Genomic DNA, 56,189 nt, shown 5'->3' with positions numbered 1-56,189 from the left:
CGTCGCGCGGCCGGCCGACGACGGCCGCGAACGCTCCGCGCGGGACCGGCTCGCCCGCCTGACCGACCGGGAGCGGGAGGTGGCGGTCGCCGTCGGCCGCGGTCTGTCCAACGCCGAGATCGCCCGCGACCTCTACATGGGCGTGGCGACCGTGAAGACCCACGTCGGGCACCTGTTCGCCAAGCTCGGGTGACGAACCGCGTGCAGATCGCGCGGTGCGTGCACGACGCCGGGCTGGTCTGATCGCGGAGCCGGGCGGCGACGGCCGTGCGCCTACGGGCGGTGCGCCGAGCCCGGGGGGAGCGCCCGGATCAACGGGCGCTTGCCCAGCGGCGTCCGCGGGATGTGCTCCACCTGCTCCACACGAAGCGCGCCGGACTCGGCTCCCGCTCCTCCCAGGGCCGCCCGCAGCCGCACCGCGACGACGCCCGTGTCCAGACCCGGCCGACCGGTCACCAGGACGTGCAACCCGTCCGTCTCCTGGGAGACCTGCCAGCTCGCCACCTCCGGGGACTCGAGGATGCCGTGGAAGACGTTCGGGTGGACCCGGACGGCCCGGCCGCCGTCCCGCCCGGGCAGCAGGAGGACGTCCTCGGTGCGGCCCTCGACCGCTCCGACGACGCGGGAGGGCCGCCCGCACGCACAGGACTCGGGATCGAGAACGACCCTGTCGGTGAGCTCGTAACGGATGAGCGGGAGCGTCCGCGAGAAGAGGACCGTCACCAGCAGCCTGGATCCCGGAGTGCCCGCGGGGACCGGCGCACCGGCATCGTCGACAACCTCGCAGACGACCAGGTCCTCGTACAGGTGGCGCCGGTGCAGCTCGCACGAGGAGGCGATCCCGGCCGTCTCCGTGGCGGCATAGACGTCGAACGGCCGAGTCCCCCAGGCCGCCTCGATCTCTCGTTCCATGGCGGGGGAGAGGACCTCGGAGGCGGACATGACCGCCTCGGGCCGGATGTGCAGCCGGCTCTCGGCCTGCTCGGCCGCCAGCTCCCGGAGCACGGAGGCGTAGCCGACCAGCAGGCGCGGAGCGAATCCGTTGAGCGCCTCCACCGTCTCCCGCAGCGGGGCGGCCGCGTCGACCCGCAACGTCGGAACGAGCCGGGAGCGCACGGACGCACCCACCACGGCGGACTGGTGGGTGGGATTCAGCGAGCGCACCACCGCCAGCCGCAGGGGGTGCCGCAGCCCGAGGCGCACACCGGCCCAGTCGTTCGCCCGCGCGTAGGAGGCCAGGACCGCCGCCCACTCCGTGCGACTCCAGACGAACACGCCCCGGCGTCCCGTGGTCCCGGCGGTGGCAGCCACCCACCAACGCCGTCGCCAGGCCTCGCCCGGGTCGCCGCCCACGTCCGTCAGCTCGCGCAGGTGCGACTCGACGTCCGCCAGCCGCAGCCCGCGCACCGTCACGACGTCGTCGAAACGGGCCATCAGCTCGGCCTTGGTGACCGGGGGCAGCTCCGACAGCGGGGCGGTCAGCAGTCCCGCGTGATGCCGGCGGTAGAAGGGGGAGCGCTCGTAGGCGTGCCGGCGCAGTGCCGCCAGCGCGCGCTGCTGATGGCGGCCCAGCCGGTCCGTGCTCCAGCGGTCCCGCGCCCGCCACGCGGCCCGGAGAGACAGGGTTCGCGCCAGGAGCACGGCGTCCATCCCTTCAGCATGCCACCGGCTCCGCAGGGCGCGGACGACAGATCGGGCACGCTGCGAGGAGGGCCGCCGCGTAGGACCTTCATCGCCATCCCGAGCTCGGGTTCCAGGAGCACCGGACGGCGAGGGTCGTGGCCGAGCGGCTCCGCGCGCTGGGGTTCGACGTCACGGAGGGCTCGGACGCACCGGGGTGGTGGGGCTGCTGAGGAACGGGTCCGGTCCGGTCGCCCTGCTGCGGGCCGACATGGACGCGCTCCCGGTCGCCGAGGACACCGGTCTGGCGTACGCCAGCACCGCGACGGCCCGGAACGAGGGCGGGGTGCTCGTCCCGGTCTCCCACGCCTGCGGCCACGACCTCCACACGGCCTGCCTGCTGGGCGCCGCGGAGGTCCTCTCGCGCGACCGGTCCACGTGGGCCGGGACGTTGCTCCTGGTCTTCCAGCCGGCGGAGGAGCTCGGCGCCGGCGCGCAGGCGATGGTCGACGACGGCCTGTTCGTCCGGTTCCCGCGGCCCGACGTCGTGCTGGGGCAGCACGTCGCTCCGCTGCCCGCCGGCAGGGTCGCGGGCCATGCGGGCCCGTCGTACGCCGGCTCGGACTCCCTGCGCGTCCGCCTCTTCGGCACGGGCGCCCACGGGTCGATGCCCGAGGCCTCGGTCGATCCCGTGGTCATGGCCGCCGAGACCGTGCTCCGGCTGCAGACGATCATCTCCCGCGAGATCCCGAGCACGGCGACCGCGGTCCTCACGATCGGCGCGATCCACGCCGGCGATGCCGCGAACGTCATTCCCGGCGAGGCCGAGCTGCGGCTGAACATCCGCAGCTACGACGAGCACGTGCGCCGGCGGATCCTCGACGCCGTCGCGCGCATCGTGAGGGGCGAGGCCGCAACGGCGGGAGCCCCGAAGGAGCCGACGATCACCGAGATCGAGCGGTTCCCCGTCGTGGCGAACGACGCCGCGGCACTGCAGCGGACGCTCGACGCCTTCGGCGCCTGGCTGGGCACGGAGAACGTCCTGGACCCGGGGGCCGGAGCCGGGAGCGAGGATGTCGGTGTGCTCTCGACGAGCTCGGGCGCACCGCTGTCCTACTGGTTGCTGGGCGGCACGGACCCGTCCCTCTTCACGACCGGGGACATGTCCGACCCGGCCCTGCTGACGGTGCCGTCCAACCACTCGCCCCGCTACGCCCCGGTCGTCGAGCCGACGCTGGGCCTCGGCGTGACCGCGCTCGTGACGGCGGCGCGCACCTGGCTACCGGTCGCGTGAGCTCGCCGTCGACGCCTCGCCCGGCCGCACGCTGGCGCCCTCGACGACCTCCGCGAGCTCGGCCAGCCGGTGCGCCCGCGCGGACTCCGCGGCGGTGAACGGCTGCCCGGGCCGGGCGAGCACCACCGCGCCGTGCCAGCGGGAGTGGACCTTCAGCCTCGCGGCGTCGCCCGACAGGTAGGACTTCGGTGCCCCGGGTCCGCCGTCGACCACCTCGGCGCCGAGGAGGTCGGCCACGGCGTCGGGGAGGTCCTGCGGCGCGCCCGCCACCCGTACCGCGGCGGAGAGCGCCTTCGTCGGGCCGTCGATCAGGGCGAGCGCCGTCGTCGGCCAGACCTGCGGGTCGCGCCCGCCACCGTCCTCGACCGCCTCGACCAGATCGCGGGCGGTGATCCGCTCGGGGACGTCGACGACGAACTCGTCTATCGCGCCGTCGCTCCCGGGCTGGACCTGCACGCTCAGGATGTTGCCCTCGAGCAGGGCCAGCTGCATGGTGATCGCCTCCAGCGCGCCGGGGGTGTCGTCGACGGTCGTGCGCAGGCGCCAGAGGGCGCCCGCGCTATCGAGCCGGCGACGCTCGCGCAGGATCGGTGCGTGCAGCCAGCGTCGCAGGACCCGCATCACCGAGGGCTCCGCCACCCAGATCACGAGCGTCGTGGCGGTGACCGTCAGGACGAGCACCTTCGCCACGAGGGACAGGTCGCTCGAGACCACCGCGGCGTGCACGGCGAGCTCGACGGGCAGCATGGCGATGATGCTCGCCGTCGTCAGGCGCCCCTTGCGCGGCTCCGGCAGCCGTCCGCAGACCTCGCAGGCCAGGTCGGCGGTGTTGGCGTGATCGTGCGGCATGGCCCAAGGGTGACGGCGGACCGTTCCGGCGGCGTTGCCGGGACGAAACCGTTGCGTAAACCGTGCGCCGCCGGTGGGCGATCCCCGCCGCCGAGCATGGGAGAGCCCGCGGGTTCCCGGCCGTTCGGCCGGGTGCCGTGATGGACGATGTCACGGCCCCGCGGACTCCGGTGACCACCTGGTTCTCGCCGCCCGTCGGCGGGAGGACCTTGGGGGTCCGTCCACAGACGGGCTAGCGGGTAGCCACCTCACGCGTCCGAAGAATATTCACCTCTGGACCACCTCCCTTCTCGTGTGCGGACAACCGTAAGCCGGACCCCCGGGCCGTGTCACCACCTTTTTCCCTGGCACCATGGACGGCATGACCGCCCCCGCCGACCGGCCCTTCCGCGTCCTCGTCGTGTGCACCGGCAACATCTGCCGCTCGCCCATGGGGGAGGTGGTGCTGCGGGAGCGGCTGGCCGCGGCCGGGCTCGCCGAAGCCGTCGAGGTGGCCTCGGCCGGCATCAGCGACGAGGAGCACGGCAACCCCATCGACCGCCGCGCCCGCGCGGTGCTGGCCGAGCACGGCTACCCGGTGCCGCACCACCGCGCGCACCAGGTGGCCGCCCACGAGCTGGGGGAGTACGACCTCGCCCTGGCGATGACCAACCAGCAAGCGCGCGCCCTGCGGCTGCGCGCGGAGCGGGACGCCGACCCGCGCACCGCGGAGGTCCGCCTCTGGCGCGAGTTCGACGACACCGCGCCGGACAGGGCGACCGCCGGGGAGTACGACCTCGACGTGCCGGACCCCTGGTACGGCGAGCACGACGGGTTCTACGACACCCTCGCCGTCGTCGAGCGCGGCGCGGACGGGCTGGTGGCGCACCTGCGCGAGCGCCTGGGCCAGCCGGCCGAGCAGCTGCGGGGCTAGCTAGAGCTCCTCCGTCACCGGGGGCTGGGAGGACCAGGGGAACATGATCCAGCGGTCGGTGCGCCGCCAGACGTAGTCGGGCTCGATCACCGAGCGCGGCTTGGCGTAGATGACGGCGGACCTGGCCTCCACGCGGAGCGACTCGGCCGCCGCGTCGTCCAGGTCGAGGTCGAGGTCAAGGTCGGCGGGCAGGCCCTTGGACCGGATGAGGTCCATGACGAGGGCGAGGGTCCTGCCCGAGTCGGCGACGTCGTCGACCACGAGCACCTTGCGACCTGGCAGCTCCGAGGTGTCCATCAGCGGCGGCAGGACCACCGGCTCGGGCAGCGTCTCGGCGACGCCGGTGTAGAACTCCACGTTCAGCGTGCCCATCGCCTTGGTGCCCAGCGCGTAGGCGACGGCGCCGGCCGGGACGAGCCCGCCCCGGGCGACGGCGACCACGAGGTCGGGCATCCAGCCCGAGCGCACGACCTCCCGTGCCAGCTCCCGGGCGGCCTCGCCGAACTCCGCCCAGCCCAGGACCTCGCGCTCCTCCAGGCCGGAGGTGGTGGCGCCGTCGTCGAACGCGGTGGCTTCGCTCATCGCGCCATCGTAGAGGGCTCCGCGGCGGCCACCGCCATCGCGGCCGTGCTATCCGCGCAGCGAGACGTGCACGTGGTCGTGGTGCCCGCCCGTGGCGTCCTCCGGGTCGTAGACGCCGCCGCCGGTGTAGCGCGTCCAGCCCGCCTCGGCCCGGTCCGCCTGCCAGATCCGCCCCTGCCAGATCACGTAGTCCACGTCGAGGGCCTCCGCGTGCACCCGCAGCCACTGCGCCACGGCCCACCCGCGCACCAGGTCATCCCCGGCGGGGAACTCGCCCGCGGCCCCGAAGAAGAAGTCGCAGCCGCGCCCGTCGGGGTGGTCCGAGGCGGGGTTCCACGCGTGCTCGGACCAGCAGGTCACCGGCACCGCCCCGACGGCGGAGCCGAGCTGGTCCACCAGCCAGGCCGTCGCGCCCGTGACGCAGCCGCCGGTGCCGCTCGGGTCGGGCACGGTGCAGCCGGTACGCCCGCCGGTCCACGCCTGCGGCGGCGCCGGCAGCTCGACCACCGGGCCGACGTTCGCGCTCAGCGCCTTCGGCGGCGGCCCGCCGGCGACGGCGTTGACCGCCGAGACGCCGCCGACGACGAGCAGCGCGAGCACGACGGCGCGCATGACGAGCACCCGCCGCCGGACCGCCCGCCGGTGGGCGGTCGTGCGGCGGGCCGTCGTGCGGTGGGCGGTCGTGCGGCGGGTCGGCGACGTGCGCCATGCCCGCCTGGATCCCATGCCGCTACTCAAGCACGTCGCACCGGCGGGCGGTGGGGGCGTCGCCGAGCCGCGGCACCGGCCGCAGCCTGCAGCGAGATCGAGGTTCTGGTTCGCATCTGAACCAGAACCCCGATCTAGTTCCCCCGCCGGCTCTGGACCGGGGAACTCGCTGCCCGCGAGCCAGGGCGCGGCCCGCCGGGCACCGAGGCCGCCGACCGTGCCCTCCCCGGGGGGCCGCGTCACCGGTCGACGCGCGTGATCCAGTACTCCGTGGTCGGCGTCGGCGTGACGTCGAAGCGGGCGTTCGGGATGTACAGCCAGCGGCCGAGCCGGGCCGCCGTCGTCGGGACGGCGAAGTCGTCGCTGGTGATGACCTCGTCCAGGGTGCCGGCGCGGGCGGAGCGGTCCAGGTCGAACTCGTACACCGCGCCGCGGTTGAGCACCACGTACAGGTTGCGCCCGCGCAGCAGCAGCCCGTCGCCGCCGGTGAGCATGACCTCGTCGTCGTCGGCGGGGTCGCCGTTGAGGTCGTCGGGGTCCGTGAGCTCCACCCGGCGGGCGTCGCCCGTGCGCGGGTCGACGCGGAAGAGGACGCCGGCGGCGGAGTTCACCACGAGCAGCCCGCGACGGTCGGGCGTCCGCTCGATGCCGTTGGCGTTGATGCCGGCCGGGTACTGGCCGGGGATCTGCTCCCACTCGCCGCTCAGCCTCAGGTGCTCGACCTCGTCGGCGTCCGGCAGGCTGCCGTGGGGGCCCAGCGGCAGCCGGTGCAGGACGGCCTGGCTGGAGTCGGTGAACCACGCCGAGTGCCGGGTGAGCACCACGTCGTTGACGATCGTCGGCGCGCCCGCCAGGCGGTAGGACGCCAGCGTCTCGCCGGTCTCGGTGTCGACGACGCGCGCGTCGCCCGCGAAGCCGCCCGCCACGAACAGCCGCCCGTGCCGGTCGATCTTCAGCCCCACGGACGTGGTGCCCGGGCCAGCGCCCTCGGAGATGACCTCGCCCTCGCCGGTCCGCAGGTCCACCCGGTAGATGTCGCCGTCGGCCAGCGAGCCGAGCCAGGCGGTCCGGCCGCGGACGGCGATGCCCTCCGGCTGGAACCCGCTGGGGAGCTCGATCCGGTCCGGGAACCCGCGGTGGTGGTCGGGGTGAGCCGTGGCACCGACCGCGGCGCCGGCGGTGAGGAGCAGGGCCGCGCCCAGGGCAGCCAACCAGCGTCGCACCATCACGATCACCCGCCGTTCCGGCCCGGAGGCCGGTCAGAGCCGTGCTGACGGTCCATGGTAGGCGCGCCCGCGAGGCGGCAGAATCCCCGGTCGCGGCCGGGCGGTAGAGAGGGGATACCCGCCGTGCGGCATGCTGGGGCGGTGCCCGACCCGACCTCCTGGCGCCGCCGCGCTCCCGGGCTGCTGCTCACCGCGCTCGTCGCGGTGGCGGCGCTCGCCCTCAACCGGGCCGTGCCGGTGGTCTCGGCCCTGCTCGTCGCGATCCTCGTCGGCGTCCTGCTCCGCAACCTCCGCCTGGTCCCCGCTGCCGCCGAGGACGGGGTGCGCTACAGCGCCCGCACGGTGCTCCGGCTCGGTGTCGTCCTGCTCGGGCTGCAGCTCTCGGTCCCCGAGGTGATCGGCCTCGGCTGGGGCGCGCTCGCCGTCATCCTCGTCACGGTGGCGGGCACCTGGTCCCTGACGCTGCTCCTGGGCCGCCTGCTGCGTGTGCCCGCCACCCTGACGCTGCTGCTGGCCACCGGTACGGCGATCTGCGGGGCGTCGGCCGTCGCCGCGATGGCCGCCGTCGCCGGTACCGCCGACCGCGACCGCGAGGAGGACGTCGACGCGGCCGCCACCACCGCCGTCGCCGCCGTGACGATCTTCGGCACCGTCTCGATGCTCGCGCTGCCCCCGCTCGCCGCAGCCCTCGCGCTCGACGCCCACGCCACGGGCGTGTGGCTCGGCGCCGCCGTCCACGAGGTCGGGCAGGTCGTCGCGGCGGGCGGGCTGGTCGGTGAGGCGGTGCTGGCGACGGCGGTGCTCACCAAGCTCGGCAGGGTGGTGCTGCTCGCGCCGCTGGTGGCGGGGGTGAGCTTCGCGCGCAGCCGCCGCGCCCGCGTGGAGGCGGAACGGCTGGCGGCGGTGGAGTCGGCCGACGCGGTCCTCGCCGGCGCCGCCCCGCCCCACCACGCCGCCGCACGGCCCCCGCTCGTGCCCGGCTTCGTGGTCGGGTTCCTCGTGCTCGTGGCGGTGCGCTCGCTGCTGCCCGTGCCCGCCGGGGTGGTGGAGGGGGTGCAGGTCGCCTCGACGTTCCTGCTCACGGTCGCCATGGTGGCGCTGGGGGCCGGGGTCAACGTCCGGGCGCTCGTCAGCCGGGGCGGGCCCGCGCTCCTGCTCGGCCTGGCCGCCGCCGTCGTCGCGGCCGCTCTCTCGCTCGGCGGGGTGCTGCTGCTCCGCTGAAGCCGCTGAAGCCGCGCACGCCCCGGTGCGTCCCGCTCGTACCTCCCCGCCGGGAACTCTACGATCACGGCATGGCACCAGCGACGGAGCAGCGCCGCCAGGTCCTCGAGCGCATCGCGCGGGGCATCAGCGAGCGGGCCGTGGGCACGCCCTCCTTCCACGTGGCGATCGACGGGCCCGACGCCGCCGGGAAGACGACGTTCGCCCGCGACCTCGACGACGTCCTGTACCCGATGCTGCCCAACGGTGCGGAGCTGCGCCGGTTCAGCGCGGACGACCTGATCATTCCGCTCGTCCTCCGGCGCTCGGCCCAGGCGGCGGACCCGCACTGGGTGTACGAGAACGTCTACCCGCTGGAGCGCATCCGCGAGATCACGATCGGCGACCCGGCCCACGAGAAACCCGGGACGGTGGTGCTCGTCGACGGCATGAGCCTGCTGCGCCCCGAGCTCGAGGACCTCTGGCACCTGCGCATCTACCTCTCGGTGCCCGAGTCGGTCACCCTCGAGCGCGTCCTGGGCCGGCTCAACGAGGAGGACGACGAGCCCGAGGCGGTCAAGGCCCGCTACCAGGAGCGATACCTGCCGGCCCTGCGGCTCTACCGCGAGATCGCCGACCCGGTGAACCGGTCGGAGGTCGTCATCGACATGCGCGACCCCGACGCGCCGCACGTCGAGCGCTGGGGCGGGTTCTAGGGGGCGCCCGTCCGGCCGGGGCACAGGGGACAAAGTCCCATATGTCGCACACGCCGCGGCCTAGGCTCTGAGCGTGAGCATCATCGCAGCGCCGCGAGAGCCTGCCCCCGAGACGCGCGTCGCCCTGGTCCCGGAGGTCACGGGCGCGCTCGTCCGCGCCGGCCACCGGGTCCTGGTCGAGTCGGGCGCCGGAACCGGGGCCCACCACGACGACGACGCCTACGCCGACGCGGGCGCGGAGATCGTCGCCGCCGTCGACCTCGCCGCCGTCGACATCCTCGCCCACGTCACCCCGGTGCCCGCCGCGGCCCTGCGCCGGCTGCGGCCCGGGGCGGTGACCCTCGGGCTCGACGCGCCCCTGGACGACGCCGACCGGCTCGCCGCCGCCAACGCCAACCGGGTCACGATGCTGTCCTTCGAGCGGCTGCCGCGGACCTCCCGCGCCCAGTCGATGGACGTGCTGTCCTCGCAGGCGCTCGCGGCCGGCTACCGCGCCGTCCTCGAGGCTGCGGTGCGGCTGCCCCGGTTCTTCCCGCTCGCGATGACCGCGGCCGGCACCGTGCCGCCGGCGAACGTCGTCGTCCTCGGGGTCGGCGTGGCCGGCCTGCAGGCCATCGCCACCGCCAAGCGGCTCGGCGCGAAGGTCTCCGCCAACGACATCCGGCCCGACTCCGCCGAGGAGGTCCGCTCGGTCGGCGCGACCTTCATCGACGTCGGCCTCGACTCCGCCGAGGGCACCGGCACCGGGGGGTACGCGCGCGCCCTGGGCGCCACCGCCGCGGAGCGGCAGCAGGACGCGCTCGCGCCGCACATCGCCGCCGCCGACGTCCTCATCACCACCGCCGCCGTGCCCGGGCGCCGGGCGCCGCAGCTGGTCACCGCGGACATGGTGGCCGCGATGCGGCCCGGTTCCGTCGTCGTCGACCTGGCGGCCGCCTCCGGCGGCAACGTCGAGGGCTCGATGCCCGGGATGGACGTGGCCGTGCCGAGCTCCCGCGGCGGCGGCACCATCACCGTCGTCGGCCTCGCCTCCGCCGCGTCCGACCTGCCCACGGACGCCTCGCGCCTCTTCGCCAAGAACGTCGCCAACGTCGTCGCGCTCCTCACCGGCGACGACGGCGCGCTGGTGGTCCCGCTCGACGACGACATCGTGACCGGCATGGCGCTGACCCACGACGGCGTCACCCGCGACCGCGAGGGCCGCCCCGTCCCGGCCGCGACGCCGGACGACGTGGCCCCGCCGGGGTCCGCCCCGCCGAGCCCGGCGGAGGAGCTGCCCACCCACAGCTACGCGGAGGGGTCCCGATGAGCGGCCTGACCGTCCTGACGATCTTCGTGCTCGCCGCATTCGTCGGCGTCGAGGTCGTCTCCAAGGTGTCCTCCACCCTCCACACGCCCCTGATGTCGGGCGCCAACGCCATCCACGGCATCATCCTGGTCGGCGCCGTGACGGTGACCGCGCACGCCACCTCGCCGGTGCTGCTGGTGCTCGGGGCGCTCGCGACCCTGCTGGCGACGGTGAACCTCGTCGGCGGCTTCGTCGTCACCGACCGGATGCTCGAGATGTTCTCCGGCCGTCCGCGGCAGCGGACCGAGGAGCCCGTGGGGAGCGAGCGGCGATGAACCTCCTGCCCGCCTCCGTCACCGAGCTGGCCTACCTCGCGGCCGCCGTCTGCTTCATCCTCGCCCTCAAGGGCCTGTCCTCCCCGCGCAACGCTCGCCGCGGCAACCTGCTCGGGGCCGCCGGGGCGGCGCTCGCGGTCGTCACGGTGCTGTTCTCCACCGACTTCGCCGGCGCCAACCTCGCCGTGGTGCTCGGCGCGGTCGGGCTCGGCTCCGCCGTCGCCGTGCCGGCCGCGCGCCGGGTGAAGATGACCGAGATGCCGCAGCTCGTCGCCATCTTCAACGGCGTCGGCGGCGGCGCCGCGGCGATCGTCGGGATCATGGAGCTCACCGAGTTCGGCGGGCGGGACGTGACCCTCGTCGTCGCCGGCGCGACCGCCTTCGCGGTGTTCGTCGGCTCCACCTCGCTGCTCGGCTCGCTGCTGACCTACGGCAAGCTCCAGGGCACCATCACCTCGCGGCCCATCGTGGTGCCGGGCGCCGGGCTGCTGCTGGTGGTCACCCTCGGCGCGGGGCTCGGGGCGGCCGTCGCCGTCACGCTCACCGCCGACGTGTGGCTCGGTCTCATCCTCCTCGTGCTCGGGCTGGCGTTCGGCGCGCTGCTGGTGCTGCCGGTCGGCGGGGCGGACGTGCCCATCGTCATCTCGCTGCTCAACGCGTTCACCGGGCTCGCGGTGGCGGCCTCCGGCTGGGCGATGGGCTCCACGCTGCTGCTCGTGGCCGGCACCCTCGTGGGCGCCTCGGGCACGATCCTCACCCTCGCGATGGCGACGGCGATGGGCCGGTCCGTCGGCGGCATCCTCTTCGGCGCCCTCAAGGGCGGCTCCACCGCCGGGTCCACCGAGGTCTCGGACCGGCCGGTGCGCCGCGCGCAGGCCGAGGACGTCGCGATCACCCTGGCGTACGCGAGCCGCGTGGTCGTGGTGCCCGGGTACGGCCTGGCCGTCGCGCAGGCGCAGCACGTGGTCGCCGAGCTGGTCACCGCGCTGCGGAAGCGGGGCGTGGACGCGGTCTACGGCATCCACCCCGTGGCCGGGCGCATGCCGGGCCACATGAACGTCCTCCTCGCCGAGGCCAACGTTCCGTACGAGCTGCTGGTCGAGGCCGACGACGTCAACGCCGCCATGCCGTCGACCGACGTCGTGGTGGTGGTGGGCGCGAACGACGTGGTCAACCCCGCCGCCCGCACCGACACCTCCGCCCCGATCTACGGGATGCCCATCATCAACGCGGACCAGGCCGGGCAGACGATCTTCCTCAAGCGCTCGATGCGGCCCGGCTTCGCCGGCATCGAGAACGAGCTGCTCTTCGCCGAGCGCACGCAGGTGCTGTTCGGGGACGCGAAGGAGTCGCTGACGAACGTTGTGTCGGCGCTCAAGGAGGTCTAGCGCGCGGTCTCGGCCTACGTGAGCGACGACGTGGCCGTGGTGCATGCACCGTCCCGGACCCGGGCCTGCACGCGTCGCGCTAGAGGTTGGCGGGAGGCGAGCCGGGGCTCCTGAGGACGCCGTTCCTCTCGGCCGGACGCACCTCTGCCGGGCGCACCTCTGCCGGGCGTACCCCGGCGGGAGGCTCCGGTTCCGCGCCGTTCGCGCCGGCCGGCTCCGGCCCGTCCCGCAGCGCCCGCTGGAGCAGCGCCTCCATCTCCGGGGACGGCGCCAGCCCGAGCTCGTTGGCCAGCAGCTCCCGGCACCGGTGGTACTGCCAGATCGCCTCCGCGCGGTTGCCCTCCGCGAGGTGGGCCAGCATCAGGGTGCGGTGGGCGCTCTCGCGCAGCGGCTCGCAGGCCAGCGCGAGCAGCCCGGCCTCCACCGCGAGGGCGTGGTCGCCCTTCTCGCTCAGGTGCCGGCTGAGGACCTCGAGGGCGTGCAGGCGGAGCTGGCGGAAGTGGTGCTGCTCGGCGGCGAGCCAGTCCTCCGACCACGACGGCAGGAAGTCGTGGCGCAGCGCGGCCAGCGCGGCCGGCGTCGCGACCTTCCCCGGCCCGCGTTCGATGATGCGCTGGGCGAGACGGCGGGCGCCGTCGAGGTCGACCCGCACGTCGGGACTGATCTGGACGCTCGACCCGACGGCGATCACCGGGCTGGGCGTGAGCCGGGACAGGCCCCACAACGTCGAGCGCAGGCTCGAGTAGGCCCGCGACGCGGGCACGTCGGGCCACAGGGTGCCCGCCAGCTCCGGCCGGTCCGCCGGCCCGGACCGCAGCGCGAGGAACACCAGGACGCGCTGCGCGCGGTGGGGGAGCGGGACCGGAGCGCCGCCGACGCGCAGCTCGAACGTGGGCAGGCAACGCAGCTCCGTCGTCGGCCTGGGTCTCCGGACGGGTGTAGGCACCATGTCGGCTCCCAGCCTGCCTGCGTGACGCTTCGGTGACCCCCCGGTGACGTCAACGGTAGCCCTGTGTCCCGGCGCGGACAATCGCACCGACGTGCTGCGGCGACGCCCGGGATGCCGTCCGGAACCAGGGGTGCCACCCCGGCTGCGACTCCGGCTCGCGGGCCGGAGAGGGCGGCCTCCGCGGCCCCGCGGCCCCGGCGATCCGGACGCTCGCCGACCGGGCTCGGTGGCAGAGTGGGGGGCGACGCGACGAGGCGAGCCACGGAGAGGAATCTATGACAGTCCGCACCCCCGCCCGGGCGGCGGCGAGCACCGCCGTCGACCCGGACCTCACCGCCATCACGCGCGCCGCCGGCCGGGACCACGTCTCCACCGCCGTCGTCGACCGCGCCCGCCTCGCCCACGACGCCTCGCACTACCTCCTCACCCCCTCCGCCGTCGTCACCGCCACCTCGACCGAGCAGGTGGCCGCGGTGCTGGCCGCCGCCACCCGCGCCGGCACGCCGGTGACCTTCCGCTCCGGCGGCACGTCGCTGTCCGGGCAGGCCGTGACCGACGGCGTCCTCGTCGACGTGCGGCGCCACCTCGCCCAGGTCGAGGTCCTGGACGACGGCGCCCGGGTGCGCTGCGGCCCGGGCGCGGTCCTGCGGCGGGTCAACGCCGCCCTGGCCCGGCACGGCCGCCGGCTCGGGCCGGACCCGGCGAGCGAGATCGCCTGCACGATCGGCGGCGTCGTCGCGAACAACTCCTCGGGGATGACGTCCGGGACGACGGCGACGGCGTACCGCACGCTCGAGTCGATGGTCCTCGTCCTGCCCTCGGGCACCGTGCTCGACACCGGCCGGCGGGACGCCGACGCCGTCCTGCGCGCCATGGAGCCGGCGCTGTACGCCGGGCTGCTGCGCCTGCGCGACCGCGTGCGCGGCGACACCGGCCTGCGCGCACGGATCGAGCACCAGTTCTCGATGAAGAACACGATGGGCTACGGCCTCAACGCGCTGCTCGACCACGACTCCGCCGCCGACATCCTCGCCCACCTCGTCGTCGGGTCGGAGGGGACGCTCGCCTACGTCGCCGAGGTGACGCTGCGGACGGTGCCCGCGCTGCCGCACGCCGCCACCGCGCTGTGCGTCTTCGACACCATCGACCGCGCCACCGACGCGATCATCCCGCTCACCGAGGCCGGCGCCGTCGCCGTCGAGCTCCTCGACGCCTCCTCGCTGCGGGTCTCCCGGCGCGACCCGAACGCGCCCGATCTCATGCGGGCGCTGGACGTGCGCGAGCACACCGCGCTGCTGGTCGAGGTGCAGGGCACCACCGCCGAGGCGCTCGCGGCCGCGACCGAGCGGGTGCGTCCCGTCGTCGCCGGCCTCGACCTGACCGCGCCGGCCGAGCTAACCACGGACGCCGCCGCCCGCGCGCGCATGTGGGTGACCCGCAAGGTGCTCTACGCCGCCGTCGCCGGTGCGCGGCCGCAGGGGACGACGGCGCTCCTCGAGGACATCGTCGTCCCGCCGCCCGCCCTGCCGGGCGCCGTGCGCGACCTCGGGCGGCTGCTGGGCCGGTACGGCTACGACGACGCGGTGATCTTCGGCCACGCGAAGGACGCCAACCTGCACTTCCAGATCAACCCGCGGCTGGACGACCGGGCCGAGCTGAACCGGTTCGCCGCGTTCACCGAGGACCTCGTAGACCTCATCCTCGGCGCCGACGGCTCGCTCAAGGCCGAGCACGGCACCGGGCGGATCATGGCGCCCTACGTGCGGCGGCAGTACGGCGACGAGCTGTACGAGGTCATGCGCGAGCTCAAGACCCTGTGCGACCCGGCCGGGATCCTCGCCCCCGGCGTGCTGCTGGCCGAGGACCCCGAGGCGCACCTGAAGAACCTCAAGACCTTCCCCGCCGCGCACCCCGAGCTCGATCGGTGCGTCGAGTGCGGCTACTGCGAGCCGGTCTGCCCGTCGCGGAACACCACGACGACGCCCCGGCAGCGCATCGTGCTGCTGCGCGAGATGGCCCGGTCCGGCCCGGAGCGGCGGGCCGCGCTCGAGCGCGAGTACGACTACCAGGCCGTGCACACCTGCGCGGCGGACTCCCTGTGCGTGACCGCCTGCCCGGTCGGCATCGACACCGGCAAGGTCATGAAGGAGTTCCGCGCGGGGTCCCGGCCCGTCCCGGTCAAGGTGGCGGGCGACCTCCTCGCCCGGCGGTGGGGTCCGACGACGGCGGTCCTGCGCGCCGCGCTCGGCGTCGCCGAGGTCGTGCCCGGGCCGGTGCTCCCCGCCGTGACGGCGGGGGTGCGTGCCGTGGCGGGGGAGGCGTTGCGCGACTGGATCCCGCAGGTGGGCGAGGACCTGCCCGGGCCCGGCGGGTCACGCGCGGCGCTCGCGGAGGCGTCCGACGCCGTCGTGGCGCCGGCTCCACCCGGCGTGGTCGTGGCGTCCGCCCCACCGGCCAGCCAGTCGTCCGCCGCGCCCGACCGGTCGTCCGCCGTGCCCGCCGCCGGACGGGCGGACGTCGTCTTCTTCCCCGCCTGCATCGGCTCGCTCTTCGCCGCCGAGGGCGACGGCGACGGCGCGGCGGCCGCGTTCCTCCGGCTGTGCGAGCGGGCCGGGCTCCGCGTCGCCGTGCCCGCCGGGATCGACGCCCTGTGCTGCGGCACGGTGTGGGAGTCGAAGGGCCTGTCCGACGGTGCCGCCACCATGGCCCGTAAGGTCGCGGCGCTGGTGTGGGAGCTGACCGACGGCGGGCGGATCCCCCTGGTGTGCGACGCCTCCAGCTGCACCCACGGCCTGACCGGGATCGGGGACCGCCTCGACGGCGAGCTCGCCGCGCGGTGGGCGCAGGTGCGGGTGGTCGACGCCGTCGTCTTCGCCCGCGAGCACCTGCTGGACCGCGTGACCGTGGCGCCCGGGCGGCGCCTGCCGTCGCTCGCCGTGCACCCCACCTGCTCCGCCGTCCACCTGGGCATGGTGGCCGACCTCGTCACGGTGGCCGACGCCGTCGCCGAGGACGTCACCGTGCCCGCCTCGTGGGGCTGCTGCGGCACCGCGGGTGATCGCGGGATGCTGCACCCCGAGCTGCCGTCCGGCGCCACCGAGGCGGAGGCGGCCGAGATCGCGGCGGCGGAGCGTGCCGGCGGACCGTTCGCCGCCTACGCCTCGTGCAACCGCACCTGCGAGATGGGTATGACGGCGGCGACCTCGCGCCCGTACCGGCACGTCCTCGAGCTGCTCGAGGAGGCCACGCGCCCGGAGTGATGCGTTGAAACCGACGCGCCGGAACTGATGCGCCGGTACTCCCGTGGTGGAGAGCGCGGGGCATCCCGGGCGGCGGGAAAGAGCCGCCGCGGCGCGCCGTTGCCGGCGGGCGCTACTCGGACAGGCCGTGGTCGCCGAGGCGGTGGTAGGTCCGGTCGACGTACACCAGGGGCCGTGTGCCGTCGTGCCGTGCCGAGAGGCCGGCGCGGACGGTCACGAGCAGGCTGTCGCCCACCGGGATGCGCTCGTCGATCTCGCCGCGCACCCACGCCGTGACTCCGCGGAGCACCGGCTCGCCGGTGGGCAGCGAGGTCCACGCCACCTGCGCGAAGCGGTCCACCCCGCGCCGGGCGAACGTCGCGGCGACGTCCCGCTGGTCCTCGGCGAGGAAGTTGACGACGACGGAGCTGGCCCGTTCCAGAGCCGGCCGCGAGGAGGACGCCGCGGCCAGGGAGAACGCCAGCACCGGAGGTGCCGCGGAGACGGAGGTGACCGACGTCGCCGTGAAGCCGACGGGGCCGTCCGGGCCGCGGAGGGTGACGACCGCGACGCCCGCCGGATGGTTACGGAAGACGGCCTTGAAATCGTCGGGGCTGATCCCCGCAGCGGCGGCGTGCCGGTCCGCGATGCACTCGACTGTCACGAGCTCGCCCCTTCCTCGGTCCCGTCAGGCTTGCGGCCCGGACACTACCGAGCCGCCCGTGGCGGTCGGCCTGGCTGGTTCGCCTGTCTCATCCCGGAAGATCCCGAGGGTCGTGGGGGTGGTTCGCGTCTTGCGATGCGAGAAACAAGGGACCTCGGTCCCGCCCGAGCGGCGGCGGCTGACAGTGTCCCGACCGAGGCGGACCCAGGAGCGGCCGCCCGCAAACGACCGATGACGGAGGAACCATGAGGGGAACGACGGTCTTCTCGACCCGCTCTCTCCACTCCGCCGCGCGCCCCAGCTGCGCGCCCGGGACGTCCGCCCCGCGCTGTTGTCGCTGCATGCGCAGGTCCTGCACCGCCTGACGAAGACCTGGTGCAGGACTGATCCACCCGGCACGCCGGCTCCCCGAGCTTCGCGAGTCCGCGTCCGGTGCTCCCTTCTCCTGCCGCGACCCGTGCCGCCGTCGGGCCCGGCCTTGGACCCGAGATCCGGGAGGTCCGGGTCGACGCCGGCTCTCGGGCCCGCGCGGGAGCGCCACGCCTCGACCGGCGCGCGACCTGACCGGCGGGCGACCTGATCGGCGCGTTCTCTCCGCCGGCCCCACGGTGGGCGCCGCCGGACGAGCCTGCCGACGGCGTGCGGTCGAGACCACCTGCCGACGGCGTGCATGCGGTCGAGACCCGAGGACGGCCCTGGAGACCGCGGGTTCCCGGCCGTCCGACCCCAGACCCCCCTGCCCAGACCAAGCTGTTGGAGCGAACCATGACCGCACCCGCCGAGCTCGCGCCGCCGGACGCCGGCGTCCGCGGGCCCGCACGAGAGGCAGGCCCACCCGCTCGAACCCGGAGGAGACCAGCAGGCGCCAGACGGCTCGCGGGCTTCGCGCTCCCTGCCGTCCTCCTTGCCGCGTGGCAGGCGGCGTCGGTCTCCGGCTGGGCCAACCCCGTGCTGCTCCCGCCCCCGACGACCGTCTTCTCGACCCTCTGGCAGGCGGCCACGGACGGGACACTCCTCGAGCACCTGTGGGCCAGCGGCTTCCGCTGGGTCACCGGGTTCCTGACCGGTGGCGCCCTGGGGGTCCTCCTCGGCTCGCTGACCGGACTCTCCCGCCGGGCGGAGACGCTCCTGGACACGACCGTCCAGATGCTGCGCACCGTGCCCTTCATGGGCCTGACGCCGCTGCTCATCCTCTGGCTCGGCCTGAACGAGGCACCCAAGATCACGTTGATCGCGCTCGGCAGCTTCTTCCCGCTGTACCTCAACACGTTCGCCGGCATCCGCAACGTGGACCGCAAGCTCATCGAGGTCGGCAAGGTCTTCGAGCTCAACGACGCCGCCCTGCTCCGCCGCGTCATCATCCCGGCCGCACTGCCCGAGGTGCTCACCGGGGTGCGCTACGCGCTGGGGGTGGCCTGGCTGGCGCTCGTCATCGCCGAGCTCATGGGTGCGACGAGCGGGCTGGGGTTCTGGCTCGCCCAGGGGCGCGAGTTCGTCCGCGTCGACATCGTCCTGGCCTCGCTCCTCGTCTTCTCGGTGGCCGGGAAGGTCGTCGACGTCATCGTCCGGCAGCTCGAGCACCACCTGCTGTCCTGGCGCGACGCCTACTCGGGGAGATGAGCATGAGTGCCTCACTGTTCGTCACCGGCTTCAGCCGGGAGTTCCCGACGCCGGACGGACCGCTGCTCGCGGTCAGCGACGTCGACATCAGCGCGCGCCCGGGCGAGTTCGTCGCCCTCGTCGGCCCGTCCGGGTGCGGCAAGTCCACCCTGCTGCGCGCCGTCGCCGGCCTGGACGTCCAGCACTCCGGTTTTGTGCGGGTCGGCGGCGAGAAGGTCACCGGACCCTCGATCAGGCGCGGGATCGTCTTCCAGGAGCCCCGGCTGCTGCCCTGGCTCACCGTCGCAGAGAACATCGGCTTCGGTCTCCGACGTCGCGACCCGGACCGCGTCGCGGAGCTGGTCCGGCTCGTCGGCCTGGAGGGCTTCGAGGGTGCCCGCCCTCACCAGCTCTCCGGCGGGATGGCCCAGCGCGCCGCGATCGCCCGGGCCCTGGCTCCCGCGCCCGAGGTGCTCCTGCTCGACGAGCCCTTCGGTGCGCTCGACGCCTTCACCCGGATCCGGCTCCAGGAGGAGCTCCAGGGCATCTGGGCCGACCAGGGCGTGACCACGGTGCTCATCACCCACGACATCGACGAGGCGATCGCGCTCGCGCAGAAGGTCGTCGTGCTCTCCGCACGGCCCGGTCGCGTCGCGCAGGTTCTCCCGATCGACCTGCCCTACCCCCGGGACCGCGCCGGCGAGGAGTTCGTCGAGCTCCGCCGCGCGCTCCTCGCCGCCTTCCACCTCATCCACGACCCAGCTCCCGTGAGGACCACGAGATGACCACTCCATCCCTGACCACCACCGTCACGTCGTCGCTGTCGCGGCGCGGGTTCCTCGGCGTCGGCCTCGGCGCGGCCGCGGCCGGACTCCTGGCCGCCTGCGCCCGGCCGGGCAACGCTGTCGGCGCCGCAGCGTCGGGCGCCGCGGGGACCCTGAGGCTCGTGTACCAGCCGCCCTACGTCGTCGCCCACGCCCTGCAGGAGCGCGAGCTGCTGACGGACGAGCTGTCGACGATCGGCTGGAGCCCGCAGTTCAACAGCCTGCTCTCCTACGACCCGATCATCGAGGCGCTCGCGGGCGGACAGGCAGACCTCGGGATCAGCGGGACGCCGACGGTGTCCATCGCCAACGGCCTCCCGCTCACCATCCTCGCCGTCGTCGAGCGCAGCCCCGAGACGCACGCGGTCCTGACGCTGCCGGACTCCCCGCTGACCTCGGTCGCAGATCTGCGCGGCAAGAAGGTCGCCGGCCCCTACTCGGTGCCCGACATCTTCTTCCTGCGGGCGCTGCGCACGGCCGGCCTCGACGTCGACGACGTCGAGTGGGTGCGCCTGGAGAACAACGAGGGGCAGGCGGCGCTCGTCTCGGGCGCCATCGACGCCTGGCGGACCTGGGACCCGTTCTTCGCCCGCGCCGAGGTCGCGGGGCAGGCGCGCGTCCTCGCCAGCGGCCGCGACCACATCAACAACTACGTCACCATCTCCGGCAACTCGGCCTTCGTCGAGGAGCACCCGGACGCCGTCGTCGCGTTCCTGCGCGCGTACCGGCAGGGCCTCGACTGGGTCACGGCGAACCGGGCGGACGCCGTCGCGCTCTTCGCCGAGAAGAACGAGCTCCCGCTCGAGGCGGCCGAGCTCACCGTGAGCCGCCGGAACTACGAGCTGTCCATCCCGGGCGAGGCGTTCGTCGCCGAGGTGAGCCGGGACGCCCAGGACTCCGTCGAGCTGGGCATCATCTCGGAGGAACCCGACTGGAGTACCGTCGTGAACACCGCGCTGATCGAGGAGGCGCTCTCCGCATGAGCGAGCACACCGAGACCACCAGCGGCCTGAGGCGCTACCTGCAGCAGAAGCGCCGGGCCCTCCTGGAGCGACGAGACCGCTCGGCCCAGGCCGGGTACCCGCGGGCCGAGCTCGCCGCGCGGGTGGACGCGGAGGGGCGCAGCGGCGTCCGCCGCATCCGCATCCGCGACTTCCAGGTGATCAGCGACAGCCCCGCCGACTTCGCGGGCTACGACCTCGGGCCGTCGTCGCCCGAGCTGCTGCTCGGCGTGCTCGGCAGCTGCCTGACCCACGTCTTCCTCATCAAGGCCGCCGAGCTCGAGGTGCCGCTCGACTCGCTCGCCGTCGAGGTGCGCGGCAGCCTGGACCCCCGCGGCGGCCTGGACGACTTCCCGGACGTGCCGGTGGAGCCCCAGGACCTCACCTACACCGTGACGCTCTCCTCACCTGCCGGCGCCGACCAGCTGGACCGGCTCCACGCTGAGGTCGAGCGCGTGTGCCCGGTGCTCAACCTGCTCACCCGGCCGCAGTCGATCACCGGCTCGCTCGTGAACACGGCTGTCGACCGGGCGGTGGCCCGATGAGCGCTCGCCCGCGTCTCCGGCTCGGTTTTCTCACGCACGTCACCGGCGGGGATGACGCGACCGAGGCGTACGCCAGCACGCTGCGCGTGTTTGAGACCGCCGAGGCGCTCGGCTACGACACCGGGTGGGTGGCGCAGCACCACCTCAGTGCCACCTACGGCCGGCTGCCGTCCACCCTGCCGTTCCTCGCGGCGGCGGCGCAGCGGACCGAGCACATCCACCTGGGCACGGGCCTCGTGACGCTGCCGTTCGAGGACCCCCTCCGGCTGGCCGAGGACGCCGTGGTCGTCGACCGGCTCAGCGGCGGACGGCTGGAGCTCGGGGTCGGGGCGGGCGTGCCCGCCCACCTGGAGCCGCACGTGTTCCGCGCCTTCGGCCGGGACCCGGAACGCCAGCGGCAGCACGCCGCCGAGGTCCTGGAGGCGCTGCTCCGCGCGCTCGACGGCGACCCCGTCGAACCCGACGGAGCGGTCCTGCAGCCCCCGGCGGGCACGCTGCGGGACCGGGTGTGGCACTCCACGTCCAGCAGCGCCGGCGCGGAGGCCATCGGCCGACGCGGCCTCGGACTGCTCCTCGCCCGCAGGGCGATCGGCGCGGGGATCCCCACCCCGCAGGCGCAGGAGCCCGTCGTGGACGCGTATGTCCAGGCGTTGCCCGCCGGGACGTCGCCTCGGGTCGGCGTCTCGCGAGCTGTGCTTCCGCTCCTCGGCGACCCGGACGACGACCGGGAGGTCGCGAACATCGTGCGGCGGTACGTCCAGCCCTATCTCTCGTCCGGGGAGTTCCCGCCGGGACGCACCACCGAGGAGTACCTCGACCTGTCGTTCATCGCGACCGGCCCGCCGGCGGCGGTCGCCAGCGCGCTCGCCTCAGACCCGGTGCTCCCGCGCGCCACGGAGCTGATGGTGCAGGTGCACGAGAACGGCTCGCTCGCCCACACCCTGAGCTTGCTCGAGACGGTCGCGTCCGACGTCGTTCCCATTCTCCAGGATGCGCTGGACCGGGATGAGGCACCGGTCGGCGCCTAACCGTTGCCGGGTGCGGCCGCGCCTCACGGCGCGACGGCGCGGATCAGCACGAGCTAGTGCTGGAACCTGCGCTCAGAGGGGGTCGGATCACGCGGGTTCCACGTAGGCGAAGGGCACCGTGAGGCGCTCGACGCCGCCGCGCACGTGGTACCGGGTGCGGGCGCTCTTGACGATGGTGACCTTGCGGCCGAAGTACTTCCCCGGGGCGGTGATCCGCACGACGGTCCCTGGTGTCAGGTGACCGCCGACGGTCAGCTCGCGCATCAGGTCCCGCTCCGGGGCGCGCGTCCCTGCCGCGGTGGTCGCGGTGGCGGCGGCGGACAGCCCGGTGGCCGGGCTCTGCGCGACGTCCGCCTGCCCGCCCGCCAGCGTCCCGGGTGGCCCGGCGCCGCGCCGTCGGCGCCCGGCGAGCAGGCGTGACAGCTCTCGCTCGTAGCGCGGGCCCGGCGAGGCGGCACGGCCGTGGAAGGTCCAGGTCAGCAGGAGATCGGCGTTGAACCCGGGCTCGCACCGCGCGCAGCTGGCGGGGCGGGACGGTCGGCGGTGCCGGTCGTAGGTGTGCCCGCGCGGGCAGGTGCCCTGCCAGGGGGCCGGCGCCCGCGGGGCCTCGGCGTCGACGAGCCGGGAGCCCGAGCAGCCGATCGCCCGCGCCTTCGCGCGCCACACGGCGTCATGGCCGTGCCGGGGGCCGACGAGGGCGTGCGCGATCTCGTGCAGGATCGTGTCCCGCACGTGCGCCTCCTCGTACAGGGCCATGAGGTGACGCGAGACGGAGATGGTGCGGGAGTCGAACTTGCACGCCCCGGCCCGGCGCTTGGCGTTGTCGAGGGCGAAGCGCCACGACGTCAGGCCGTGCCGGGCGAGCAGCTCCTCGCCGAGCGCGCGCACCGCCGTCAGCTCCATGCGCAGACTCCCTCCGTGCTCACTGTCGGGCGGCCCCCGGACCCGAGGGCAACGAGACTACGACGACCGGGTGACACGGTGCGCCGGACCTGTGGACGGCCGGTCGAGGGGGCGTGCGCGGGCCACCGCGCGTCACTCCGCCGCCGTCCCGCGACGGAGGGTAAAAATCGCACCAACAAAATGACTAAAGTTGTCGATGTGGCAACCAAGATGATCACCGAGCTGGTCTCCGACATCTCCGGCAGGCCGATCGAGCGGGGCAAGGGGCGCTCGGTCGACTTCTCCTACGAGGGCGTCCTGTACCGGGTCGACCTCACCAACGAGGAGGTGGCGGAGTTCGAGAACGCCCTGCGGCCGTACCTGGAGGCCGGCCGCAAGATCGAGGGCCAGCGCCGCCGCACCCATGCCTCGAGCACGAAGAAGCAGGCGTTCGACCCGGCCGCGGTGCGCGCCTGGGCGGCCGGCCAGGGCATCGAGGTCAGCCCGCGCGGACGCATCAGGGCCGAGGTGGTCGAGCAGTACCGGGCCGCCGGCAACTGAGGGCGGGGAGTCCGCCGTCGACGAAGGTGCTCGGACCCCGCTCGGTCCGACCGTGGCCGATGCCACGACGCGGTCCGGAAGCCTTCGGTCGGAAGCCGCGTTGTCGTCGACATGACCACGCCGAGCGCGCCCGCCGTCCCCGCGGACACCGCCGTCCTCGCGGACGTGGTGGTGATCGGCGCCGGCCAGGCGGGCCTCTCGGCCGGGTACCACCTACGCAGGCTCGGTCTCGTCCCGGCCCTCGACGGCGGCGAGCACGAGGGGGCGGGGACCTACGTGATCCTCGACGCCGAGCCCGGCCCCGGCGGCGCGTGGCGCCACCGCTGGCGCTCCCTGCGCATGGCGACCGTCAACGGCATCTACGACCTCCCGGGCATGCCGCAGCCCGAGATCGACCCGTGCGAGCCGAGCGTCGACGTCCTGCCGGCATATTTCGGCGACTACGAGCAGAGGCTGGAGCTCGGCGTGCTGCGCCCTGTCAGGGTCGCCTCCGTGCGGCGCGTCGACGACGACCCCTCCGGCCGCCTGCTCGTCGCCTCCGACGCCGGGACCTTCGCCGCCCGCGCCGTCATCAACGCCACCGGCACCTGGACCAAGCCGTTCTGGCCGGTCTACCCGGGGCAGGCGACCTTCCGCGGCCGCCAGCTCCACGTGGCCGACTACGTCCGGGCGGAGGACTTCGCCGGGCAGCACGTGGTCGTCGTGGGCGGCGGCATCTCCGCGGTCCAGCTGCTCGAGGAGATCTCGCACGTGGCGACGACGACGTGGGTCACCCGCCGGGAGCCCGTGTGGCGGGACGAGGACTTCGACCCCGAGGCCGGCCGCCAGGCGGTCGCACGCGTCGAGGAGCGCGTCCGGCAGGGGCTCGCGCCCCTCAGCGTCGTGTCCGTCACGGGCCTCATCTGGCGGCCCGAGCTGCGCGCGGCGGCCGAGCGTGGCGTGCTCGACCGGCACCCCATGTTCACCCGCATCGAGCCCGACGGCGTGCGGATGGCCGACGGCTCCCTCCAGCGTGCCGACGTCATCCTCTGGGCCACCGGCTTCCGCGCGGCGCTGGACCACCTGCGCCCGCTGCACCTGCGCGGCCACGGCGGCGGCATCACGATGGACGGCACCCAGGTGGCCGGCGAGCCGCGGCTGCACCTGATCGGGTACGGGCCGTCGTCGTCCACCGTCGGGGCGAACCGCGCCGGGCGGGAGGCGGTCGTGCGCATCCTCGACCACCTGAGCGCGGTCGACGGCGGCCACCACGCAGGGGACGGCCGCTCCGCCTCCGACGGCGGCCACCGCGCCACGGACCGTGGGCCCGCCACCGCCGGCCGACGTGACCAGGCCGACCCCCGCGCGGGGCGCCTGGTGGGCGCCGCGGTGGAACGCTAGAGCCGTGCTCGACGTCCTCGCCGCCTCCCCGCTCCTGACGATGATGCTCGTCGTCGCCCTCGGCACCCTGGTGGGGATGATCCCGTTCGGCCCCGTCCGCTTCGGCCCCGCCGGCGCCCTGTTCGTCGGCCTCGCCGTCGGCGCCCTCGACCCGCGGCTGGGGGAGGGGCTCGGGCTCGTGCAGTCCCTCGGCCTCGCCCTGTTCGTCTACACCGTCGGCCTCGCCGCCGGCTCCGGCTTCTTCCGCGACCTGCGCAGCCAGCTGCCCCTCATGGGCGGCTCCGTCGTCGTCCTCGCTCTGGTCGCCGTCGTCACGCTCGTGCTGGGCGGCGCGCTGGGGCTCGCGCCGGCGCTCAATGCCGGGACCTTCGCCGGGGCGCTCACCTCTACCCCCGCCCTCGCTGCGGCGACGGCGCAGGCCGGGAGCCAGGACCCCGCCGTCGGGTACTCGCTCGCCTACCCCGTCGGGGTCGTCCTCACCATCCTCGTCGTGGCCGCCGTCCTGGCCCGGCCCTGGCGCACCGTCCGGGACCCCGACCCGGTGGCCGGCGTCGGGCTCATCGACATCAGCGTCGAGGTCGAACGGCCCACCCGGCTCCTCGACATCCCCGGCGTCGCCGAGCGCGAGGTGCGGCTGTCCTACCTCGAGCGCGCGGGCCAGACGCGGGTGGTCGCCGCCGACGAGGAGCTTCGTGCGGGGGACCGCGTGGTCGTCGTCGGCCCCGAGCCGGCGGTGCGGCGCGCCCGCGAGCACCTCGGCCACCGCGTCAGCGACCACCTCGCCCACGACCGCAGCGAGGTCGACTACCGCCGGTTCATCGTCTCCGACCGTGCCGTCGCCGGCCGGACCGTCGGCGAGCTGGACGTGCCCGGGCGCTTCCGCGGCGTCGTCACCCGGGTCAAGCGCGGCGACCTCGACCTCCTCGCCCACGAGGACCTCGTCCTCGAGCTGGGCGACCGCGTCCGCGTGGTCTACCCGCGCGGCGAGATCGACGGGCTGACCCAGCTGTTCGGCGACTCCCAGCGCCGGGTCAGCGAGATCGACGCGCTCTCGCTGGGGATCGGCCTCGCGCTCGGTCTGCTCGTCGGCCTCGTGACCCTGCCGCTGCCCGGCGGCATCGCGTTCGCGCTGGGCTCCGCCGCCGGGCCGCTCGTGGTCGGCATGATCCTCGGCCGGCTCGAGCGCACGGGGCCGCTCGTGTGGGGCCTGCCCGGCTCGGCCAACCTCACCATCCGCCAGCTCGGGCTGCTGCTGTTCCTCGGGGCCACCGGGCTCGCGTCCGGCCAGGCGTTCGCCTCGTCGGCGTTCAGCGTGACGGGCCTGAAGATCGTGGCGCTCGCCGTCGTGGTCGTCGCGACGGCCGCGGGGCTGTTCGTGCTGCTCGCCCGGCTGGTCGGCACGTCCGCGGCCCGCGCCGCGGGCGGTCTCGCCGGGTTCGTCGGCCAGCCGGCGATCCTCGCCTACGCCAACGGCCGGACCGTGGACGAGCGGGTCGACGCCGGCTACGCCGCGCTGTTCGCGCTCGGGATCATCGCGAAGATCGTCCTCGTGCAGGTGGTCGGGGCGGTGTAGGTGCGGCCACGTCCCGCGCGGACCGGGGTCGGAGGCCGGCGCTACGCTGGCGGCGCTCGTCGTCGTCGATGAAGGAGTCCCGCGTGAGCGCGCACGTGCTGGTGGAGCAGGCCGACGGCGTGCTGACCCTCACCCTGAACCGGCCGGAGAAGAAGAACGCCCTGACCGGGGAGATGTACGCGACGCTCGGCGCCGCGCTCACCGGAGCCGACGAGGACGACGCGGTGCGCTGCGTCCTCCTGCGCGCCGCCGGGGACAGCTTCTGCGCGGGGAACGACCTCGCGGACTTCCTCGCCGCCGCCGGGGACGGCGGCGCGGGCGGGCAGGCGGCAGCCGCGGGCGGTGCCGCCGGCGGGGGCGGGCTGGCGGACGACGGACCCGCCGGTGCGGCCTTCGCGTTCCTGCGGGCGCTCGCCGCCGGGCGCAAGCCGCTCGTCGCCGCCGTGCAGGGGCGTGCGGTCGGGATCGGCCTGACGATGCTGCTCCACTGCGACCTGGTCTACCTGGCCGACGACGCCCTCCTGTCCGCGCCCTTCGTCGATCTGGGTCTCGTGCCCGAGGCGGCGTCGTCGCTGCTGCTGCCCGCCCGCATCGGCCATCCGCGGGCCTTCGCCGTCCTCGTCCTCGGCGAGGTGGTCGACGCCCGTGAGGCGCAGGCGTGGGGCCTGGCCAACGCGGTCCTGCCCGTGGACGAGGTGGAGGCGTTCGCCCGGTCCGCCGCCGCGGAGGTGGCGGCCCGCCCGCCGGAGGCCGTCGCGCTGACGCGGTCGCTCATGCGTGACCCCGAGACGGTGACGGGACGCATCGCCGAGGAGGCGGAGCACTTCATGGCGCGACTGCGCTCGCCCGAGGCGACCCGGGCGTTCGAGCGGCTGCTGCGGCGGTCCGGCCCGCGCTGAGTCAGCCGATGGTGGTGGTCGTCTCGGGGTAGCGGAACGCCTGCTCCCTGGTGCGCATGGCGAGGGCGGTGCCCAGCGTGATGGGCCCGAGGCGGCCGATGAACATCAGGGCGGTCAGCAGGAACTGGTACGGGACCGCGAGGTCGGCGGTGATGCCGGTGGACAGGCCGACGGTGGCGAACGCGGAGACGACCTCGAAGAGGATCTGGTCGAGGGTGAACGGTGACGTCATCGCGATGGTGATGGTCGAGGCCACGACGAGGGCGACGCTGAGGAGCGCGACCGTGAGGGCCTGGCGCAGCGTCACCGAGGAGATGCGCCACCGGTAGGCGGAGACGTCGCGGTTCCCGCGCAGCTCGGACCAGATCGCGAAGGCCAGGACGGTGAAGGTGGTGACCTTGATGCCTCCGGCCGTGCCGGCGCTGCCGCCGCCGATGAACATGAGCACGTCCATGCCGAGCCAGGTGCCGGTGTTCATCTCGGCGATGTCCACCGTGTTGAACCCGGCGGTGCGGGCGGTGGCGGACTGGAAGAGGGCCGCGAGGAGCTTGGCCGGCGGGCTGAGGGGGCCCAGCGTCCCGCCGTTGCCCCACTCCGCGACCAGCACGAACAGCGCGCCCACCGGGAGCAGGACCGCGGTCATGAGGAGGGTGATCTTGGTCTGGAGGCTCCAGCGGGCGGGCTTGCGGTGCTGGCGGTAGAGCTCGAGGAGCACGGGGAACCCGAGGCCGCCGACGATGAGGGCGGCCGCGACGGGCAGGCTGATCCACGGATCGGCGGCGTAGCCCATGAGACTGTCGCCGAAGAGGGCGAAGCCGGCGTTGTTGAACGCCGAGACGGCGTGGAAGACGCCGAGCCACGCGGCGTCGCCGAGGGGGACGTCGTACCCCAGGGACCACCGGAGGGTGAGGAGGAGGGCGGTCGTCGCCTCGACGATCAATGTGGTGCGCAGCACGCCGAGGAGCACGGAGGTGACGTCGCCCAGGCTCACCGTCCGGGTGGCGGTGGCCGCGACGAACTTGCTCTGCAGGTCCAGGCGCCGGGAGAGCATCAGGCCCAGGACGGAGGCCATCGTCATCACCCCGAAGCCGCCGATCTGGATGAGGACGAGGATGACGACCTGGCCGAAGGTGCTCCAGTAGGTGGGCGTGTCCACGACCACGAGGCCGGTCACGCAGATCGCTGACACGGCCGTGAAGAAGGCCTCGACGAAGCTGGCGTGATCCCCGGTCGCGGCCGCGACCGGTAGCAGGAGGAGCGCCGTGCCCACCGCGATGGCGAGCACGAAGCCCAGGATGACCACCTGGACGGGGCGGCGTCGGTTGATCTCTCGCCGACGTCGCTGGTTCGTCGGGTCGGGCCGGCCGGGGCGGCCGCTGACGAGCCGACCGAGAAGGTGCGCGCGGCCGACGACCGCTCGCTCCGGCGTCGCGCTCGGCCGTGCCGCCGGGTGGAGCGGGGCCTGTGCCCTGTGGGTGTCGGTCACCAGTGCTCGCGCTCTCCGGTCGTCTCGTCCCGCCGTGCCTGCGGCCGCTGGGGCCGAACGGGACGGGCCATTCGAGCATAGGAAGAACGGGTCGGCCCGACGCCGCCGGAATGCCTTCGGGACCGTCAGGATTTCGTTAAAACCTCGGCGTCCAGGCCGGGTGAGGCTGTGCCAGGCTGGACGCGTGTCCGAACCCGCTCCCGTCGCCGCACGGTCTCGCTGGCGGCTCCCCAGCGGCTCCGGGGTCTCCCCGGCCCGGCGGCTCATCGCCGCCGTGCTCGTGGTCGCGGGTCTGCCGCTGCTCACCGTGGCGCTCGTCGCCGCGCGGGGCGAGCTCGCGCTGGGCAGCCTGCTCCTGCTGTACCTGCTCGCCGTCGTGGTGGTCGCGGCCGTCGGCGGGCTGACGCCCGGGCTGCTCGCGGCGGCGATCTCGTTCGGGCTGGCCAACTGGTTCCTCACCCCGCCCTACCACACGCTCGTCGTGGCGGAGCGGGACAGCGTGGTCGAGCTCGTCGTCTTCGTCGTGGCGGCGGTCATCGTGAGCGCGACGGTCGAGCTGGCCGCGAGGGACCGCGTCACCTACCAGGAGCGCCTGGCGGCGCAGGCCGCCCAGACGCGGGAGCTGGCCGCCGCGGACCGCGTGCGGACCGCGCTCATCGCCGCCGTCGGGCACGACCTGCGCACGCCGCTGGCCAGCGCCAAGGCCGCGGTGAGCACGCTCCGGCAGGACGACGTCGAGTGGCGCGAGGACCAGCGCGCCGAGCTGCTGGCCACCATCGAGGAGTCCACCGACCGCCTGAGCCGGGTGATCACGAACCTGCTGGACATGAGCCGGTTGCAGTCCGACGCGCTGACGGTCCGGCCGGGGCCCGTCGGGCTCGTCGAGGTCGTCTCCCGGGCGCTGCTGTCCGAGCGTGCCAGGGCGGTGACCACGGACATCCCCGACGACTTCCCGCCGGCGTGGGCGGACGCCGGCCTCCTCGAGCGCGTGGTCGACAACCTTGTCGAGAACGCGCTGCGGTTCAGCCCCACCGGGGTGGAGATCACCGCCGAGCTCGACGGCGGCGCGGGCGGCGGCCGGGGCGAGCGGATCTGCCTCCGGGTCGTGGACCACGGGCCGGGGGTGCCGCCCGAGCGCTGGGACCGGATGTTCGTGCCCTTCCAGCGGCTCGACGACCGTGGTCAGGGGTCGAACGTCGGCCTCGGGCTCGCCATCGCGCAGGGCTTCACCCAGGCGATGGGCGGCTCGCTCACCCCCTCGGTCACGCCCGGCGGCGGTCTGACGATGACGGTGGACCTCGAGGTGGCGGACCGGTGACCCGCCTGCTCCTGGTGGAGGACGACGCCGCCCTCGTCCGCACCCTCTCCATCAGCCTCGAGGCCCGGGGGTTCGAGGTGGAGGCGACCGGGCAGGGGAACCGGGCGACGGCGCTGGCCCGCGCGCACCCCCCGGAGGTGGCGATCATCGACCTGGGCCTTCCCGACACCGACGGCATCAACGTCGTGCGGGCGCTGCGGACCTGGTCGGACCTGCCGATCCTCATCCTGTCGGCCCGGGAGGCGCAGGAGGAGAAGGTGGCCGCGCTGGACGCCGGCGCGGACGACTACGTCACCAAACCCTTCGGCATGGACGAGCTCCTCGCCCGTCTGCGTGCCGCGCTGCGGCGCACGACGCCGGAACCGGCGCCCGCCGTCGTCCGGGCCGGCCAGCTCACCATCGACGTCGCGACGCGGCGGGTCGAGCGTGCGGGCGGCACGGTGCACCTGACACCCACCGAGTGGAACCTCCTCGAGGTGCTGGTCAGGGCGACCGGCGCCCTGGTGACCCACCGCGACCTCCTCCAGGCAGTCTGGGGCCCGCAGTACGCGGACGAGACCAACTACCTGCGCGTCTACATGGCGCAGCTGAGACGCAAGCTCGAGGAGCACCCCTCCGCGCCGCGGCACCTGATCACCGAGCCCGGGGTGGGCTACCGCTTCGAGCCCTGACCGCGCGGTCCGGCTACACCTGGGCGAGCGCCTTGCGGATCCGCTTCTCCGAGACCTTGACCGGGGTGCCGAGCTGCTGGGCGAAGAGGCTGACGCGCAGCTCCTCGATCAGCCAGCGCACCTCCTCGAGGGTGGCGTCCCGGGCCGGGTCGGGGGCGAGCCGGTCCGAGGCGTCGACGGCGGCCTCGTAGGCGTCCTCGAGCTCCCCCACCGTCCACGCGAGGTTCGCGTCCTGGTGCACGTTCTGCTGCGCGCGCTCGATCCGCCGCTGGGCGGCCCGGAGGTAGCGCGGCAGGTGCACGAGCCGCTCGGGCGGGGTGGCCGAGACGAAGCCCGGCCGCACCAGCCTGGCCACCTGGTCGCGCACGTCGGTGAGCGTGTTGAGCAGGAACATCGACGTGGCGCCCTTGATGGTGGCCTCGAGCTCGCGGTGCGCGTCGAGCGCCGCGACGACCTGCCGGATCACCTGGTGCACGTGCTCCTCGAGGAGGGTGCGCACGTGGGCGACCAGCTCGGCGTAGGCGGCCGCGTCCCGGACCTGGCGCCCGCCGTGGGCGGCGGTCCAGCCGTCCACGAGCGCGCCCACGGCGGCGAGCTGGACGTCCGCGACCAGGGCGTCGGTGCTCGGGTACGGGCTGGCCGCGAGGGTGAGGGCCTCCCTGCCGGTCCACCGGGTGGTGATCCGCTGGGGGTTCAGGGCGGTCTCGCCGAGCACGAGTCGGCGCAGGCCGAGGCGGTGGGCGCGCACCTGCTCGGTGGCGTCGGCGAGGACGCGCAGCGCCACGGTCGGGGCGCTGCCGGAACCCCCGCCCATCGTGCCGCTCCTGCTGCCGCCGTTCTTCCTTCCACCGGCCTTCGCCGCCGCGCCGCCCCCGCCGGAAGTCACCTCGACCAGCGCCGGGTACCCGCGGACCACGAGCCCGTGGGGGCCGGTCGACTCCACCTGCTTCGGGATCACCCCGCCCGGCACGTCGGGCCAGGTGGTGAGGTTCTCCTGCTCGGGCAGCAGGGCGGACGCGCCGGCGCCGGTGGCCCCGCCGTCGGGCGCTGATCCAGCCACGAGGCCGCTGGTGCCGCCGCTGCTGCCGCCGTGACCGCCGTCGCCCGAGGCCCCGGCGGGAAACTCCGTGGCGCGACCCGAGCGCGCCGCGGCCTCCTCCATCGCGATCCGCACGGCGCCGCGCACGGCCGAGCTGACGGCGTGCTGGGTCTGCGGCGCCAGCTCGCGCTGCAGCGCCACGAGGCTCTTGCCCTCGGAGAGCACCGCGCCGCGCTCGGAGAGCACCCGGAACGTCACGCGCAGGTGGTCGGGGAGCCTCTCCTCGTCCCAGGCGTCGGCCGGGATCTCCACGTCGCGCAGCGTGCGCACCGCCGTCGCGAAGGCCTCGTGGTACGACGGCGCGCCCGGCGGGGCCGGGGCGACCTCCGACCACACCGGCAGCAGCCCGACCACCTGCGCCGCCACGTCGGGCGCCGGCACCAGCTGGACACGGGTCTTCTTGGGCAGCGCGCGGATCGTCGCGGTGGCGAGCTCGAGAGCCAGGCCCGGCACCATCCAGTCGAAGCCGTCCGGGCGCAGCCGCCCCAGCACCTCGACCGGCACGTGCACGGTGACGCCGTCCGCGTGGCTGCCCGGCTCGAACTGGTAGGTCAGCGGCAGGGTGAGGTCGCCCTGGCGCCACGTGTCCGGGAAGTCCGCCCCGGAGACCGCGCCGGCGTCCGGCACCAGCAGGTCCATCGTGAACGTGAGCAGGTCCGGGTCCTCGCGGCGAGCCTTCTTCCACCACGAGTCGAAGTGCCGGGCCGAGACGACGTGGTCGGGGATCCGCTCGTCGTAGAAGTCGAACAGCCCGTCCTCGTCGAGGACGAGCCCGCGGCGGCGCGCCCGGTTCTCGTACTCCCCGGCCTCCGCCAGGAGCTCGCGGTTGCGAGCGTAGAACTCGTGGTGGGTGCGCCACTCGCCGCCCACCAGGGCGTGGCGGATGAACATCTCGCGCGCGAGCTCGCGCGCCGTGACGTCCCCGAGCGGGAGGTCGCCGAGCCGGCCGAGGAGGACGTTGCGGTCGGCGACCAGGGTCATGCCGTACAGCAGGACCTTCTCCTTGACCATGGCCGCACCCTGCTTGGTCGACCAGTACGGCTCGGAGTAGGACCGCTTGACCAGGTGCGCCGCCAGCGGCTCGACCCACTCGGGCTGGATGCGCGCCACCGTGCGCGCGAACAGCCGCGAGGTCTCCACCAGCTCGGCGGCCATGACCCAGGCGGGCGTCTTCTTCGCCAGGCCGGAGCCGGGCCAGACCACGAACCGTGTGCCGCGCGCGCCGGCGTACTCCCGGCGCCGCTCGTCGTAGGAGCCGAGGTTGGACAGCAGCCCGACCAGCAGGGACTGGTGCAGGGCGTCGGCGCTCACCGCGTCCGCGGACCGACCCACGGCCACCACCGCCCGGGCGGTGTCCGGCCGGCCGTCCTGCGTCTTCTCCGCCGTCGCCGCGATGTCGCCCTCGTGCGGCAGTGCGATCGGCTTCATCGTCAGTCCCAGCGGCTTCGCCAGCTGGCGCAGCTGGGCGACCACGTCCTGCCACTCCCGCACGCGCAGGTAGTTGAGGAACTCCGCCCGGCACAGGCGCCGGAACGCCGAGCCGGACAGGTCGCGCTGCTGGGTGCGCAGGTAGCGCCAGAGGTTGAGGTAGGCGAGGAAGTCCGACGTCGGGTCGGTGAAGCGGCGGTGCTTCTCGTCCGCGGCCTGCTGGTGCTCGGCCGGCCGCTCGCGCACGTCCTGCACGCTCAGCGCCGCGACGATGACCATGACCTCGGCGGCGCAGCCGTTGCGCTGCGCCTCCAGCAGCATCCGCCCCAGCCGCGGGTCGATGGGCAGCTGGGCGAGCTGGCGGCCGACGTCGGTGAGCCGCCTGCGCGGGTCGCTCGCCTCCGGGTCGAGGGCGCCGATCTCGTGGAGCAGCTGCACGCCGTCGCGCACGGCCCGCGTGTCCGGCGGGTCGACGAACGGGAACCGGGCGATGTCGCCGAGGTTCAGGGCGGCCATCTGGAGGATGACGGAGGCCAGGGAGGTGCGGAGGATCTCCGGCTCGGTGAACTCGGGCCGCGAGGCGTAGTCGGCCTCGGAGTACAGGCGGATGGCGATGCCGTCGGCCACGCGCCCGCAGCGGCCCGAGCGCTGGTTGGCGCTGGCCTGCGAGATCGGCTCGATGGGCAGGCGCTGGACCTTCGTGCGGTTGGAGTAGCGGGAGATGCGGGCGGTGCCCGGGTCGATGACGTACCGGATCCCGGGCACGGTCAGCGAGGTCTCCGCGACGTTCGTGGCCAGCACGATGCGGCGGGTGGTGTGGTGCTCGAAGACGCGGTGCTGCTCCGCCGAGGACAGCCGCGCGTACAGCGGCACGATCTCCACGGCGTCGAGCGTGTGCCCGGACCCCCGGGCGGTGCCCGGCGCGAGGTAGCGCGGGCCGAGGTGCTCGGCGAGCGCGACGTGGGTGTCGCGGATCTCCCGCTCGCCGGAGAGGAACACGAGGATGTCGCCCGGTCCCTCGGCCATCAGCTCGTCGGCCGCCATCGTGATGCCGGTGACCTGGTCGATCGGCTCCGCGCGCGGCCCGGGCCGCCCACCCTTCCCGACGGCGGAGCCGGGCTCCTCGCCGTCGTCCTCCTCATCGGTGTCGGGCACCAGGGGGCGGTAGCGGACCTCGACCGGGTACGTGCGTCCCGAGACCTCCACCACGGGAGCCGGGCGCAGCAGCTCGCCGTCCGTCCGGCCGCCCTCGCGGACGCCGAAGTGGGCGGCGAACCGCTCCGAGTCGATGGTGGCGGAGGTGATGATGAGCTTGAGGTCCGGGCGCCTCGGGAGCAGCTGGGCGAGGTAGCCCAGCAGGAAGTCGATGTTCAGGCTCCGCTCGTGGGCCTCGTCCACGATGATCGTGTCGTAGCGGCGCAGCAGCGGGTCGCGCTGGACCTCGGCGAGCAGGATGCCGTCGGTCATCAGCTTGACCAGCGTGGTCGCGGAGACCTGGTCGGTGAAGCGCACCTGGTACCCGACCGCGCCGCCCAGGTCCACCCCGAGCTCCTCGGCGATGCGCTCGGCGACCGTGCGAGCCGCGATCCGTCGCGGCTGGGTGTGCCCGATCAGCCCGGTGATCCCGCGGCCGAGCTCGAGGCAGATCTTGGGGATCTGGGTGGTCTTGCCGGACCCGGTCTCGCCCGCGACGATCACGACCTGGTGGTCGCGGATGGCGGCCGCGATCTCCTCCCGGCGTGCCGAGACGGGCAGCTGCTCGGGGTACGTGATGCGGGGGAGCGCGGCGCGGCGGGTCTCGAGCTGCGCTGCGGTGAAGGGGCGGAAGCCGCCCCTCCCACGCCGCTCGCCCTCACTGCGATCCCCGTTCGGCCGCTCGCCGTCGCGCGGTCCGCCCTCACGAAGCTCGCGGGCAGGCGGCTGGTCCGTGCGCCGCTCGGGCTCACCCTCCGGGCGACGTCGACCGCCACGGCGTCCACCACGCCGGCGACCGCCGCTCGTACGGGCTCCCTCGTCGGTTCGCGGGGCATCGCCCGTCGGGCCTCGCCGACGGCGGCCGTCACCCTCCGTGCGCGTCCTGTCGTCGGTGCGTGCGTCACCGGTCGGTTGCCCCGACGGCGCAGCCTGCGTCGTCGTCACGTCGTCCCGGTCCTTGCTCACGATCCCCCATTGTCACCGATGTGCGCCGTCGGTTCTTCTGGTCCCTCTCGGAAGGGAGGGCTCACCCACGAAGAACGGCGTGCAGGACGCACGTCTGGCGGTTGTTCCTCCGTCCGCTCTGTGACGCAGCCGGCCTGTTCGTGCGGGATGGAAGTGGCACAGAGGCACCAGGAGTGGGGCCCAGGGACCGACGCCCGGTGACCTCGGGTCGACAGGTGGGCGCGGACACGGGTCGGGTCAGGCGCCGGCCTGGACCGTCTCGCGCCGGGGGCCGGTGCGGAAGCGGCGACGGTACTGCTGAGGGCTCAGGCCGCGCACGCGCCGAAGGTGGTGGCGCAGCGTGGCGGCGTTGAGGAAGCCGACGTCGGCGGCGATCTGGTCGACCGACCGGTCGGTCTGCTCGAGCAGCTGCTCGGCGCGGTGCACGCGCTGGGTGGTGATCCAGGCGTGCGGCGTCGTCCCGGTCTCGGCGCGGAAGCGGCGGGCGAACGTGCGCGGGGACATGGCGGAGCGCGCGGCCAGCTCCTCGACGGGCAGCTCCTCCTGGAGGTGCTCGACGATCCAGGTCAGGACCGGGCCGAGAGTCTCGCCGTCGCACTGGGGCACGGGGTTGTCGATGAACTGGGCCTGACCGCCCTCGCGCTGGGGTGGGACGACCATGCGGCGGGCCACCAGGCTGGCCGCGGCGGCGCCGAACTCCTCGCGCCACAGGTACAGGCTGGCGTCGATGCCGGCGGCGGTGCCCGCGCTGGTGAGGACCCGGTCGTCGTCGACGTAGAGGACCTCGGGCACCACCTCGGCGCGGGGGAAGCGGGCCGCGAGCTCGTCGGTCTGCATCCAGTGCGCCGTGCACCGCCGGCCGTCCAGAAGGCCCGCCTCGCCGAGCACGAACGCACCCGAGCACACGGACATGACGCGGGCGCCCCGCTCGTGCGACTCGCGCAGGGCGTCCAGCACCTCGGACGGCACGGGGGCGTGGCGCGGCACTGCCGGGACGACGACGAGGTCGGCCGACCGCACGCGCTCCAGGCCGTGGTGCACCTGCAGCTCGAAGCCCATCGACGTGCGGACCTGCCCAGGCTCGGGAGTGACGACGGCGAGGTCGAACGTCGGCAGACCCATGTCGGTGCGGTCCACGCCCCACGCCTCGCAGACGACGCCCAGCTCGAACGGCGAGACGCCGTCGTAGACGATCACCACCACGTCGCTGATCACGGATCCATCCTCGCACAACATTGGCAGAAAATCGATGGGAACCGGCATTCCTGCCACTGGTGGCAGGCGATCGCCGATAGCAGGATTCCTGCCATGGAACTCGCACACATGGTCTGGGTCCTGCTGGTGCTCGCCTACGCCGGGTACGCAGTCAGCGTCGCCGGCGCACGGCGCGCCGACGACCGCTCCGCCGACACCGCCCCGTCCTCGACGCCGCGCCTCCGCGGTGCCGGCCCGGCCGACGTCGGCGCGCCCGGCGACGACCGGTTCGAGGACGCCGCCACGCTCCGGCGGGCCGCCTGACGACCTCACGGTACCGGCGGCCTCACCGCGCCTGACGGCCTCACAGAACTCCCGATCTGCACGACGACGTCACGAACGAAGGAGAGATCCCCATGGAGCCCTACGTCGGGCACCCGCACGAGGTGATCGGCCGCATCCGTCTGGACGAGGCCCTCGCCAACGCCGAGCTGGCGCGCCTGCTGCGTGAGCAGCCGGACCGCATAGTCCGGCGGCCGAGCCTGCGCGCCCGCCTTGCCGGGCACCTGCGCGCCCGGTCCGCGGGCGTCGAGGCCGCCCGCGCGCGGGTCGCCGCGGCGTCCGCACGTGCCTCGGCCGGGCAGGCGTCCCTCGGTGTGCTCGACCGCTGAGGCGACCGGCGCGAGCCCTGCCCGGGGGACCAGCGCCAACGAGGTCGAGGTTCTGGTTCCCAGAGTCGCTCTCGCTGACCAGAACCTCGATCTCGTTGCAGCGCGGCGGACGGCGGCTCGCGTCCCAGCGGGTCGGCTGGCTCGCGCCGCAGCGGTGCAGGCGGCCGATCGCGTTGCGCCCGCCCGGGCGGCCGATGGCGTTGCGCCCGCCCGGGCGGCCGATCGCGTTGCGTCGGCCCGGGCGGCCGGGCGGCGGAGCCGCGTCCGGGCGGCCAGGGTCAGGCACCCTCGATGAACCTGACCGCCCCGTACGCTGCTGCGATGACCGGCGAGGCGCGGCGCACCAGCGGACCGCTGGTCGTGCTGCTCGGCGCCCTCACCGCCCTCGGTCCGCTGACCATCAACCTGTACCTGCCCGCCTTCCCCGTCATCTCTCGCGAGTTCGGCGCCAGCCAGGGGCAGGTCCAGCTGACGATGACCGCGGCGCTCGTCGGCATCGCCATCGGCCAGCTCGTCCTCGGTTCCCTCTCCGACGCCGCAGGACGACGGGCGCCGCTCATGGTCGCCTACGGCGGCTACGCCCTCGTCTCCCTGGGCATCGCCGCCGCCGGGGACGTGACCCTCCTCCTGGCCCTGCGGCTGCTCCAGGGCCTGCTCGGCTCGGCCGGGATGGTCATCGCGCTCGCGGTCGTGCGCGACACCTCCGAGGGGATCGCCGTCGGGCGCACGATCTCCCGGCTGATGCTCGTCGTCGGCGTGGCGCCCGTCCTCGCGCCGGCGCTCGGCTCCCAGCTGCTGCTCGTCGGGTCCTGGCGGCTGCTGTTCGTGGTGCTGGCCGCGCTCGCGGCGGTGCTCGTCGTGCTCGTGGCGCTCGTCCTGCCGGAGTCGCTGCCGGCCGAGCTGCGGCGCCGCGGCGGCACCCGCTCGGCCGCCCGGAGCTACCGGACGCTGCTCGCCGACCGCACCTTCCTCGGGCTCGTCCTGGTCGCCGGCCTGGCGATGGCGGGCCAGTTCACCTACGTCACCGCCTCGGCGTTCGTCTTCCAGGAGACCTACGGCCTCAGCGCCCAGCAGTTCGGGGTGCTGTTCGGGGTCTGCGCGGTGACCGTGACGCTCGGCACCCAGGTCACCGGGTTCCTGCTCGGACGAGCCCGGGGGACGCGCATCGCGGGCGCCGCGCTCGCCGTGGCCCTGGGCGGCGCGGTGGGCATCGTCGCCGTCGCCCTCACGGTCGGCACCGGCCCCGGGAGGCTGTGGGCGCTGCTGGTGGTGCTGCTGCCGACGATCGGCGCGATCGGCATGCTGATCCCCGCCATCCCGGGCATCGCACTGGCGCGTCAGACTCACGACGCCGGGAGCGCCGCCGCCCTCATCGGCGCCTCCCAGTTCGGCATGGCCGCCCTCGGCGCGCCGCTGTCTGGCGTGCTGGGCGGATCGGTCCTCGCCATGGGCGGCGTGATGGTCGTCGCGTTCGTCCTCGCGGGCGCGACGCTGCTCGCCGTCGCCCACCGGGAGCGGGAGCTGTAGCCGGGAACGCCGCCGGTGACGGCGGAATATCTGCGCGGTCGGGAATGGTTGACCTGCCCGGCAGCGACCGTGCCGAGCCGTTCCCGAGCAACCAGGAGATCCCCGCGCATGTCCCTCACGATCGACCACGACGCCGTCCGGTGGTCCGCCCCGGCCGGCAGCCGGGCCGGGCGCCCGCTCCTCGTCCTCCTCCACGGCTACGGCTCCGACGAGCGCGACCTGTTCGGCCTCGTGCCGCACCTGCCGGACGACGCCGTCGTCGCCTCGCTGCGCGCCCCGGGCTCCAACCGCTCCGGGTACGAGTGGTTCCCCCTCGACGGCGAGCTCGCCGGGGAGCTCGGCCACCGTCAGACGCCCACCACCGACCGGCTCCGCGAGGAGGGCACGAACGCCGCGGCCGCCGCCGTGCGGGAGTGGCTGGCCGGGCTCGACGAGGCCCCGTCCGCCGTCGGGCTTCTCGGGTTCTCCCAGGGCGGCGCGGTCGCTCTCCAGGTCCTGCGGCAGGACCCCGACGCCGCCCACCACGTCGTCATCCTCTCCGGCTTCCTCGCGCCCGGCGACCTGCCCGGCGACGAGGTCCTGGCCGCTCGCCGTCCGCCCGTGCTCTACGCACGCGGGGCCGCCGACCCGGTCATCGCACCGTTCCTCGTCGCCCGCTCCGACGAGTGGCTGCCCGAGCACACGGACCTCACATCTCACGTCTACCCCGGGCTCGGCCACGGGATCTCCATGGACACCCTCCGGGACGTCCGGGCCTTCCTCGAGGCGCGGTACGCCGGCTGACCCGGGGCGCCCCGGCCCCGGACGGGGGCCGCGCCTGGGACACTGCAGCCATGGAGACCACCGCGCCGAGCGACGACGCCCTCGAGCTGTTCTGGGCGGAGGCCCGGAAGGTCGCCGGGCTCACCCGGCTCGCCTCCGTCATCGGGGTCGGTGCCACGGAGTCGCTCACCCCGCCGGCGTGGTCCTTCGGCGACAGCGCCGAGATGGCCGACGAGCTGCTCGGCCTGGTCCTGGCCGGGAGGAAGACGGCGACCTCCAGCGCCCGCTGGGAGTGGGAGGCCGACGGCGAGCCCCTGCCCGAGCCCGGTGACCTCGCGATCGTCTGCGACGGCTCCGGAGAGCCGCGGGCGCTCGTGCGCACCGTCGCCGTCGACGTCGTGCCCTTCGACAAGGTGCCCGCCGAGCACGCCGCCGCCGAAGGGGAGGGCGACGGGTCGCTCGCGGCGTGGCGGCGCGACCACGACGCCTACTTCACCGCGGCCCTCGCCCGCGTGGGCCGCACCTTCGCCCCCGACATGCCCGTGGTGCTCGAGCGCTTCGAGCTCCTCCACCCGCGGCCGCGGCGGCGGTAGCCGGGTGCCCCGCCGGCGCCCGTTCGTCCCGGAGCCGACGCGCCTCGATGCTTCAATGACCGCGTGCGCGTGATCGGGTGGGTCCTCGTCCTGGTGCTGGGCGCGGCCGCGGTGCTCACGCTCAACCCCGAGTGGCTCGCCCGCGTGAATCCCGACTGGGCCGGGCTCACCACGACGTACCCCCTCGCGCAGCTGTTCGCACTACGGGCCCTGCTCGCGGTCGCTTTCGCCGTCGTCGCGGCTGTCGTGCTGGTGGTCGGCGCGGTCCGACGCAGGTGGTTCCACGGCGGGACCCGGACCCTGCTGCTGGGGGTCGTGCTCGCCGTCGTCGCCGGGGCGCACGGCTGGGTGCTGGTGGATCGCGGCCTGTCCAACCCCGCCGAGCTCGCCGCGGACCGCGGCCTGCGCCCCGCCGACCCGGGCGACGGCACCCTCACCCTCGTCGCCTACAACACCCGGGAGGGGCGCACCGGCGCGGGCGACCTGGCCACGACGGCGGAGGACACCGGTGCGGACGTCCTCGTGCTGAGCGAGACCTCGGCCGAGCTCGCCCAGGACGTCGCGTCCCGGCTAGCGGGCGAGGACGAGACGTTCCAGGTGTTCATGGCCACCGGCGGGCCGGAGGGCATCGGGGACACCGGCTCCACCGCGCTGCTCGTCTCGACCACGCTCGGCGAGTACGTGCAGGTCACGGGCCCCGCCACCGAGCGCGGAGCCGTGCGCGCTGAGCCGGCGTCCGGCGTCGGGCCGGTGCTGGTGGGCGTCCACGCCATGCCGCCCCTGCGGGACACCCACGCCCAGTGGCTGGTCGACATCGAGGCCGTCATGGAGCTGTGCGGCAGCCGCGGGCCCGACGGGATGATCCTGGCGGGCGACCTCAACACCACCCTGGACCACGGGCCGATGCAGGACCTGGGGCGCTGCGCCGACGGCGCGGTGGAGGCCGGCGTCGGCGGCCTGGCCACCTGGCCGGCGCAGCTGCCCGCCCTCCTCGGCACGGCCATCGACCACGTCCTCGTCGACGCCGAGCGGTACGAGGTGACCGCCGGCCGGATCGTCGACCGCGGCGACAGCGACCACCGCGGGCTGGTGGTCCGGCTGCGGCCGGTCGGCCCCTCCTGAGACGTCACGCGGCGGGCCGGGGGCGGGAATCTCCCTGACCCGTGACGCGGCCCGGGCCCCCGGGTGGCGGGAAAAACGTGGTGCGGGCCGCCGCGGCGGTGCGATCCTCGCCGCATGGAAGAGGTCCGGATCGTCGAGGTGCCGAGGCCGCCGGCCGCCGACGCGCCGCCGTCGCCCGCCGTCCTGGCGTGGCACGAGATCTTCGCGGAGGCCATGCTCGACCCCCTCGGCCACGACGACTTCGCCGACCCGCCGGCCACCCTCGTCGCCGACCTCGCCGAGCAGCGGCACGCGACGAAGACGCTCCTCGTCGCCGTCCGGGACGACGCCGGAGCCGCCTCGCGGCCGGACGTCCGCCACGTCCTCGGCTACGCCTGGCTCGCGCTCCCACGCACCGACAACCGCCACCTCGCCGAGGTGGAGGTCGTCGTCCGGCCGTCCGCCCGGCGCCAGGGCGTCGGCACCGCCCTGTGGCGTTCCGCTGAGGAGCGCCTCCGCGCCGCCGGCCGGAGCGCCGTGACCACCTGGACCTCGCACGCGGCCGAGGCGGCCGAGGGCGAGCAGGCGGTGGTGGCGCCCACCGGCGTCGGCCGCATCCCCGCCCGCGACGCCGCCGCCCGCTTCGCCCGCTCGCACGGCTTCACCCTCGAGCAGGGCGAGCGGCAGTCCACGCTGCACCTGCCCGTGGACCCGGCCGCGGTGGCCGCCTGGCGGGCCGACGCGCAGGCCGCCGCCGGCCCCGACTACCGGGTCGTGCAGTGGTGCGACCGCACCCCGGAGCGCTGGCTGGACGCCCTCGCCGAGCTGCAGCGCCGGATGAGCGTCGACGTGCCTCTGGGGGGCCTCGACTTCCGGGAGGAGGTCTGGGACGCGCAGCGGGTCCGGGACGCGGACGAGGACCTCGCGCGCGAGGGGCGCCGCTACGTGCTCAGCGCCGTCGAGCACGTGCCGGACGGCGAGCTCGTGGCGTTCACCCAGATGGTGCTGCCGCAGGGCCGCCGCGACGTCGTCTTCCAGCACAACACGCTCGTCCACGGCGAGCACCGCGGACGGCGGCTCGGCCTGCTCGTCAAGGCCGCGAACCTGCAGCTGCTCGTCGGGGTCCAGCCCGAGGCGCGCCGGATCCACACCTGGAACGCCGGGGAGAACCACCACATGCTGGCCATCAACGAGCGCATGGGGTTCGTCCGCGCCAGCGTGGAGGGGGCCTGGCAGCGCCGGTACGACGACGGGGCCGCCGGGCCGGGGGCGGTCGCCGCGGGGCAGGGGGCCGTGGCGACCGTCTGAGGTCGGCGCCGGCGGTTGTGCCGGTGCCGGGACCGAGACGGTGCCGGGACCGAGACGGTGCCGGGACCGAGACGGTGCCCCTGGGCCCGTGCTCAGCGGCTGTAGGCGGTCAGGTGCTGGTCGACCCAGGCCAGCGCCAGCTCGGCGACGGCGTCGATGCGCGACCTCATCCCGTGCCCGGCGCCGTCGATGACCTCCAGGCGCGAACCCGGGGGCAGGAGCGGCAGGCCCTCGCGGCTGAGGTCGACCAGCTCGGTGGCCTCCTCGTCCTCGCTCCCGTGGACGAGGAGCACCGGCACCCGGACCGCGCCGAGGAGCTCGGCCTGGTTGATCAGGGAGTAGTCGGCGAGCGTCTGCCTCGAGATGACGGAGAACTGCCGGGCCGCGGCCTCGTTGTCGTCCGGGATGAGGGTGAAGCCGCGCACCTCCAGATCGTCGAGCTGGCCCGCGGAGAAGATCTCCTCCCACGGGTAGGACATCGGCCCGGTGAGCGGCCCGGTCAGCACCATCGTGACGACGTCGGCCGGCTGGGCGCGCAGCGCGGCGAGGGTGCCGAAGGAGTGCGCGTGGATCACCTGGACGGGGTAGCCCTGCTCCGTCAGCCAGGCCGACGCCGAGCGCAGGTCCTCGACCTCGCCCGCGACCGTGACGACGTCGTCCCCGCTCGCGCCGCAGCCCGAGAAGTCGATCTGCAGGGTCGCGTGCCCGGCGGTCCGGTAGGCGGAGGCGAGGATGTCGAAGCGCAGCGAGGAGTGGCGGTCGGAGAGGAAGCCGTGCGCGAAGAGCACCGCCGTCGTCCCGGCGCCGGGTTCGAAGGTTCCCGCGAGGGTGACCCCACGGGGCGTGGTGATCTCGACCTCGGCCATGCCTCTACCGTAAAGCGTTGGTATGGACTTGGTGCGGAAGCGGTTCTGGAATCTCGGGATGCGGGCATCGTTTCCACGTGAGGGCGCCGCGGTCGCGGCTCAGCCGTTGACGATGGCGGCCAGCGCGGCCAGGGCGTCGCGCCAGAACTTCTTCGTCTCTCCGACCGCCTCGGCGTCGGGCAGGCGGACGTGCTGGGCGGAGAGGCGGACCTTCGGCCGCCCGTCCCGCCCGGGCGGCAGCTCGTCGACCACGAGGCTGATCCGTGAGCCGTCGGCGGCCGTCAGGCGCAGCGACCGCGGCTCCGTGCCGCCCACCATCTCCCAGTCGACGTCGAGCCAGTCCCGCCGCAGCTCGTCGTCGGCCAGGTGCGGCCAGAGCGCCCCGCGCGTGGTGTAGAGCGTCTTGGTGGCGCCCGCCTCCCAGGAGCCGTCGCTGCGCTGGCCCGGCGCGCGCAGCCCGCGGGACTGCTCGTAGCCGACCGTGACGCTCTGCGCCCACCAGCCGTCGACGTCGTGCTCCCCGCCCAGCCACCGGGCGATGCGGGTGTGGTCCCACTCCTGCGCCCCTGCGTCGTCGAGCAGCGCGTACCACTCCACGCGGGAGCGTCCGGTCGCGTCCCGGAGCCGCTCGTCGCCGACCTGCTCGGCGTTGCTGCGCGTGACCATGACACGGAGGGTACGCGCGGGCGGGCCCCTCCGGGAGCGGGCGGGCGGTCCTTCCCCGGCCGGTCGCGTCCGCCCGTCAGCGGGCCGCGGCTGCGACCCCGTGGGCCGGCGCATGCTTTCCCCCGGCAGGCCGCGTCCGCCCGTCAGCCGGCGGCGTCCGCCCCGTCAGGCGGCTGCACCATCGCCCGTGGCGGTCACCTGGTCGAGGATCGCGCCGGCGATCTCGTCCGGCTCGGTCTCGGGCAGCCAGTGCCCGGCCGTGAGCTCCACGAACCGGTAGGAGGCGTCGACGTGGTCGCCGGTCCGGCGGGCCGCCCCGCGCCGGAGGGCCGGGTCGGCCGAGCCCCACAGGTACGTCGTGGGCACCGCGACGTCCCCCGGCGGGCGCAGGTGGGTCAGCGGCAGCGCGCGGTACCAGTTCAGGGCCGCGCGCAGCGCACCGGGCTCCCGCATCCGGCCGGCGTAGTGCTCCGCCCACGCGGCGGGCAGGCCGGACGCGGTCAGCAACGTCACCAGCCGCCGCGAGAGCAGCGCCTCGGGCAGTCGCGGGAGCTGGAACAGGCCGAGGTACCAGGTGCGCACCGCCTGGGCGGGGTTCGCCATCGCCCGGGCCAGCGCGCGGGGGTGCGGGGTCGAGACGGCCGTGAGGGAGGCGACCCGCTCCGGGTGGAGGGCCGCCGCCGCCCAGGCGACGCCCCCGCCCCAGTCGTGCCCGACCACGTGCGCCCGGTCCACGCCGGAGGCGTCGAGCACGGCCAGCGCGTCGTCGACCAGCCACTCCAGCCGGTACGCCGCGCGCTCGAGCGGGCGGGCCCCGGGGGAGTAGCCGCGCTGGTCCGGCGCGAGCGTGCGCAGGCCCTCGGCGTGCAGGGCAGGCACCACCGCCCCCCAGCACGATCCGTCCTGCGGGAAGCCGTGCAGCAGCAGCACGGTCCCGCCGTCCACCGGGCCCTCGTCGCGGACGTCCAGGACGAGGCGGCCGCGCCGGACCTGTCGCACCCGCACGGTCTAGGTCCGGACGCGCCCGCGGGCGAAGTACACGAGGGGCCCGACGAAGTTGACCGCGATGATCGCGGCCCAGGCGATCTTCGACCCCCTCACCAGCTCGGCCGGGCGCCGCGCAAGGTCGGTCCAGGCCGCGATCGCCAGGGCCGCCTCGACGGCGCCCAGCAGCCCCACCGCCCGGCGCTGCGCGGGGGTCAGGTCCTTCCAGCCCTTCTTCTTCCCGGTCATCGGCCGTCCCCTCTCCTGTGGTCCACGTGCCCTGACAAGCATCGCGCCGACGCCGGGACCGCACAGGGGAACGGAGGGCGGCATCGCAGCCGGCGCGCCGGGCGTCGTCCTACAGCCGTTCCAGGACCAGCGCCATGCCCTGTCCACCGCCGACGCACATCGTGAGGAGCCCGAGCTGCTTGTCGTGGCGCTCGAGCGAGTTGATCAGCGTGGTCGTCATCCGCGCCCCGGTCATCCCGAACGGGTGACCGAGAGCGATCGCTCCCCCGTTGACGTTGAGACGGTCCTCGTCGACGCCGAGCTCGCGGGCGGAGGCGATGACCTGCGCCGCGAAGGCCTCGTTGATCTCAACCAGGTCGATGTCCCGCATCGTGAGGCCGGCCTGCCGCAGCGCGCGCCGGCTGGCTTCCACGGGGCCCAGCCCCATGATCTCCGGGGAGAGCGCGGACACCCCCGTGCTGACGATGCGGGCGAGCGGCGTGAGTCGGAGCTCTGAAGCCTTCGTGTCGGACATGATCAGCACGGCCGCCGCGCCGTCGTTGAGCGGGCAACTGTTCCCCGCCGTCACGGTGCCTCCGGGCCGGAACACGGGCGGGAGCGCGGACACGGCCTCGATCGTCACGCCGGCCCGGGGGCTGTCGTCGGTCTCGACCACCGTTTCGTCAGGCAGGGTCACCGGAGTGATCTCGCGAGCCCAGAAGCCGTCGGCGCCGGCCGCCTCCGCGCGGTGCTGACTCCGCACCGCGTAGGCGTCCTGGTCGGCCCGGCTGACGTCCCTGAACCGGGCCACGTTCTCCGCGGTCTGGCCCATCGAGATGTAGATGTCGGGCAGCCACCCCTCCTCCCGCGGCTCCGACCAGTCCTGCCCTCCGGCGGCGATCCGCTCCGTCCGGGCCCGGGCAGCGGCGAAGGCAGGGTTCTCCAGTGCCTCGGGGCCAGCCGCCGCCACTCGGCCGTAGCGGCTCACCGCCTCGACGCCCACCGAGAGGAAAGCGTCGCCCTCGCCCGCCCGGACGGCGTGCATGGCCATGCGGGACGTCTGCACGCTGGAGGAGCAGAAGCGGTTCACCGTGGTGCCCGGCACGTCGTCCAGGTCCGCCAGCACGGCGACCACGCGGGCCATGTTGAACCCCGCCTCCCCCTCGGGGCGGGCGCAGCCCAGAATCAGGTCGTCGATCGAGCGAGGGTCGAGCGCGGGGACCTTGGCCAGCAGGGCGCGCACCATCTGCGCGGCCAGGTCGTCGGGTCTCGCGTCCTTCAGAGATCCCTTGTGGGCGCGTCCGATGGGGGACCGGGCGGTGGCGACGACGACGGCGTCGGGCATGGGACTCTCCGGTCTTGGGGCTCTCGGGACGGCTCGCGAGGGGTCATCAGCTGGTGGAGCACGTGAAGCTGGTGGCGAGGTCGACGTCGCCACCCACGTACTTCGGCCAGGAAGGGAACTCGCACAGCGGGCGGGTGCGGCCGCCCACCACGCCGACGTTGTCCGTCACGACCTGGCCGGTCGGTTCGTCGCCGCGCTCGACCCAGCCCTCGAGCGCGGTCAGGGAGTCCCACTCGGCGTTGAACTGGGTGCTCAGCGCGTGACCGTAGCCGGGGATCTCGTAGTAGCGGAGGAAGTCGTGCACGGCCTCGGCGCCCATCTCGTCCTCGAGCCGCTGCACGTACTGCTGGGTCGCCCGGTTGCTCACCAGCGCGTCGTGGGCGCCGTGCGCCATCACGATCTTGCCGCCCCGGTCGGCGAAGGCGGACAGGTCGGTCTCGTTCGCGTCCTGGACGCCGGTCAGCTCCACGATCCGCGACTGCCAGATCCCCGGACGCCGCGGGTCCAGGCTCAGGGAGTTGAACGCCGGGTCACGGGTGACGAAGTGCCTGGCCCACTCGTCCCAGAAGGTCGCGGCGTAGGGAGGATTGTCGAACACCGCGTTGACCGGAGGCATCGGGTGGCTGGGCTGCTTGGTGCCCCAGGCCAGATCGAGAACGATCGGCTGCAGCGGGTGCGGTGACGGGACCCCGAAGTCGGTGCCCCACGTGGTGAAACCGGGGTAGCCCCGCTCCCCGCTGGCCAGCCGGTACGGCAGCGTCAGCGGGCTGTCCATCGCCTCGAACGTGGCGATCTGCTGGTCGGACAGGCAGTGGTCGCCGGTGTCCTTGCCACCCGGGCAGCGCAACCTCTCGTCACCCACCCGCGCCTTCATCGGGTCGAACTCGTCGTCACAGGCGGTGAGGTTGCTGATCAGACCGTCCTTCACGCCGTCGAGGCCGTCGCAGGTCTGCAGCGAGGCGGCGAGCAGCGCGCCACGCTTCTGGCGGTTCGGGTAGGCGCCGGGCTCAGCCAGCTGCCGGGTCATCTGGCCCGCCTTGAGGTTGAGCGAGGCAGCGTTCCAGGCCGGGAACAGCACGATCGCCCCCTCGAAGTCCTCGGGCCAGGCGCTGACGGCGAGCAGTGCCTCACGCCCACCGGTCGACCCCCCGGCGAAGTAGGTGAGCTCGGGTTCCGTCCCGTAGTGCGCCCGTATGACCTGCATCGCCGTGTCGTGCGTCTTCTTCAGGGCATCCCCGGCGAAGTTGCGCAGGGCCTCGTCGTTGCGGGCGAACGAACCGTCCCGGCTGCCCGCGGTGCCCGCCTGGTGGCCCGAGTCGCTGGCGAAGGTCGCGTAGCCCCTGGACAGGGGCGTCGCACCGGCGGTCGGCCCGGCCACGACCTGCCCGTCGGTCCGCGGGATTGTGCCGTTGTAGCCCCCGCCCCCGAGCATCATCGCCTTGCCGACCCACGTGACGGGCAGGTCGATCTGGAACCTGATGTCCGGGGCCGTCGGGTCGACCGGTGCGATGGTCCCCGTGGCACGGCAGTAGGGCCCTCCGGTGCCGGCCAGCGGTATGGCGGAGGTGACGACCGCGCCGTTGGTCGGCGGCTCGATCTGCTCGGCGGGCACGCGGTAGCCGGCGAGCTCTGCACAGCTCAGTGCCACCGAGGCGCCCTCGGTGTCGCTGGTCGAGCCGGCTGCGACGACCGCCGGCGCCAGCGTGGTGATCAACGTCGCCGACGCTAGGACGGCTAGGGCTCGCGCCACTGATCTGGACACCGTGTCCTCCTGGAAATGACGGGGAGATGGGATTTCCGACCGTACGAGAGGCGCAAATGCCGGCCAATGGGCCACCGGACACAACCTCGCCGACCGGCATGTCCCGCATGCCATGGCGAGAAATGCATCAATTGACGAGACATCACCGGCGCTGTGCGGGCAGTGGACGGTCACACATGCCGAACGGCCGTTTTATGACCGCCCGGACATTGGTCGCCCGACGACACCTCCCTACGGTTTCTGACATGCCCGGAGAACTGCCCAGCGGCGCCGCACCGATGGCGCTCTCGACGCGGGGGCTCACCAAGAGCTTTCGCGGATTCACTGCGGTCAACAATGTGGACCTTGACGTCGCCGGCGGAGAGATACACGCGCTGGTAGGTCCTAACGGTGCCGGCAAGACGACCCTGTTCAACCTGCTGACCGGATTCATCAGGCCGACCTCCGGCACCATCCGTGTGGCGGGCGAAGACATCACCGGGCAGGAGCCCGACCGCATCGCACGCAAGGGGGTGGCCCGGTCGTTCCAGATCACCAGCCTCTTCGAGAACCTCACCCCCCGGGAGCACGTCGAGCTGGCCCTGCAGGGGCGGCGCGGCAGCGGCGGGCTCCGGTTCTGGCGCTCGGACCGTGTCATGCGCGTCTACCGGCCGCGCGCCGACGAGCTGCTCGAGGAGGTCGGGCTCGCCCGGCAGGCTGACCGCCGCTCCGCGACGCTGTCCTACGGGCAGAAGCGGGCCCTCGAGATGGCGCTGGTGCTGGCGCTCGACCCCGGCGTCATGCTGCTGGACGAGCCGACCGCCGGGATGGGCCTCGAGGACGTGGACCGCACGATCGAGCTGGTCCGTCGGATCTCGGCGGACCGCACCGTGGTGCTCGTCGACCACAACATGCACGTCGTCGGGTCGCTGGCGCACCAGGTGACCGTCATGCAGGCCGGCCGGGTGCTCACGCATGGCACCTACGAGCAGGTACGCAACGACGAGCGCGTGATCGCGGCCTACCTCGGGGTGGAGAGCCATGCTTGAGGTGCGCGACCTACGGGCCTACTACGGCGAGGCGCAGGCTCTCCACGGGGTCACCCTGACGGTCCGCGAGGGTGAGGTCGTCACCCTCGTCGGCCGCAACGGCGCCGGCAAGACCACGCTGCTCCGCAGCCTTGTCGGCCTCCACCGCCACCTCGAGGGCTCCATCCTGCTCGACGGCGAGGAGATCTCCCAGCAGGCCCCGCACCGGCGAGCGCGCCTGGGCATGGGGTGGGTGCAGGACGACCGCGGCATCTACTCCAGCCTCACCGTGGAGGAGAACCTCCTGCTGCCCCCCGTCGTCTCCGACGAGGCCTGGCCCCTGGCGCGCGTCTACGACGCCTTTCCCGCGCTGGCCGACCGCCGGCGGGCAGGCGGCGCCACGCTCTCCGGCGGCGAGCAGCAGATGCTCGCCATCGCCCGCGTGCTCCGCACCGGCGCCCGGCTGCTTCTCCTCGACGAGCCGACGGAGGGGTTGGCCCCCGTCGTCGTCCAGCAGATCCGGGAGATCCTCCTGAAGGTCAAGGCGCAGGGCCGGACCGTCCTGCTCGTGGAGCAGAACGTGAAGTTCGCCGCCACCGTCGCCGACCGTCACTACGTCCTGGCGGAGGGAAGGCTGGTGGAGAGCCTGGGCTCCGAGGAGTTCCACCGCCGCCAGGGAGAGCTCTTGACCTATCTCGGACTGTGACCGATCGAACCCCGACCCAGAACCGTGCGAGCGCCCACCACGTCAACAGACAAGTTCACGAAGCGATAAGGGAGTCCTCCATGAACAGCAAAATCCTGGTCGGCCCGGCACTGCTCGCCGGCGGTGCCATGGTGCTCACCGCCTGCGGCGCCGCGGGACCGGCGAGCGGCGAGGCGTCGTTCACCGACGACAAGGTCGTCATCGCGGTCCTGAACGACGCCACCGGCGTCTACAAGGACGTCGCCGGTCCCAACGCGGTCAAGGCCGCCGAGATGGCGGTGGAGGACTTCAAGGCCAAGTACGGCGACGACGCCGTCGTCGAGGACATCTCCGTGGTCAGCGCGGACCACCAGAACAAGCCGGACGTCGCCAACACGCAGGCCCAGGAGCTCTACGACCGGCGGCAGGCCGACGTCATCATCGACGTGCCGACGTCGTCCGCGGCCCTGGCGGTGGCCACCCAGGCGGAGAGCAAGAAGAAGCTGTTCATCAACGTCGGAGCCGGCACGACCGAGCTGACCGGCGCCCAGTGCAACAAGTACACCTTCCACTGGTCCTACGACACCGCGATGCTCGCCAAGGGCACCGGCACCACGGTGACCAGGAACGGCGGCAAGAACTGGCAGATCATCTATCCCGACTACGCGTTCGGCCAGGACATGGACAAGTCGTTCACCCAGGCGATCGAGGACGCCGGGGGCACCGTGAGCGGACACATCGCCACCCCGTTCCCGAACGACAACTTCGCCACCTTCCTGACGAAGGCCGCGAGCACCGACGCCGACGTCATCGGGACGATGCACGCGGGCGGCGACCTGGTGAACCTGGTCAAGCAGTACAACGAGGCAGGGCTGCAGAACGGCGACACGACTCTCGCCGTCGGGCTCATGTTCCTCTACGACATCCACTCCCTGGGCGTCGACAAGTTCGAGAACGTGATCTACACCGAGCCCTGGTACTGGAACCTCGACGAGGAGACCCGCGAGTGGGCGGACCGGTTCGAGGAGGTGACCGGTGCGCGGCCCTCCTCCGGACAGGCCGGTGACTATTCCGCGGCCCTCCAGTACCTCGAGGCGGTGCAGGCCGAGGCCACCGACGACGCCGACACCATCGTCGGCCACCTCGAGGGCAAGGAGATCGACGACATGTTCCTGCGCAACGGCAAGATCCGCGCCGAGGACCACCGAGTCATCCATGACGTCTACCTGGCCGAGGTCAAGGGCGCGGACGAGGTCACGGAGGAGTGGGACTACGTGGACATCGTCGAGACCATCCCCGCCGAGGAGGCGTTCCGGACCGTCGAGGAGGCCCAGGCCGCGGGCTGCGACATGGCCGGCTGACGGACCGACGACGGCGCGGCCAGCTTCCACGGGAGGGACGAATGAACGCGATCGCGCAGTACGCGGTGCAGGGGTTGGCCGCGGGCAGCTTCTACGCCCTGGCGGCCCTGGGTCTTGCGGTGATCTTCGGAGTGCTCGGCGTGGTGAACTTCGCCCACGGTGCCTGCTACATGCTCGGCGCGGTCGCCGCGGCCGTGCTGCTCGACGTCGTGGGCCTGAGCTTCTGGCTGGCTCTGCTCGTGGTCCCGCTCCTGATGTTCCTATTCGGCGTGGTGGTGGAGCGGCTGCTGGTCAGGTGGCTGGTCGCCCTCGACCCGCTGTACAACTTCTTGCTCACGTTCGGGCTGTCCTTGGTGCTGGTCGACCTCGTCAAGCGCCGCTACGGCGTCTCGGGACTGCCCTACACCCCGCCGGAGATCCTCCGCGGTCAGATCTCGGTGCTCGACGTGCGGCTGCCGATCTACCAGGTGTTCGTGCTGGCCTTCTCCGTCCTGGTGTGCCTTGCGGTGTGGCTGGTGATGACCCGCACCCGCGTGGGGACGATTGTGCGTGCCGCCACCGAGAGGTCGGAGCTGACCCGGGCCCTGGGGATCGACGTCAGCCGGTGGGTCACCCCGGTGTTCGGGTTCGGCATTGCGCTGGCCGGTCTCGCCGGGGTGCTCGCGGCACCGTTCCGGGCGGTCACCGCGGACATGGGTACCAGCTTCGCGATCATCCTCTTCGCCGTGGTCGTGATCGGCGGCCTGGGTTCCATCGTCGGAGCCGTGGTCGCCGGGTTCCTCGTGGGCCTGGTGGAGGCGTTCGGGCAGGCCTACGCCCCCACCTTCGCCCAGATCCTGATCTTCGTCCTGATGGCCCTCGTGGTGCTGGTGCGGCCCGCGGGCCTGTTCGGCAGGGAGGAGGCTTCATGACCGCCGACACGCAGCTCGAGGTCGACACCGTCTATGAGCACCGGCAGATGAGGGCCGGCCGCAACGGCCGCAGATGGGCGTTCCTCGCCTCGGCGCTGGTCGTGGCCCTGGCTCTGCCGTGGTTCGTGTACCCGCCGGTCGCCTTCGACATCGCGTGCTGGGCGTTGGCCGCGGTCGCCCTCGACCTGCTGCTCGGCTACGGCGGGCTGCTGTCGTTCGGTCACGCGGCCTTCTGGGGCGGCTCCGCGTACGCCACCGGCCTGATCTCGCTGAGTGTCGGCGCACCGTTCCCGGTGGCGGTGCTCGCCGGCGCCGTCGTCGCCATGCTGCTGGCGCTGCCCATCGGCTACCTGTCGGTGCGACGCTCCGGGATCTACTTCGCGATGGTCACGCTGGCGTTCGCCCAGATGCTCTTCTTCCTCACCAACCAGTGGCGCGACGTCACCGGCGGGGAGAACGGTCTGCAGGGGGTCCCGAAGCACTTCTTCGGGATCAGTGCCGTCGAGACCGACCCGTTCTACTTCTACTACGCCGCCCTGCCGGTCATCGCCCTCGGCATGTGGATCGCCTGGCGGATCGTGCACTCGCCGTTCGGGAAGGTGCTGGTCGCCACCCGGGACAATCCCGCGCGGGCTCGCTCCCTCGGTTACGACGTCGAGAGATATCGGGTGATCGTCTTCGTCCTCTCGGCCGGTCTCGCCGGGCTGGCCGGCGGCCTGTTCGCCGTCAGCCACGGCTTCGTCTCGCTCCAGGAGGTCAACTGGACGACCTCGGGGAAGATCGTGCTGCTCACCGTCCTCGGCGGCATCGGCACTCTCTGGGGCGGCGTGGTCGGAGCCATCCTCATCGTCATCCTCGAGGACTACCTCGCCTCGTCCGGCTTCGACGGCATCGGGATCATCTCCGGCGCGGTGTTCGTCCTGATCATCCTTCTGTTCCGCAAGGGCGTGTGGGGCACCGCCCGGGACTGGATCCACCGCCGCGACGAGCACCGGCGGGCCCGCTCGAGCGACCAGGAGAAGGACTGACATGGGACTGCTGGAGGGCAGGGTGGCTGTCGTCACGGGCGCCGCCCAGGGCATCGGCCTGGCGATCGCGCAGGCATTCGTCCGCGAGGGTGCCACGGTGGTCGTGGCGGATCTCAACAGGCTCGGTGCGGCCGCCGCGGTCGAGAAGCTCGGCGGTGCGGAGGTGGCCTGCGCCGTCGGCTGCGACGTCCGGGCGGCGGCCGACGTCGAAGCCGCCCTCGACGCCGCCGAGGACGCGTTCGGGCCGGTCGACATCATGGTCAACAACGCCGGCATGACCCGCGACGCCACCATGCGGAGGATGACCGAGCAGGACTTCGACGACGTCGTCGCGGTGCACCTCAGGGGCTGCTGGCTGGGCACCCGAGCGGCGGCGGCGCGGATGCGGGAGCGCGGCGGCGGCTCGATCGTCAACGTCTCCTCGATCTCCGGCAAGGTCGGCATGGTGGGCCAGACCAACTACTCAGCCGCGAAGGCGGGGATCGTCGGCCTGACGAAGGCCGCCTCGAAGGAGGTGGCGTTCCGGAACGTGCGGGTCAACGCGATCCAGCCCGGGTACATCAGGACCGCCATGACCGACGCCATGCCGGAGCACGTGAAGGAGGCAAAGATCGCCGAGATACCGATGGGCCGGCCCGGGGAGGTCGACGAGGTCGCCAGCGTCGTGGTGTTCCTGGCGAGCGACCTGTCGAGTTACATGACCGGTACGGTGCTCGAGGTCTCCGGCGGCCGACACATCTGATGAGGACCTTCACCTCCGTCGGCGATCTGGTGACGGCCACCGGAGAGCACCTCGGGCTCAGCGGCTGGGTGACCGTCGACCAGGGCATGGTCGACGCCTTCGCCGACGTCACCGGGGACCGGCAGTGGATCCACGTCGACCGCGAGCGTGCCGCGTCCGGCCCCTACGGAGGTCCGGTGGCGCCCGGCTACCTCCTGCTCTCGCTGCTGCCGATGCTGGCCGCGCAGGTCTACGAGGTGCGGGGCGTGACTGCCGCCGTGAACTACGGGCTCGACCGTGTCCGCTTTCCGGCCCCGGTCCCGGTCGGCTCACGCATCCGCGCCGACGTGGAGCTGGTCTCGGCCGAACCCGGCTCCGGCGGAGCGACCCAGGCCGTCGTCCGCCTGACCGTGTGGGTCGACGGCGGCACCCGGCCGGCGTGCGTCGCCGAGACGGTGCGCCGATTCATCCCTGACGGAGGAAGCGGTGCCTGAGGAGACCCTGCTCGTCACCCGCACGGACGCCGTGCTGACGCTGACGATCAACCGACCGCACCGCAAGAACGCGCTGGACGACGCGACGATCCAGCTCCTGCACGACCAGCTGGCGGACGCCGGCGAGGACGCGCGCGTCCGCGCCGTCGTGCTGACCGGCGCCGGCGGTGACTTCTGCTCCGGTGCGGACGTCGGAAGCCCGCGGCGCGCGGGCCACCCGGTGGACCGCATGCGGTGGCTCGCCGCCACGGCGGCGCTCCTCATCGACCTGCCCAAGCCCGTGATCGCCCAGGTGTCCGGCGTGGCGGTCGGAGCCGGCTGCAACCTCGCCATCGCCGCGGACTTCGTCGTCTGCACCCCGGACGCAAGGTTCTCGCAGATCTTTGCCCGGCGCGGCCTGTCCCCGGACTTCGGGGGCACCTGGCTGCTGCCGCGCACAATGGGGCTGCTGCAGGCCAAACGCCTGGCCCTGCTGGCCGAGATCATCGACGCGGACGAGGCCCTCCGGATCGGACTGGTCACCTGGGTCCGGCCGGCGGAGGAGATCGACCGGTTCGTCGACGACCTGGCCAGCCAGCTCGTGGCCGGGCCACCGGTCGCTCTCGCGCAGACCAAGGCGATGCTCAACCAGGCCGCCACGCAGAGCCTGCAGGCGGCGCTGGACAACGAGGGCCGGGCCGCCGCCGTCAACCTCGCCACGGACGCGATGGCCGCCAGGCAGGCCTACGTCGACAGGGTCGAGCCGGTCTTCGACGGCCGCTGGCGGCTCGACACCACGGTCAGGCGGCGGTGAGCCGGGCGCCTCACCTGAGCGCGGCGCGCGCCGCCGCCTGCCGCGGCGCCGAGGCCGGTCCCTTGCGGACCGAGAGGGACTGCGTGTTGGTGTACTCCAGCAGCCCCTCGACCCCGTTCTCCCGGCCGATCCCCGACTGACGGTGGCCGCCCATCGGGAAGAACGGAGACAGCACCTGCACCTCGTTGACCCAGACCACCCCGGAGCCGAGGCGCCGGGCGATCTCCTCCGCACGGGCGTAGTCCGCGCTCCACACCGACGCGCCGAGGCCGTAGCGGCTGTCGTTGGCGCGGGCCACCACGTCATCGACGTCGGTGAAGGACAGCATGGGCACGATAGGGCCGAACGGCTCCTCGGTGACCAGCCGGGAGTCCTCGGGCGGCCGCCCCACGACGACCGGGCCGACGAAGTAGCCGGCGTCGTGGTCGACGGGGACCTCGACGAGGAACTCGTCGCCACGCTCCCGGGACTCGGCGATGAAGTCCTGCACCACCTCGTACTGCCGGCGGTTCTGCAGCGGGCCGAGCTGGACCCCCTCGTCCATGCCGTTGCCGATCCTCACGTCCGCGGCGACCCTGGCGAGGTGGTGCGCGAACTCCTCGAAGATCTCGTCGTGGACGTACAGCCGTTTCGTGGCGAGGCAGTACTGGGAGGAGTTGTTGAAACAGGCCCAGAACAGCTTCTCCGCCGTCGCGGCCACGTCCACGTCGGGCATGACGATGGCGGGATCGTTCCCGCCCAGCTCCAGGGTCACCCG

53 protein-coding genes (2 of these 53 only partly in view) are annotated in these 56,189 nt (G+C 73.8%); 35 read left to right on the top strand and 18 right to left on the bottom strand.

Annotated features, from left to right (window positions below; translation table 11 throughout):
• A protein-coding gene (locus KZX45_RS07005) for a response regulator transcription factor (protein WP_308221714.1) crosses the window boundary here: on the top strand, positions 1-193 show its final stretch. 428 nt of this gene lie to the left of the window's left edge; the window shows 193 of its 621 coding nt (coding positions 429-621); its start codon lies beyond the left edge, outside the window; it ends in the stop codon at positions 191-193.
• A gap of 80 nt (positions 194-273) precedes the next feature.
• Here the strand turns inward: KZX45_RS07005 and KZX45_RS07000 are convergent, their stop codons facing one another.
• A complete protein-coding gene (locus KZX45_RS07000) occupies positions 274-1,650 on the bottom strand; it encodes a phenylacetate--CoA ligase family protein (RefSeq protein ID WP_248257006.1) in 1,377 nt (458 codons plus the stop codon).
• Positions 1,651-1,840: 190 nt separating this feature from the next.
• On the opposite strand from KZX45_RS07000, the gene KZX45_RS06995 reads away from it, so the two are divergent.
• Positions 1,841-2,914 (top strand): amidohydrolase, encoded by a 1,074-nt coding sequence (locus KZX45_RS06995; protein WP_308221713.1) that lies wholly within the window; start codon positions 1,841-1,843, stop codon positions 2,912-2,914.
• Here KZX45_RS06995 and KZX45_RS06990 read toward each other — a convergent pair.
• Positions 2,900-3,763: an amino acid-binding protein gene (locus KZX45_RS06990; protein WP_248257005.1), complete on the bottom strand. Its 864-nt coding sequence runs from the start codon at positions 3,761-3,763 to the stop codon at positions 2,900-2,902. The two genes, KZX45_RS06995 and KZX45_RS06990, sit on opposite strands and share 15 nt — an antisense overlap.
• Positions 3,764-4,124: 361 nt before the next feature.
• On the opposite strand from KZX45_RS06990, the gene KZX45_RS06985 reads away from it, so the two are divergent.
• On the top strand, positions 4,125-4,676 hold the full coding sequence (locus KZX45_RS06985; RefSeq protein WP_248257004.1) for a low molecular weight protein-tyrosine-phosphatase: 552 nt from the start codon (positions 4,125-4,127) through the stop codon (positions 4,674-4,676).
• Here KZX45_RS06985 and KZX45_RS06980 read toward each other — a convergent pair whose 3' ends face one another.
• The 3 genes from KZX45_RS06980 to KZX45_RS06970 form a co-directional block, all read right to left on the bottom strand.
• Entirely contained in the window at positions 4,677-5,258 is a 582-nt protein-coding gene (locus KZX45_RS06980; protein ID WP_248257003.1) for a phosphoribosyltransferase, read from the bottom strand.
• Between the two features lie 48 nt (positions 5,259-5,306).
• Positions 5,307-5,984, bottom strand: a complete 678-nt coding sequence (locus KZX45_RS06975) for a hypothetical protein (protein ID WP_248257002.1) — start codon at positions 5,982-5,984, stop codon at positions 5,307-5,309.
• 221 nt (positions 5,985-6,205) lie between these two features.
• Positions 6,206-7,201 (bottom strand): hypothetical protein, encoded by a 996-nt coding sequence (locus KZX45_RS06970; RefSeq protein ID WP_248257001.1) that lies wholly within the window; start codon positions 7,199-7,201, stop codon positions 6,206-6,208.
• A gap of 132 nt (positions 7,202-7,333) precedes the next feature.
• On the opposite strand from KZX45_RS06970, the gene KZX45_RS06965 reads away from it, so the two are divergent.
• The 5 genes from KZX45_RS06965 to KZX45_RS06945 all read left to right on the top strand — a co-directional run bounded on the left by KZX45_RS06965 (position 7,334) and on the right by KZX45_RS06945 (position 12,119).
• The gene (locus KZX45_RS06965; protein ID WP_248257000.1) at positions 7,334-8,413 is read left to right on the top strand and encodes a putative sulfate exporter family transporter; all 1,080 of its coding nucleotides are present in this window, start codon (positions 7,334-7,336) and stop codon (positions 8,411-8,413) included.
• Positions 8,414-8,484: 71 nt separating this feature from the next.
• Entirely contained in the window at positions 8,485-9,108 is a 624-nt protein-coding gene (locus KZX45_RS06960) for a hypothetical protein (RefSeq protein ID WP_248256999.1), read from the top strand.
• A 73-nt stretch (positions 9,109-9,181) separates the two neighbouring features.
• Positions 9,182-10,417, top strand: coding sequence for an NAD(P)(+) transhydrogenase (Re/Si-specific) subunit alpha (locus KZX45_RS06955; RefSeq protein ID WP_248256998.1), 1,236 nt, complete (start codon positions 9,182-9,184; stop codon positions 10,415-10,417).
• On the top strand, positions 10,414-10,731 hold the full coding sequence (locus KZX45_RS06950) for an NAD(P) transhydrogenase subunit alpha (RefSeq protein ID WP_248256997.1): 318 nt from the start codon (positions 10,414-10,416) through the stop codon (positions 10,729-10,731). Before KZX45_RS06955 ends, KZX45_RS06950 begins: the two co-directional genes overlap by 4 nt.
• On the top strand, positions 10,728-12,119 hold the full coding sequence (locus KZX45_RS06945) for an NAD(P)(+) transhydrogenase (Re/Si-specific) subunit beta (RefSeq protein ID WP_248256996.1): 1,392 nt from the start codon (positions 10,728-10,730) through the stop codon (positions 12,117-12,119). The genes KZX45_RS06950 and KZX45_RS06945 overlap by 4 nt, the downstream gene beginning before the upstream one ends.
• Before the next feature lie 79 nt (positions 12,120-12,198).
• On the opposite strand, the gene KZX45_RS06940 is transcribed toward KZX45_RS06945, so the two are convergent.
• The gene (locus tag KZX45_RS06940) at positions 12,199-13,068 is read right to left on the bottom strand and encodes a bacterial transcriptional activator domain-containing protein (protein ID WP_248256995.1); all 870 of its coding nucleotides are present in this window, start codon (positions 13,066-13,068) and stop codon (positions 12,199-12,201) included.
• 275 nt (positions 13,069-13,343) lie between these two features.
• Here KZX45_RS06940 and KZX45_RS06935 point away from each other — a divergent pair, with 275 nt between their 5' ends.
• The gene (locus KZX45_RS06935) at positions 13,344-16,328 is read left to right on the top strand and encodes an FAD-binding and (Fe-S)-binding domain-containing protein (protein ID WP_248256994.1); all 2,985 of its coding nucleotides are present in this window, start codon (positions 13,344-13,346) and stop codon (positions 16,326-16,328) included.
• A 112-nt stretch (positions 16,329-16,440) separates the two neighbouring features.
• Here the strand turns inward: KZX45_RS06935 and KZX45_RS06930 are convergent, their stop codons facing one another.
• Positions 16,441-16,971: a flavin reductase family protein gene (locus tag KZX45_RS06930; RefSeq protein ID WP_248256993.1), complete on the bottom strand. Its 531-nt coding sequence runs from the start codon at positions 16,969-16,971 to the stop codon at positions 16,441-16,443.
• 765 nt (positions 16,972-17,736) lie between these two features.
• Here KZX45_RS06930 and KZX45_RS06925 point away from each other — a divergent pair.
• The 5 genes from KZX45_RS06925 to KZX45_RS06905 are packed head-to-tail and all read left to right on the top strand — an operon-like array spanning position 17,737 to position 21,968.
• Positions 17,737-18,591, top strand: a complete 855-nt coding sequence (locus tag KZX45_RS06925) for an ABC transporter permease (RefSeq protein WP_248256992.1) — start codon at positions 17,737-17,739, stop codon at positions 18,589-18,591.
• 2 nt (positions 18,592-18,593) lie between these two features.
• Positions 18,594-19,355 carry an ABC transporter ATP-binding protein gene (locus tag KZX45_RS06920; RefSeq protein WP_248256991.1) on the top strand — a complete coding sequence of 254 codons (762 nt, stop codon included), beginning with the start codon at positions 18,594-18,596 and terminating at the stop codon, positions 19,353-19,355.
• Positions 19,352-20,377, top strand: coding sequence for an ABC transporter substrate-binding protein (locus KZX45_RS06915; protein WP_248256990.1), 1,026 nt, complete (start codon positions 19,352-19,354; stop codon positions 20,375-20,377). The genes KZX45_RS06920 and KZX45_RS06915 overlap by 4 nt, the downstream gene beginning before the upstream one ends.
• A complete protein-coding gene (locus tag KZX45_RS06910; RefSeq protein WP_248256989.1) occupies positions 20,374-20,940 on the top strand; it encodes an OsmC family protein in 567 nt (188 codons plus the stop codon). Before KZX45_RS06915 ends, KZX45_RS06910 begins: the two co-directional genes overlap by 4 nt.
• On the top strand, positions 20,937-21,968 hold the full coding sequence (locus KZX45_RS06905; RefSeq protein WP_248256988.1) for an LLM class flavin-dependent oxidoreductase: 1,032 nt from the start codon (positions 20,937-20,939) through the stop codon (positions 21,966-21,968). Before KZX45_RS06910 ends, KZX45_RS06905 begins: the two co-directional genes overlap by 4 nt.
• 87 nt (positions 21,969-22,055) lie before the next feature.
• Here KZX45_RS06905 and KZX45_RS06900 read toward each other — a convergent pair whose 3' ends face one another.
• Positions 22,056-22,871, bottom strand: a complete 816-nt coding sequence (locus KZX45_RS06900) for a SprT-like domain-containing protein (RefSeq protein WP_248256987.1) — start codon at positions 22,869-22,871, stop codon at positions 22,056-22,058.
• A gap of 198 nt (positions 22,872-23,069) precedes the next feature.
• Between KZX45_RS06900 and KZX45_RS06895 the strand changes: the two genes are divergently transcribed.
• The 4 genes from KZX45_RS06895 to KZX45_RS06880 all read left to right on the top strand — a co-directional run bounded on the left by KZX45_RS06895 (position 23,070) and on the right by KZX45_RS06880 (position 27,263).
• Complete coding sequence (locus KZX45_RS06895; RefSeq protein ID WP_248256986.1) at positions 23,070-23,411, top strand: Lsr2 family protein; 342 nt, start codon at positions 23,070-23,072, stop codon at positions 23,409-23,411.
• Positions 23,412-23,522: 111 nt separating this feature from the next.
• Positions 23,523-24,791: an NAD(P)-binding domain-containing protein gene (locus KZX45_RS06890; protein WP_248256985.1), complete on the top strand. Its 1,269-nt coding sequence runs from the start codon at positions 23,523-23,525 to the stop codon at positions 24,789-24,791.
• 4 nt (positions 24,792-24,795) lie between these two features.
• A complete protein-coding gene (locus KZX45_RS06885; protein WP_248256984.1) occupies positions 24,796-26,364 on the top strand; it encodes a TrkA C-terminal domain-containing protein in 1,569 nt (522 codons plus the stop codon).
• An 83-nt stretch (positions 26,365-26,447) separates the two neighbouring features.
• Positions 26,448-27,263, top strand: a complete 816-nt coding sequence (locus KZX45_RS06880) for an enoyl-CoA hydratase-related protein (protein ID WP_248256983.1) — start codon at positions 26,448-26,450, stop codon at positions 27,261-27,263.
• Position 27,264: 1 nt separating this feature from the next.
• Here the strand turns inward: KZX45_RS06880 and KZX45_RS06875 are convergent, their stop codons facing one another.
• Positions 27,265-28,749: a potassium transporter TrkG gene (locus KZX45_RS06875; RefSeq protein WP_308221712.1), complete on the bottom strand. Its 1,485-nt coding sequence runs from the start codon at positions 28,747-28,749 to the stop codon at positions 27,265-27,267.
• Positions 28,750-28,933: 184 nt separating this feature from the next.
• Here KZX45_RS06875 and KZX45_RS06870 point away from each other — a divergent pair, with 184 nt between their 5' ends.
• Positions 28,934-30,067 carry an ATP-binding protein gene (locus KZX45_RS06870; protein WP_248256982.1) on the top strand — a complete coding sequence of 378 codons (1,134 nt, stop codon included), beginning with the start codon at positions 28,934-28,936 and terminating at the stop codon, positions 30,065-30,067.
• Positions 30,064-30,738, top strand: a complete 675-nt coding sequence (locus KZX45_RS06865) for a response regulator (protein WP_248256981.1) — start codon at positions 30,064-30,066, stop codon at positions 30,736-30,738. Before KZX45_RS06870 ends, KZX45_RS06865 begins: the two co-directional genes overlap by 4 nt.
• A 13-nt stretch (positions 30,739-30,751) precedes the next feature.
• Here the strand turns inward: KZX45_RS06865 and hrpA are convergent, their stop codons facing one another.
• Together hrpA and KZX45_RS06855 are read right to left on the bottom strand one after the other, a co-directional pair.
• A complete protein-coding gene (gene hrpA / locus KZX45_RS06860; RefSeq protein ID WP_248256980.1) occupies positions 30,752-35,425 on the bottom strand; it encodes an ATP-dependent RNA helicase HrpA in 4,674 nt (1,557 codons plus the stop codon).
• Positions 35,426-35,662: 237 nt separating this feature from the next.
• Positions 35,663-36,640: a GlxA family transcriptional regulator gene (locus KZX45_RS06855; RefSeq protein WP_248256979.1), complete on the bottom strand. Its 978-nt coding sequence runs from the start codon at positions 36,638-36,640 to the stop codon at positions 35,663-35,665.
• A 93-nt stretch (positions 36,641-36,733) separates the two neighbouring features.
• Between KZX45_RS06855 and KZX45_RS06850 the strand changes: the two genes are divergently transcribed.
• The 7 genes from KZX45_RS06850 to KZX45_RS06820 all read left to right on the top strand — a co-directional run bounded on the left by KZX45_RS06850 (position 36,734) and on the right by KZX45_RS06820 (position 42,581).
• A complete protein-coding gene (locus KZX45_RS06850) occupies positions 36,734-36,943 on the top strand; it encodes a hypothetical protein (RefSeq protein WP_248256978.1) in 210 nt (69 codons plus the stop codon).
• 92 nt (positions 36,944-37,035) lie between these two features.
• Entirely contained in the window at positions 37,036-37,290 is a 255-nt protein-coding gene (locus tag KZX45_RS06845) for a hypothetical protein (RefSeq protein ID WP_248256977.1), read from the top strand.
• Positions 37,291-37,611: 321 nt separating this feature from the next.
• A complete protein-coding gene (locus KZX45_RS06840; RefSeq protein ID WP_248256976.1) occupies positions 37,612-38,817 on the top strand; it encodes a Bcr/CflA family efflux MFS transporter in 1,206 nt (401 codons plus the stop codon).
• A 108-nt stretch (positions 38,818-38,925) separates the two neighbouring features.
• Positions 38,926-39,600: an alpha/beta hydrolase gene (locus KZX45_RS06835; protein ID WP_248256975.1), complete on the top strand. Its 675-nt coding sequence runs from the start codon at positions 38,926-38,928 to the stop codon at positions 39,598-39,600.
• A gap of 50 nt (positions 39,601-39,650) precedes the next feature.
• The gene (locus KZX45_RS06830) at positions 39,651-40,172 is read left to right on the top strand and encodes an ASCH domain-containing protein (protein ID WP_248256974.1); all 522 of its coding nucleotides are present in this window, start codon (positions 39,651-39,653) and stop codon (positions 40,170-40,172) included.
• Between the two features lie 63 nt (positions 40,173-40,235).
• Positions 40,236-41,294, top strand: a complete 1,059-nt coding sequence (locus KZX45_RS06825) for an endonuclease/exonuclease/phosphatase family protein (protein ID WP_248256973.1) — start codon at positions 40,236-40,238, stop codon at positions 41,292-41,294.
• A 114-nt stretch (positions 41,295-41,408) separates the two neighbouring features.
• Positions 41,409-42,581 (top strand): GNAT family N-acetyltransferase, encoded by a 1,173-nt coding sequence (locus KZX45_RS06820; RefSeq protein WP_248256972.1) that lies wholly within the window; start codon positions 41,409-41,411, stop codon positions 42,579-42,581.
• A gap of 92 nt (positions 42,582-42,673) precedes the next feature.
• Here the strand turns inward: KZX45_RS06820 and KZX45_RS06815 are convergent, their stop codons facing one another.
• From KZX45_RS06815 to KZX45_RS06790, 6 genes are all read right to left on the bottom strand, one after another.
• Complete coding sequence (locus KZX45_RS06815; protein WP_248256971.1) at positions 42,674-43,447, bottom strand: S9 family peptidase; 774 nt, start codon at positions 43,445-43,447, stop codon at positions 42,674-42,676.
• Positions 43,448-43,546: 99 nt separating this feature from the next.
• Positions 43,547-44,113 (bottom strand): hypothetical protein, encoded by a 567-nt coding sequence (locus KZX45_RS06810; protein WP_248256970.1) that lies wholly within the window; start codon positions 44,111-44,113, stop codon positions 43,547-43,549.
• Positions 44,114-44,278: 165 nt separating this feature from the next.
• A complete protein-coding gene (locus KZX45_RS06805) occupies positions 44,279-45,112 on the bottom strand; it encodes an alpha/beta fold hydrolase (protein ID WP_248256969.1) in 834 nt (277 codons plus the stop codon).
• Between the two features lie 9 nt (positions 45,113-45,121).
• Complete coding sequence (locus KZX45_RS06800) at positions 45,122-45,346, bottom strand: PLDc N-terminal domain-containing protein (RefSeq protein WP_248256968.1); 225 nt, start codon at positions 45,344-45,346, stop codon at positions 45,122-45,124.
• Between the two features lie 109 nt (positions 45,347-45,455).
• Positions 45,456-46,670 (bottom strand): acetyl-CoA C-acetyltransferase, encoded by a 1,215-nt coding sequence (locus KZX45_RS06795; RefSeq protein ID WP_248256967.1) that lies wholly within the window; start codon positions 46,668-46,670, stop codon positions 45,456-45,458.
• 46 nt (positions 46,671-46,716) lie between these two features.
• Complete coding sequence (locus KZX45_RS06790; protein WP_248256966.1) at positions 46,717-48,384, bottom strand: tannase/feruloyl esterase family alpha/beta hydrolase; 1,668 nt, start codon at positions 48,382-48,384, stop codon at positions 46,717-46,719.
• A 293-nt stretch (positions 48,385-48,677) separates the two neighbouring features.
• Here KZX45_RS06790 and KZX45_RS06785 point away from each other — a divergent pair, with 293 nt between their 5' ends.
• From KZX45_RS06785 to KZX45_RS06750, 8 genes are all read left to right on the top strand, one after another.
• Positions 48,678-49,460: an ABC transporter ATP-binding protein gene (locus KZX45_RS06785; protein ID WP_248256965.1), complete on the top strand. Its 783-nt coding sequence runs from the start codon at positions 48,678-48,680 to the stop codon at positions 49,458-49,460.
• The gene (locus KZX45_RS06780; RefSeq protein ID WP_248256964.1) at positions 49,453-50,145 is read left to right on the top strand and encodes an ABC transporter ATP-binding protein; all 693 of its coding nucleotides are present in this window, start codon (positions 49,453-49,455) and stop codon (positions 50,143-50,145) included. Before KZX45_RS06785 ends, KZX45_RS06780 begins: the two co-directional genes overlap by 8 nt.
• An 80-nt stretch (positions 50,146-50,225) precedes the next feature.
• Positions 50,226-51,485, top strand: coding sequence for an ABC transporter substrate-binding protein (locus KZX45_RS06775; protein WP_248256963.1), 1,260 nt, complete (start codon positions 50,226-50,228; stop codon positions 51,483-51,485).
• 41 nt (positions 51,486-51,526) lie between these two features.
• Positions 51,527-52,396, top strand: a complete 870-nt coding sequence (locus KZX45_RS06770; RefSeq protein ID WP_248256962.1) for a branched-chain amino acid ABC transporter permease — start codon at positions 51,527-51,529, stop codon at positions 52,394-52,396.
• The gene (locus KZX45_RS06765) at positions 52,393-53,424 is read left to right on the top strand and encodes a branched-chain amino acid ABC transporter permease (RefSeq protein ID WP_248256961.1); all 1,032 of its coding nucleotides are present in this window, start codon (positions 52,393-52,395) and stop codon (positions 53,422-53,424) included. The genes KZX45_RS06770 and KZX45_RS06765 overlap by 4 nt, the downstream gene beginning before the upstream one ends.
• Position 53,425: 1 nt before the next feature.
• Complete coding sequence (fabG, locus tag KZX45_RS06760; protein ID WP_248256960.1) at positions 53,426-54,166, top strand: 3-oxoacyl-ACP reductase FabG; 741 nt, start codon at positions 53,426-53,428, stop codon at positions 54,164-54,166.
• Positions 54,166-54,639 carry a MaoC family dehydratase gene (locus KZX45_RS06755; RefSeq protein WP_248256959.1) on the top strand — a complete coding sequence of 158 codons (474 nt, stop codon included), beginning with the start codon at positions 54,166-54,168 and terminating at the stop codon, positions 54,637-54,639. Before fabG ends, KZX45_RS06755 begins: the two co-directional genes overlap by 1 nt.
• Complete coding sequence (locus tag KZX45_RS06750) at positions 54,632-55,432, top strand: enoyl-CoA hydratase/isomerase family protein (RefSeq protein WP_248256958.1); 801 nt, start codon at positions 54,632-54,634, stop codon at positions 55,430-55,432. Before KZX45_RS06755 ends, KZX45_RS06750 begins: the two co-directional genes overlap by 8 nt.
• Positions 55,433-55,442: 10 nt before the next feature.
• Here KZX45_RS06750 and KZX45_RS06745 read toward each other — a convergent pair whose 3' ends face one another.
• Positions 55,443-56,189 carry the 3' portion of an aldehyde dehydrogenase family protein gene (locus KZX45_RS06745; protein ID WP_248256957.1) on the bottom strand. It continues 720 nt past the right edge of the window, so only the last 747 of its 1,467 coding nucleotides appear in the window; its start codon lies off the right edge, out of view — the gene reads right to left on this strand; its stop codon occupies positions 55,443-55,445.

Source organism: Georgenia sp. EYE_87, assembly GCF_023148685.1.
GTDB lineage: Bacteria > Actinomycetota > Actinomycetes > Actinomycetales > Actinomycetaceae > Georgenia.
The sequence above is the reverse complement of the archived record's forward strand: the minus strand, read 5'-3'. Positions and strand labels throughout refer to the sequence as shown.

Bases quoted from the DNA above. Each gene is read 5' to 3' on its own strand.
- KZX45_RS06795 (WP_248256967.1), bottom strand. From the start codon at position 46,670: ATGCCCGACGCCGTCGTCGTCGCCACCGCCCGGTCCCCCATCGGACGC.
- KZX45_RS06985 (WP_248257004.1), top strand. From the start codon at position 4,125: ATGACCGCCCCCGCCGACCGGCCCTTCCGCGTCCTCGTCGTGTGCACC.
- KZX45_RS06830 (WP_248256974.1), top strand. From the start codon at position 39,651: ATGGAGACCACCGCGCCGAGCGACGACGCCCTCGAGCTGTTCTGGGCG.
- KZX45_RS06765 (WP_248256961.1), top strand. From the start codon at position 52,393: ATGACCGCCGACACGCAGCTCGAGGTCGACACCGTCTATGAGCACCGG.
- KZX45_RS06925 (WP_248256992.1), top strand. From the start codon at position 17,737: ATGACCGCACCCGCCGAGCTCGCGCCGCCGGACGCCGGCGTCCGCGGG.
- KZX45_RS06950 (WP_248256997.1), top strand. From the start codon at position 10,414: ATGAGCGGCCTGACCGTCCTGACGATCTTCGTGCTCGCCGCATTCGTC.
- KZX45_RS07000 (WP_248257006.1), bottom strand. From the start codon at position 1,650: ATGGACGCCGTGCTCCTGGCGCGAACCCTGTCTCTCCGGGCCGCGTGG.
- KZX45_RS06845 (WP_248256977.1), top strand. From the start codon at position 37,036: ATGGAGCCCTACGTCGGGCACCCGCACGAGGTGATCGGCCGCATCCGT.
- KZX45_RS06990 (WP_248257005.1), bottom strand. From the start codon at position 3,763: ATGCCGCACGATCACGCCAACACCGCCGACCTGGCCTGCGAGGTCTGC.
- KZX45_RS06975 (WP_248257002.1), bottom strand. From the start codon at position 5,984: ATGGGATCCAGGCGGGCATGGCGCACGTCGCCGACCCGCCGCACGACC.
- KZX45_RS06755 (WP_248256959.1), top strand. From the start codon at position 54,166: ATGAGGACCTTCACCTCCGTCGGCGATCTGGTGACGGCCACCGGAGAG.
- KZX45_RS06775 (WP_248256963.1), top strand. From the start codon at position 50,226: ATGAACAGCAAAATCCTGGTCGGCCCGGCACTGCTCGCCGGCGGTGCC.
- fabG (WP_248256960.1), top strand. From the start codon at position 53,426: ATGGGACTGCTGGAGGGCAGGGTGGCTGTCGTCACGGGCGCCGCCCAG.
- KZX45_RS06940 (WP_248256995.1), bottom strand. From the start codon at position 13,068: ATGGTGCCTACACCCGTCCGGAGACCCAGGCCGACGACGGAGCTGCGT.
- KZX45_RS06815 (WP_248256971.1), bottom strand. From the start codon at position 43,447: ATGGCCGAGGTCGAGATCACCACGCCCCGTGGGGTCACCCTCGCGGGA.
- KZX45_RS06945 (WP_248256996.1), top strand. From the start codon at position 10,728: ATGAACCTCCTGCCCGCCTCCGTCACCGAGCTGGCCTACCTCGCGGCC.
- KZX45_RS06835 (WP_248256975.1), top strand. From the start codon at position 38,926: ATGTCCCTCACGATCGACCACGACGCCGTCCGGTGGTCCGCCCCGGCC.
- KZX45_RS06905 (WP_248256988.1), top strand. From the start codon at position 20,937: ATGAGCGCTCGCCCGCGTCTCCGGCTCGGTTTTCTCACGCACGTCACC.
- KZX45_RS06800 (WP_248256968.1), bottom strand. From the start codon at position 45,346: ATGACCGGGAAGAAGAAGGGCTGGAAGGACCTGACCCCCGCGCAGCGC.
- KZX45_RS06840 (WP_248256976.1), top strand. From the start codon at position 37,612: ATGACCGGCGAGGCGCGGCGCACCAGCGGACCGCTGGTCGTGCTGCTC.
- KZX45_RS06980 (WP_248257003.1), bottom strand. From the start codon at position 5,258: ATGAGCGAAGCCACCGCGTTCGACGACGGCGCCACCACCTCCGGCCTG.
- KZX45_RS06820 (WP_248256972.1), top strand. From the start codon at position 41,409: ATGGAAGAGGTCCGGATCGTCGAGGTGCCGAGGCCGCCGGCCGCCGAC.
- KZX45_RS06810 (WP_248256970.1), bottom strand. From the start codon at position 44,113: ATGGTCACGCGCAGCAACGCCGAGCAGGTCGGCGACGAGCGGCTCCGG.
- KZX45_RS06920 (WP_248256991.1), top strand. From the start codon at position 18,594: ATGAGTGCCTCACTGTTCGTCACCGGCTTCAGCCGGGAGTTCCCGACG.
- KZX45_RS06915 (WP_248256990.1), top strand. From the start codon at position 19,352: ATGACCACTCCATCCCTGACCACCACCGTCACGTCGTCGCTGTCGCGG.
- KZX45_RS06890 (WP_248256985.1), top strand. From the start codon at position 23,523: ATGACCACGCCGAGCGCGCCCGCCGTCCCCGCGGACACCGCCGTCCTC.
- KZX45_RS06910 (WP_248256989.1), top strand. From the start codon at position 20,374: ATGAGCGAGCACACCGAGACCACCAGCGGCCTGAGGCGCTACCTGCAG.
- KZX45_RS06900 (WP_248256987.1), bottom strand. From the start codon at position 22,871: ATGGAGCTGACGGCGGTGCGCGCGCTCGGCGAGGAGCTGCTCGCCCGG.
- KZX45_RS06780 (WP_248256964.1), top strand. From the start codon at position 49,453: ATGCTTGAGGTGCGCGACCTACGGGCCTACTACGGCGAGGCGCAGGCT.
- KZX45_RS06770 (WP_248256962.1), top strand. From the start codon at position 51,527: ATGAACGCGATCGCGCAGTACGCGGTGCAGGGGTTGGCCGCGGGCAGC.
- KZX45_RS06850 (WP_248256978.1), top strand. From the start codon at position 36,734: ATGGAACTCGCACACATGGTCTGGGTCCTGCTGGTGCTCGCCTACGCC.
- KZX45_RS06960 (WP_248256999.1), top strand. From the start codon at position 8,485: ATGGCACCAGCGACGGAGCAGCGCCGCCAGGTCCTCGAGCGCATCGCG.
- KZX45_RS06935 (WP_248256994.1), top strand. From the start codon at position 13,344: ATGACAGTCCGCACCCCCGCCCGGGCGGCGGCGAGCACCGCCGTCGAC.
- KZX45_RS06785 (WP_248256965.1), top strand. From the start codon at position 48,678: ATGCCCGGAGAACTGCCCAGCGGCGCCGCACCGATGGCGCTCTCGACG.